This is a genomic window from Bradyrhizobium sp. MI1.11 (genome assembly GCF_055811255.1).
In genome coordinates, this window is record NZ_JBVVPM010000037.1 from 1 (window position 1) to 56442 (window position 56442).

Here is a 56442-nt window from a genome sequence, read left to right on the forward strand (position 1 = left end):
ACGATCGCGATACGCCCCTCTGACCGGGATGAGGTGGCGGCTGAATACGCCAAAGCCGAATTTCGGTAAAGCGGAATCTTTTTGCGCGAGCGGATTGACCCGTCGTTTGGGTGTTTTGCCCGTCGGGCAACGCAAGGGATTGAAGCCCGGATGGAGCGAAGCGTAATCCGGGACGCCGTATCCGCGGAACGAATCCCGGATTGCGCTTCGCTCCATCCGGGCTACGGGAGTCACCCCCGCGGCGAGCGCGGAGTCCTGCGTTTGACGGCGTGCCGGCGCGGCGAGCGTGTCACGCGGGGGCGCAGGCGGGTTACCGCGGCTTCACGGCGCGGCTTGGCCTGGACTGGGCCGCGGGCGAGATCCATCAGCATGCGCAGCGCCTCGACCACCGAGCGCTGGCGCACGGCGGAACGGCCGATCGCGCCAAAGCGATGCTCGCGGTGAACGATGCGTCCGTCGCGCGCGGCGGCGGCGAAGTGGACGAGGCCAACCGGCTTGCCAGGCGTGGCACCGCCAGGGCCGGCAATGCCGGTGATGGCGACCGCAAGATCGACGCCGGCACGCTCCAGCGCACCGACCGCCATAGCTGTTGCGGTCTCCTTGCTGACGGCGCCGAAATTCGCAAGCGTGCCGGCCTCGACCCCGAGCATGGCGCGCTTGGCATCGTTGGAATAGGTGACGAAGCCGCGATCGATGACGTCTGACGAACCGGGGATGTCGGTCAGCGCGCCCGCGACGAGACCGCCGGTGCAGGACTCCGCGGTCGCGATCGTCAGCTTGCGCATCCGGCACAGATCGAGCAGCGAGCGGGAGAGGGCGCGTGCGTCGCTGCCGGCCATGGCCTAGACACTCCAGGGCAGACGGATGGTGGCGCTCGCGGTGGCCGCGATGCCTTCCTCGCGACCGGTGAAGCCGAGCCGCTCGCTGGTGGTCGCCTTGACCGCGACGCGGGAGATGTCGACGCCGGAAATCTCGGCGATGCGCGCGCGCATGGTGTCGCGCAAGGGACCGATCTTCGGCCGCTCGCAGATCATGGTGACCTCGAGATTGGAGATGCGGCCGCCGCGCTGGGTGACGCGCTCGATGGCGTATTGCAAAAACTGGTCGGAGGAGGCGCCTTTCCACTTCGCGTCGCTGGGCGGAAAGTGCGATCCGATGTCGCCGTCAGCGAGCGCGCCGAGGATGGCGTCGACCAGCGCATGCAGGCCGACATCGCCGTCGGAATGGGCCAGGAAGCCTTTGGTGTGCGGCACGCGCACGCCGCAGAGCATGAGATGGTCGCCCTCGCCGAAGGCGTGGACGTCATAGCCCGTGCCGGTCCTGATATCGCCGAGCAGGCTGGCCAGCCGCGCTTCCTCGCGCACGAAATCCTCGGGAGTGGTGAGCTTCATATTGGCAACATCGCCTTCAAAGGTTGCAACCGTCAATCCCGCCCATTCGGCAATCGCGGCATCGTCGGTGAAATCGCTGCGGCCGTCCTTGGCTGCGCGACGATGCGCTTCGAGGATGACGTCGAAACGAAAGGATTGCGGCGTCTGTGCGATCCGCAACCGCGCCCGGTCCGGCGTGTCCTCGACATTGCCGTTCTCGCCGGTGACCTTGATAGTGTCGGTGACGGGAACGACGGGGATCGCGGCGCCGGTGCGGCTGGCCGCATCGATCGCGCGGGTGATCACGCCTTCCGAAACGAAGGGGCGGGCGGCGTCGTGGATCAGGACGATGTCGGGCTTGTGCCTGGCGAGCGCTTCGAGCCCGGCGAGCACCGAGGCTTGCCGGGTCGCGCCGCCATTGACCGGCGCCTCGTGGCTGAGCCCTGCGACCGCTGCCGTGAACATGGCGCTGTCGTCGGGGTTCACGACCGGCTGAACCGCAAACACGTCCGCATGACGGCTGAAGGCCTCCATGGCGCGATAGATCACCGGCACGCCGCCGATCTCGCGATATTGCTTGGGGCCACCGGCGCCTGCGCGCAGGCCGCGTCCGGCCGCGACGAGAACGACCGCGGTGCGCTGTGATTTCGCCATAGGATTCAAATACTCATTTGATGATGAAGAGAGTCGGGGGTGGGGTGATTGCCGCATGCCTCTAGCACGGCAGGCCCGCAAAAAAAGGGGGTTTCCCCGGATTGTGGGAAACAGCATTTTGCTGCACTGCACTTGAAAGTTCGGCAGAACTGTCTAAACTGTAGGCATGACGCTTGACTGCACAAGAATTGTGCGCAAGATAGGTCATGGCAGGCGCGATGAGGCGCTGCCAACGCAACGAGACCCCTGTGACCGGCTCGGCAGTATCTAGCTTTAAGCCATTGAAGATAGGCGATATTGATGTCGCCACCCCGGTCTTCCTGGCGCCGATGTCGGGGGTGACTGACTCGCCCGTCCGCCGGCTGGCCGCGGAGCTCGGCGCCGGTCTCGTCGTCTCCGAAATGACGGCCAGCGACGAACTCGCCAATGGCCATCATATGTCCCGGTTGCGCTGCGAAGCCACGGGTATTGGTCCGCACGTGGTCCAGCTCGCCGGCTGTGAGACGCACTGGATGGCAGAGGGCGCCCGGATCGCTGAAGCCGAAGGCGCAGATATCATCGACATCAACATGGGCTGTCCGGCCCGTCACGTCACCGGCGGCCAGTCCGGTTCCGCCTTGATGCGCGACCTCGACCACGCCGTGAGCCTGATCGAAGCGACGATCGCGGCGGTGAAGGTGCCCGTGACGTTGAAGATGCGGCTCGGCTGGGACGACCGCACCCGCAACGCACCGGAACTGGCGCGGCGCGCACAGGCATCAGGCGTCAAGCTCGTCACCGTGCACGGCCGCACCCGCTGCCAATTCTACAAGGGCGAGGCCGATTGGGACGGGATCCGCGCCGTGCGCGACGCCATCTCCATTCCGCTCGTCGTCAATGGCGATATCACCACTTTCGAGAAGGCGCTCGCGGCGTTAGAGGCCTCCGGCGCCGATGCCGTGATGATCGGTCGCGGCGCGCAGGGCCAGCCCTGGCTGCCCGGTGAGATCGGCCGGCGCCTGAAGGGCGGGGCGGCGGAAGCCACGCCGTCGCTCGAGACGCAGCTGCATTATGTCCGCACGCTCTATGAAGGAGTCTGCGCGCTCTACGGCCTGCGCGTCGGTCTGCGGCACGCACGAAAACATCTCGGCTGGGCCCTCGACGTCGCGGCCGATGTGAGCCGTGCGCCGGCCGAGAAGCTGAAATCCTGGCGCCAGAAAATCCTCACCTCGGAGGATCCGCGCCTTGTCCACCGGTCACTGCAAGATGCCTTCGACGACTTCGCATGGAGCGCCGCTGCATGAGCTCAGCCGCTGAACATCGTCGGCCGTTTCCGTCCGACAGCGATGCCATCCTGGACGCACTGCCCAATCCGACGCTGATGATCGGGCCGGACGGCAAGATCGTCGCCGCCAACATCGCAACCGAAGCCTTCTTCGATATCTCGACGCAGTTCTTGAAGCGGCAGTCGCTGAAAGAGCTGGTGCCGTTCGGCAGCCCCTTGCTGGCGCTGATTGACCAGGTGCGTTCGTCGAACGCACCGGTCAACGAATACAAGGTCGATCTGGGCACGCCACGCATGGGCGGAGACCGCCAGGTCGATCTGCACGTTGCCCCCGTCACGGAACGGCCCGGCCACATCGTGGTGATGCTCCAGGAGCGCTCCATCGCCGACAAGATGGACCGCCAGCTCACCCATCGCAGCGCCGCGCGCTCGGTGATCGCGCTCGCCGCGATGCTGGCGCATGAAATCAAGAACCCGCTCTCCGGCATCCGCGGCGCGGCGCAGCTCCTGGAGCAGCAGGCCTCCTCGGAAGACCGCATGCTGACGCGGCTGATCTGCGACGAGGCCGACCGCATCGTGACTCTGGTCGACCGCATGGAGGTGTTCGGCGACGAGCGCCCCGTGGTGCGCGGCCCCGTCAACATCCATTCGGTGCTCGATCACGTCAAACGGCTGGCGCAGTCCGGCTTTGCCCGCAACATCCGCTTCGTCGAGGACTACGATCCCTCGCTGCCGCCGGTGCTGGCGAACCAGGACCAGCTCATCCAGGTGTTCCTCAACCTCGTGAAGAACGCCGCCGAAGCGCTGATCGACGTTCCCGACGGCGAAATCCAGCTCACCACCGCGTTTCGTCCCGGCGTGCGCCTGTCAGTCCCCGGTCAAAAATCCCGTGTATCCCTGCCGCTCGAATTCTGCGTGAAGGACAACGGACCAGGCGTGCCGGACGATCTCCTGCCAAATCTGTTCGATCCCTTCGTCACCACCAAGCAGACCGGCTCGGGTCTGGGCCTCGCGCTGGTCGCAAAGATCATCGGGGACCACGGGGGCATCATCGAATGCGAATCTCAGCCGCGGAAGACCACCTTCCGCGTGCTGATGCCGATGTATTCCACATCGGTGAAACATGCCGATCAAAGCAGTCGCGACGGCTCTGCCGGGAAGTCGTCGTCTGCGTCACAGGGGGCAAAATGAGGATTAACGATGCCCGCAGGTAGCATTCTCGTTGCTGATGACGACACCGCCATCCGCACCGTTCTCAATCAGGCACTATCCCGCGCCGGCTACGAAGTGCGGCTGACCGGCAATGCCGCGACGCTGTGGCGCTGGGTCAGCCAGGGGGAGGGCGATCTCGTCATCACCGACGTGGTGATGCCCGACGAGAACGCGTTCGACCTGCTGCCGCGGATCAAGAAGATGCGGCCGAATTTGCCGGTCATCGTCATGAGCGCGCAAAATACCTTCATGACGGCGATCCGGGCCTCCGAGCGCGGCGCCTATGAATATCTGCCGAAGCCCTTCGACCTGAAGGAGCTGATCGCCATCGTCGGCCGTGCGCTGGCCGAGCCCAAGGAGCGGGTCGCGACGCCGAACGACGACGCCGAGATGGAGGCGATCCCGCTGGTCGGCCGCTCGCCGGCGATGCAGGAAATCTATCGCGTGCTGGCGCGGTTGATGCAGACCGACCTCACCGTGATGATCACGGGCGAGTCCGGTACCGGCAAGGAGCTGGTGGCGCGCGCGTTGCACGATTACGGCAAGCGCCGCAACGGCCCGTTCGTCGCGGTCAACATGGCGGCGATCCCGCGTGACTTGATCGAGTCCGAACTGTTCGGCCATGAGCGCGGTGCCTTCACCGGCGCCAACACCCGCGCCTCCGGCCGGTTCGAGCAGGCCGAGGGCGGCACGCTGTTCCTGGATGAGATCGGCGACATGCCGATGGAGGCGCAGACCCGCCTGCTGCGCGTGCTTCAGCAGGGCGAATACACCACGGTCGGCGGCCGCACTCCGATCAAGACCGACGTGCGCATCGTCGCGGCTTCCAACAAGGATCTGCGAGTCCTGATCCAGCAGGGCCTGTTCCGCGAAGATCTGTTCTTCCGCCTCAACGTCGTGCCGCTGCGGCTGCCGCCTTTGCGCGAGCGCATCGAGGATCTTCCGGATCTGATCCGTCATTTCTTCGCGCTGGCCGAGAAGGACGGACTGCCGCCGAAAAAGCTCGACACGCTGGCGCTGGAGCGGATGAAGCAGCACCGCTGGCCGGGCAATGTGCGCGAGCTCGAGAACCTCGCCCGCCGCCTCGCGGCGCTCTATCCGCAGGATGTGATCACCGGCTCCGTCATCGACGGCGAGCTGGCGCCACCCACGGTCAGCCCGGGTGCCGCAGTCCAGCATGGCGTCGACAATCTCGGCAGCGCCGTGGAAGCGTATCTCTCCTCGCACTTCCAGGGCTTCCCGAACGGCGTGCCGCCGCCGGGCCTCTATCACCGCATCTTGAAAGAGATCGAGGTGCCGCTGCTGACGGCCGCGCTCGCCGCCACCCGCGGCAACCAGATCCGTGCCGCCGATCTGCTCGGCCTCAACCGCAACACGCTGCGGAAGAAGATTCGGGATCTCGATATCCAGGTGTATCGGAGCGGGGGCTAGCCTTTCCGCAACGGACGGTGGCTCAGCTCCCCTACCAAGCGGAGCTGAGCCTGTCCGGATCGCGCTGGCCGTTGTGGCTGACGCGGTGAGCAGAAGTCCCGATCGGACTGAAATGTTCCGCCGGAACATTCAAATGGTCATTCAGCCGCGGGACGCGGCCTCACACCTATCTGACAAATCGGCCTGATACCTGTATCGCGCTGGCGACGTTCGCATTGGGCTCCTGCACCCCGACACCATTGACCAGCAGGTCGGCCGCCACGATCAGCAGCAGCACGGCCGACACCATCATTGCGAGAAAGAACCTGTGCATCCCCGTCAAGCCGCTGGGGCCGGGATGCGTTCCCGCCCTCCGGCATGTCGCTGTGGATGCGCGGGTCAGTCGCGGCGTGGGCGCCGCGGAATTGTCGCAATTCGGCAACAATGTGGTACGAATACATCAGTATCCGCCCGCCGCGGACCCCGTTTTCAGCACCCATTGCCGGAATGACCAGCGCAGACACCTCGGCCGCATCCTTTGACACGGCCCCAGCGGAAGAGCCCCGGCGTTGGTCGGCGCGACGCTGGCTGGCGCCGTTCGCCGTGGCGTTGGCCCTGCTGTCGGCCTGCCTGACGTTCCTGGTCCTGACCGGCCTCACGTCGATCGAACCGACCCCTGCGGTTGTCCGCTCGTTCTATCTGATCAATGCGGCCACGATCCTGCTGCTGGTCGGCATCATCATCCGCGAACTCTGGCAGCTGATCCTGGCGCGACGGCGGGGTAGGGCGGCGGCGCGCCTCCATGTCCAGATCGTCAGCCTGTTCTCGATCGTGGCGGTGCTGCCGGCGGTGCTGGTCGCCGTCGTCGCCAACGTCACCATCGAGCGCGGCCTCGACCGCCTGTTCTCCGGCCCGACCAAGGAGGTGATCCAGAATTCGCTGACGATCGCGCGCGCCTACATGCAGGACCACGCGCAGCTGATCCGGGGCGACATTCTCGGCATGGCCAACGACATCGCCCACGCCCGGCCGCTCTACGACCAGGATCGCCGCTCGTTTCGCGAATTGCTGACCTCCAGCGCCGCCTCGCGCAACCTGCCGGGCGCGATGATCATCGACAAGAACACCAACATTCTCGAATCCGCCGACACCGGCATGCGGCTGGCCTATTCGCCGCCGGCGCCGGACTTCCTCAGCAACGTCAATGAATCCGAGCCCGAGATCGCAGTGCTGCCCGATGCGAGCTTCGTCGCCGCGGTGGTCCGCTTGCGCGCCTTCAGCGACACCTTCCTCTACGTCGCGCGGCCGCTCGATCCGAATGTCGTCAACCAGCTCAAGCAGACCGAGGTCAGCGTCGCCGAATACGCCCAGATCGAGTCGCGCCGGCTCGGCATCCAGGTCGCGTTCGCGCTGATGTTCGCGGTGATCGCGCTGACCATCCTGATGGCCTCGGTGCTGATCGGCCTCAACTTCGCCAACTCGCTGGTCTCGCCGATCCGGCGGCTGATGAACGCGGCCCAGACGGTGTCGACGGGCGATCTCCACGTGAAAGTGCCGGTGCACCAGTCGGAAGGCGACCTCGCCCAGCTGGGTGAGACCTTCAACAAGATGACGGAGGAGTTGCGCAGCCAGCGCGACGAGCTCGTCAACGCCAGCGACCTCATCGACAGCCGCCGCCGCTTCATCGAGGCGGTGCTGTCGTCCGCGAGCGCCGGCATCATCGGCGTGGATAATTCAAGCAGCGTCGGCATTCTCAACCGTTCCGCCGAAAAGCTGATCGGGCACTCCGAAGCCGAGACGCTCGGCCATCCGCTCTCCGACGTGCTGCCCGAGCTCGAAGAGATGATGAAGAGCGCGCGGGAAGGGACCCAGCGCCTGGTGCAGGGGCAGATCACGATCACGCGGGACGGGCAGGAACGCAATCTGTCGGTTCGCGTCAGCGCCGAGAAGACCAGCCAGCCGCACGACAGCTACATCATCACGCTCGACGACATCACCGAGCTGGTCTCGGCGCAACGCACCTCGGCCTGGGGCGACGTCGCGCGCCGCATCGCGCATGAGATCAAGAACCCGCTGACCCCGATCCAGCTCTCCGCCGAGCGCATTCGCCGCAAATTCGGCAAGGACATCACCGAGGGCAAGGACAAGCAGATCTTCGAACAGTGCACCGATACCATCGTGCGTCAGGTCGACGATATCCGTCGCATGGTCGACGAGTTCTCGCGCTTTGCGCGGATGCCGAAGCCGGTGATGGAGGGTGAGGACGTCGCCGACGCAGTGCGGCAGGCGGTCTTCCTGATGAAGGTCGCCCACCCCGAGATCGATATCGAGGCCGAGTTCAAGGAAGATCCGCTGCGCGCCCAGTTCGACCGGCGGCTGATCTCGCAGGCGGTCACCAACATTGTCAAGAACGCCACCGAGGCGATCGAGCAGGTCCCCCTGGAGGAGCTCGGCAAAGGCCGGATCGACGTCGTGGTCTCGCGCGAGGGCGAGGACGTTCTAATCGACGTCGTCGACAACGGTATCGGCCTGCCCAAGGTTGCGCGCTCGCGCCTGCTCGAGCCCTATGTGACGACACGCGCCAAGGGCACCGGCCTTGGGCTCGCGATCGTCGGGCGCGTGCTGGAAGACCATGGCGGGCGCATCGAACTGAAGGATGCCTCGGATTTCCGCGAGGGCCAGCGTGGCGCCTGGATGCGGATGCGTTTTGCGATCTCCGGCGCTCCCGCGAAAAGCGAGGGGGCCGAACCGGCAGCCGAGGCAACGGCCAAGCCGGACATCGGCGAAACGGCCACGCAATCCGTCAAGGATCCGGAAACAAAACAGGCGGCCGCCGAAACCAAAGAGCCGGCTGAAAAGACCAATGATTCAACGAAGATCGAAGCCTCAACAGGCAGCTGAGAAAACAGGCGACACATGGCAAGTGAAATTCTGATTGTCGATGATGAGGCCGATATTCGGGATCTCGTTGCGGGCATCCTCGAAGACGAGGGCTTCGTGACCCGGACCGCGCGCGACAGCGATACGGCGCTCGCCGAGATCGCCAACCGCAGGCCGCATCTGGTGTTCCTCGACATCTGGCTGCAGGGCTCTAAGCTCGACGGCTTGCAGCTCTTGGAGCAGGTCAAGAAGGACAACCCCGATCTGCCGGTCGTGATGATTTCCGGCCACGGCAACATCGAGACCGCGGTCGCCGCGATCAAGCGTGGCGCCTACGACTTCATCGAGAAGCCGTTCAAGACCGACCGGCTGATCCTGGTCGCCAACCGTGCACTTGAGAACTCGCGGCTCAAGCGCGAGGTCAAGGAGCTGAAGCAGCTCGCGCCGAGCGCAAGCTCGCTGGTCGGCCGCTCGCCCAGCATGAACCAGCTGCGCCAGACCATCGAGCGTGCGGCCAAGGCCAACAGCCGCATCCTGATCGTTGGCCCCGCCGGCGCCGGCAAGGAATTGACCGCCCGCACGTTGCACACGGCCTCGGGCCGCGCCGACGGCCCCTTCGTCGTCATCAACGCCGCTGCGATCACGCCCGAGCGGATGGAGCACGAGCTGTTCGGCATCGAGCAGTCCAACGGCGAGCACGCGCGCAAGCCCGGCGCGCTCGAAGAGGCCCACGGCGGCACGCTGTTCATCGACGAGATCGCGGACATGCCGCGCGAGACCCAGAACAAGATCTTGCGCGTGCTGGTCGAGCAGTCGTTCCAGCGCGTCGGCGGCAACGGCAAGGTGCAGGTCGACGTCCGCATCATTTCCTCCACCGCGCGCAACCTCGAAGAGGAGATCGCGGCCGGCCATTTCCGCGAGGACCTCTATCATCGGCTCTCGGTGGTGCCGATCCGCGTGCCCGCGCTGTCGGAGCGGCGTGAGGACATTCCGGAATTGATCGACTATTTCATGGAGCAGATCTCCGCGGGCAGCGGCCTGCCCAAGCGGCAGATCGGGCAGGACGCGATGGCGGTGCTGCAGTCGCATGTCTGGCCGGGCAATGTGCGCCAGCTCCGCAACAACGTTGAGAGAGTCATGATTCTGGCCGCGGGCGGGCCGGAGGTCATCATCACGGCCGACATGCTGCCGCAGGACGTCGGCTCCATGGTGCCGGCGATGCCGACCAGCAACAATGGCGAGCACATCATGGGCCTGCCGCTGCGCGAAGCGCGCGAAGTGTTCGAGCGCGACTATTTGATTGCACAGATCAGCCGTTTCTCAGGAAATATTTCTCGCACGGCCGAGTTTGTTGGCATGGAACGCTCGGCACTGCACCGGAAGTTGAAGGCGCTCGGCGTCGGCTAACGCTGCGACGTCGTTCGAATAGGCGAGGAAAATCATCGATTTCCGTAGTTTTTCGGGGCAATACGGCATGGGCTGCCGCGTGAAGCGGCTTGCCTAATAAGCCTACCTGTCCTCTAATTGAACCGCTGTCCCTCCGAGGGGGATCTCATGAGGGACGGCAACCGGACGAGGACCCCGAATTTTCAAAAGAGGGCCGCAACCGGCGCAATAAAAAGAAACTCAAAGCGAGAAAAAAACAATGGCGGCAGACCGCGCACAAAACCTGCAGGACACCTTCCTTAATCACGTTCGCAAAACCAAAACGCCACTGACGATCTTTCTGGTCAACGGAGTGAAGCTCCAGGGCATCGTGACCTGGTTCGACAATTTCTGTTTGCTGCTTCGGCGCGACGGTCACTCGCAGCTCGTCTACAAGCATGCGATCTCGACCATCATGCCGGGCGCTCCGATCCAGTTGTTCGAAGGCGGCGAGGACCAGCCGGCTTGAGAGTGATCTGATTGGAACCCCGGAATTTCGACGGGGATGTCGACCGTCCGCGGTCGGCAGGGGATAAGCAGACGGGGCGGGTGCTTGTCATCGGTCCCTATTTGCGGGTGCGCGCAGGCAATGCCGACGCGCAATCGGAAGCTCATGTCCTGCGTGACGCGGAAGCCCGGCTCGACGAAGCCGCCGGCCTCGCACGCGCGATTGATCTCGTCGTTGCCGACGCAATCATCGCGCCGATCAGCCAGATCCGCCCCGCGACCTATATCGGCAAGGGCAAGGTCGAGGAGATCGCCGCGCTCGCCAAGGGCCTGGACGTCGAGCTCGTGGTGATGGATTGCGCGCTTGCGCCGATCCAGCAGCGCAATCTCGAGAAGGAGCTGCAGGCAAAGGTGCTCGACCGCACCGGCCTCATCCTGGAAATCTTCGGCCGCCGCGCCAAGACCAAGGAAGGCTCGCTCCAGGTCGAGCTCGCGCATCTCAACTACCAACGTTCGCGCCTGGTGCGCTCATGGACCCATCTCGAACGCCAGCGCGGCGGCTTTGGATTCATGGGCGGTCCCGGCGAGACCCAGATCGAAGCCGACCGCCGCCTGATCCAGGAGCGCATCTCCAAGCTCGAGGGCGAACTGAAGAAGGTGCAGGCTACACGCCGCCTGCATCGCGCAGGCCGCCAGCGCGTCCCGTATCGCGTGGTCGCACTGGTCGGCTACACCAACGCCGGCAAGTCGACGCTGTTCAACCGCCTGACCCGCGCCGACGTGCAGGCCGCCGACATGCTGTTCGCCACGCTCGATCCGACCCTGCGCGCGCTCACCCTGCCGCATGGCGGCAAGGCGATGCTGTCGGACACCGTCGGTTTCATCTCCAATTTGCCGACGCAGCTCGTCGCCGCCTTCCGCGCCACGCTGGAGGAGGTGCTGGAAGCCGACGTCATCCTGCACGTGCGCGACATCTCGCACGACGACGCCGAGGCGCAGCAGAGCGACGTCGACGCCGTGCTGCGCCAGCTCGGCATCAATCCCGATGATTCAGGCCGCATCATCGAGGTCTGGAACAAGATCGACCGTTATGGTCCCGAACAGCGCGAAGAACTTTTGAACATCGCCGCGCGCAGGCCGGAGGATCATCCGGCGATGCTGGTGTCCGCTGTGTCGGGCGAGGGGGTCGACGCACTGCTCGCCGCAATCGAGGAGCGCTTGGCGGCCAAGCGCATCACGCTCGATCTCTCGATCGATGCCTCCGACGGCGCCGGCATCAGCTGGCTGCATCGGAATTCCGAGGTGCTGGCGAAAGAGCTGCACGACGGCCGCTTCGACATGACGGTACGGGTGGACGAGACCAAGCGGGATATCGTGGTGAACAGGTTCGACGCCGTGCCGCGACTGTCCGCGTAGACGCCGTCGCCCGCCAGTGAGTTGAGCTAACTGCTGCCTCAAGCAACGCTGTCGTCCCGGACAAGCGTAAGCGCAGATCCGGGACCCATAACCACAAGCGGCTGGAATTGGCACGCTGGTAGCTCCAGCGTGGTTCAACAATGTGCATTCGGGGTAATGGGTCCTGGCTTTCGCCAGGACGACGCTCGAGCTAGGAGCGGGCTTGGTTGCTTTTCTCCGCCGGCGCAGCGCTTTTCGCCTCACCTTTCGCCTCATTCCACAGCGCGTCCATCTCCGCGAGCGATGCCTGCTCCAGCGTCCGCCCCTGCGCCTCCAGCGCCCGCTCGATATAGGCAAAACGCCGCTCGAACTTCGCGTTGGTCGCGCGGAGCGCGGCTTCCGGATCTGCATCGACATGGCGGGCGAGATTGACCAGCGCGAACATCAGGTCGCCGGTCTCTTCCGCCAGGCCCTCGCTGTCGTTGCGGTCGAGTGCTGCCTCGATCTCATCGGCTTCCTCGCGGATTTTTGCCAGCACCGCGCGCGGATCGTTCCAGTCGAAGCCGACGGTGGAGGCCTTGCGCTGCAGCTCCATGGCGCGCGTCAGGGCGGGCTGGCCGGCCTTGACGCCCGAGAGCAATGATTTGTGCGGCGGCATTTGTTCCGGCGGCCGGCGCGCGGCGCGCTCGGCTTTCTCCTCGGCCTTGATGCGATCCCAGACTTCCTTGACGTGGGAGGAGGCGAGCTTGCCGTCCTTGTCGGCGAAAACGTGAGGATGGCGCCGGATCATCTTTCGCGTGATGGCCTCGACGACATCGCCAAAAGCAAAGGCGTTCTGCTCCGACGCCATCTGGGCGTGGAAGACGACCTGGAGCAGCAGGTCGCCGAGCTCCTCGCAGAGATCGTCGAGATCGCCGCGGCTGATGGCCTCGACTACCTCATAGGCTTCCTCAATCGTATAGGGCGCGATGGTCGCAAAATTCTGCTCGAGGTCCCAGGGGCAGCCGGTCACCGGCGTGCGCAGCGCCGCCATGATCTCGATCAGGCGGGAAATGTCGCGGGAAGGGGTCATTGCGGGGCAGTCTCCTGGCTCTCAAGCCTTATGCCAAAAGCGAGCCCCCGTTCCCAGCGTAGCGCGGCGGAACAGGGTGATTTCCACCGGTTGGCGGGCCGGATTGGCGAGCCGCGTGGGCAATGCTAAAGCGCGGGCCATGAGTGACGCATCTTCATCCGAAACCGCGCTGGTGCTGTTCTCCGGCGGCCAGGATTCCACCACCTGCCTCGCCTGGGCGCTGAATCGTTTTGCGCGCGTGGAGACGCTGGGGTTCGATTACGGCCAGCGCCACGCCATCGAGCTGGCCTGCCGCGACCGGCTGTTCGACGGCATCAAGGGCCTGCGCGCGGATTGGGCTTCCAGGCTCGGCGAGAGCCACACGCTGTCGATCCCGACGCTGGCGGCCGTGTCCGAGACGGCGCTGACGCGCGACGTCGCGATTGCGATGGGCGCCGACGGCCTGCCGAACACGTTCGTGCCCGGGCGCAACCTGGTGTTCTTGACATTCGCCGCGGCGCTGGCTTACCGGCGCGGCATCAGTCACATCGTCGGCGGCATGTGCGAGACCGACTATTCCGGCTATCCCGATTGCCGCGACGACACCATCCGCGCCATGCAGGCCGCGCTGTCGCTCGGCATGGCCCGCAAGTTCGAGCTGCATACCCCGCTGATGTGGATCGACAAGGCCGCGACGTGGAGGCTCGCCCATGACCTCGGCGGCGACGGGCTGGTGGACCTCATCCGCGAGCAGTCGCACACCTGCTATCTCGGCGAACGCGGCGCGCAGCATGATTGGGGCTACGGTTGCGGCGAGTGCCCGGCCTGCAGCCTGCGGGCGAAGGGGTGGCGGGAGTATGTGGCGGGGCGGTGACGCCATAGACTCGGTGTCATCACCCGCGAAAGCGGGTGATCCAGTACTCCGAGACGATAGTGATAATCGCGAGGCCGCGGCGTACTGGATTCCCCGCCTTCGCGGGGAATGACAGTGTTGGTTGGGGTGAGGGTGTACCCAAAGCGACTATTGCGCAAAATCCTCAGCCTTCAGCTCGATCGGCTTGCCGTGCGGGGTGCGATCTGCCGCGTGATCCCACGCGTCGCGGTAGCGATGCAACGTCTCCGCAGACGCAACGCCCTTGCGCGCGACGAGACCTTCCAGCGTGGCGAGCCAATGGAGATAGTAGGTCTCGCCCGTATCGGGATCGCCGGCCGCCTGCGCGCGCTTGATCTCGGACGCCAGGGCGGCCGCCCATTCGGGCCAGGTGAACACGCCGCGCTCGTGCAGCGTCAGCGCCATCGCGAAGGCGTGCGCCTCCCAGGGTGCGCGGAACACCGGACCGTCATCATCGCGCGGAATGCTCGGGATCGCTGCCGTCGCGGCAGCAGCAGCGGTGCTGCTCATCAGGCTGGGTCCAGATACGGCTCGAACGCATCGATCGAGACTTTCGAGGTTGGATCGCCATCCGCACCCCAGAGATCGCGGCCCTCGAACACGACCGTGTAGAGCCATTGCGGATTCTCGCCGAGCTCCATCGCCGCCGAGTCCGGAAACACGTGGCAGCCATGGTTCAGCTCGACAATTCCGACGTGGCCACGCACATAGCGCGGCAGGCGGGTGTGGGTTGCGGGATGAATGTTCTTCGTACGAACCTTGTCGCCGATCTTGAATTTCGCCGGCGCCGGAGCAGGACGGGCGAACTTGCCGCGCACCATGATGCGCTCGACCTGGCCGAGATCGAATTTGCCGTGCTTGAGCGCCTTGGCCGGCTGCATAGCGTGGCCGGCGGCGACTTCCTCCCGGGTGAGATAGCCTTTCTCGATCAGCATCTCCTCGAGCCCGAGAAACCATTTCTTGTAATAGGAGCTCGAGAGATAGACATGCGGCGGGATCGTCTCGCGATAGAAGCGCGAGGTGTCGATGTTGAAGGCGCCGGCCGCGCCCATCGCACGCACCATGGCGAGAACACGCGACTCCCATTCCTCGTGGAACACCGGCTCGTTCGGCTCGGGCTCGACCTTGCCGAAGCCGTCCATGCCGCCCATGTCGTGCACGCCGTTCATGACGGCGCCCCGGGCGCCTTGGGAAAGCCGGTGCCGATCATGGAATCGCGCGTGACCAGCTCGGCGAGCTGCTCCTCGCTCCAGCCGTCTGTGCCCGCGGGGCGCATCGGCAACACAAGAAAGCGCGTTTCGGCGGTCGAATCCCACACCCGGATTTCAACGTCCTTGGCGACCTGCACGCCGAAATCGGCGAGCACGCCGCGCGGGTCCTTCACCGCGCGTGAGCGATAGGGCGCGGCCTTGTACCAGACCGGCGGCAGCCCCAGCATTTCCCAGGGGTAGCAGGAGCACAGCGTGCACACGACCATATTGTGACGCTGCGGCGTGTTCTCGACCACGACGAGGTGGTCGCCGACGCGGCTGACATGGCCGAGCGTGCCGATCGCCTTCGAGCCGTCCTCCAGCAGTGCCGTCTTGAACGCCGGATCGCTCCAGGCCTTGGCGACGACGCGCGCGCCGTTATGGGGACCGATCCGGGTCTCATAGGCCTGGATGATGGCGTCGAGCGCGGCCGGCTCGACATAGCCTTTTTCGGTCAGGATCGTCTCGAGCGCGCGCACGCGCAGCTCGGTCTCCGACAGCTCGGAATGGTCGTGATCGTGGTGATGATGATGGTCGCTCATGAGGCAAAGATAGTCCCAGAATCCGGGCGTTGTCGAGGCGAAGACTCTGCTAACATCGCACCATGGGCTGGGCTGCAAGAACCGGAATAACCGCCGCAATCGCGGCTCTTGGCGCATTCGCGGCGCAGGATGCGCGCGCCGCGAATGGCGCCTATGCGGTCGATGCCGCCGACATTTCCGAGGTCGGCTCCTGCAAGGTGGAGAGCTGGATGTCGACGGCTTCCAACACGGATTTCTCGGCGGTCGCCAATCCCTCCTGTGTCGTCGATCCCTTCAGGCCGGTCGAGCTGAGCCTGCAGACCATCCGGGCCCGCAGCGATGGCGACTGGAGCACGACAATTGCTCCGAAAGCCAAGACGAATTTCGTCCCGACCGGAATTGGCCGGTGGGGATTGTCGGCCTATGGCGGCGGATCGTTCGACGCGGCGACCGGCGATGCGCTATCCGCCTTTGCCGTCGTCCCCGCGACCTTCCGCCTGTCGGAGACCATGCGCATCAACGTCAATGGCGGCTGGCTCTGGGATCGCACGGTGGATCGCCACTACCTGACCTACGGCATCGGCTTCGACTGGAAATTCACCGACACCCTGCAATGGACGATCGAGGCTTACGGGCAAGCCGGCGCCTCCGAGATCGCAAGCGCCGTGCAGCCGCGTTTCCAGACCGGTGTCCGCTACCGACCGAACGAGATATTCTCCGTCGATGTGATCTACGGCCGCAACATCACCGGCGAAAATGCCAACTGGATCACCATCGGCACCACGATCCGGTTTCCGGTCCATGGAAGCGAACCCGAACATCGGCGTACCGGGCATCTGTGAGCGCCAGGAAGACCAAGACCAGGGGAGTTTGCGTTGCCTGACTATGTCAAGATCGAGAAGGGCCTCGGGCCGGAGGGGCGGATTGCGGTGGTGCGGTTCGACCGCGGCGACGGCATCAATGCGCTGTCGCCGGAGGCGCTGCGCCAGCTCACTGCGGCCGCGCGCAGTTTTGAGGATGACGCCGCGACCTCCGTCGTGGTGCTGACAGGCAGCGCGGACGCGTTCAGCGCCGGCTTCGACCTCAAGGATGCCGAAGGCCGCTCGCGCAAGGAGATGGATCTCGGCACGCTGCGGCGGCATCTCAAGCTCGGACCGCGCCTGACCCTCGCCTGGCAGGAGATGGAGCAGATCACGATCGCCGCCATCGAGGGCTTTTGCGTCGGCGGTGGCGTGGCGCTGGCCGTCGCGCTCGACTTTCGCGTCATGGGACGCGATGCCCATCTGCGCGTGCCCGAGATCGGGCTCGGCATGAACATGAGCTGGCAAAGCATTCCGCGCATGCTGCATCTGATCGGCCCGGCTCGCACCAAGCAGGCGGTGATCCTGGCCGACCAGCGCATCAGCGCGGATGAGGCCTATGCGTGGGGCCTGGTCGAGCAGGTGGTCGATCCCGGCCATGCGTTCGATGCCGCGATGGAGCTTGCGCGCAAGGTGGCAGCGCAGCCGCCGCTCTCCGTCGCCATGACGAAACTCACGGTCAACCGGCTGGCGCACGCGCTGGATAATCTCGCCAGCCACATGGACGTCGACCAGTTCGCCCTGGCAAGCCTCAGCGAGGACCACAAGGAGGGCGTCGAGGCATTCCTGACGCGACGCAAACCGAAGTTCAGAGGGCGGTAGAAACAGGCTGGGGCCATTGATTGCGCCGCGGACTATCCGTATACGCGGCGCTGGGACAAAATAGGCCCGATCAACGGGCCGGCAAACGACAATGACGATCGAGGGGGAGGGCCCATGACCACTAGCTCGCAGGCGCCTGAGGCGAAAGGGTTTCGCTGGAAGCTGATCGCGCCGCTCGCGGTGTGGCTGGTGATCTATCTGTTTCCGGTGCCGGCAGGGCTCAACGTCAATCAGTGGCACTATTTTGCCGTCTTCGCGGCCGTCATCACCGGGCTCATCCTGGAATCGATGCCGGTGGGCGCGGTCGGCCTGATCGGGCTGACGGTTGCCGGCGTCGGCGGTTATATCGATCCCGACCCGACCAAGTCGCTGCGCTGGATGCTGGCGGGCTTTGCCGAGAGCACGGTGTGGCTGATCGTCGGCGCCTTCGTGTTCTCGATCGGCTATCGCAAGAGCCAGCTGGGCCGGCGTATTGCGCTCGTGCTGGTGCAAAAGCTCGGCAGCAACACGCTTGGCCTCGGCTATGCGGTGGCGATATCGGACTTCTTGCTGGCGCCGGCGACGCCGTCCAACACCGCGCGCAGCGGCGGCATCGTCTATCCCATCATCAGCAACATCCCGCGCATCTACGGCTCCGAGCCTGGACCGACCGCCGGCAAGATCGGCACCTACGTGATGTGGACCGCGTTCGCGTCGACTGCCGTCACCAGCTCATTGTTTTTCACCGCGCTCGCACCCAATGCGGCGGCGCTGGCCATCGCCAAGAAGACCGTCGGAATCGACGTCAGCTGGGCGCAATGGTTCTTGGGCTTTGCGCCGCTCGGCCTCCTCCTGATGGTGCTGGTCCCACTGCTCAGCTACGCGGTCTGCCGCCCCGAGGTGAAGAGCAGCCCGGAAATTTCCGAATGGGCATCGAAGGAGCTCGCGGAGATGGGCCCGATGTCGCGCAACGAATGGATCATGCTGACGCTGATCTTGCTCGCGATGTTCCTGTGGATCGCGGGCTCGAGCCCGGACATCCGCGTGCCGCTTCTGGGCTCGAATTTCGTCAACGCCACCACCGTCGTGTTCATCGTGATCTCGCTGATGCTGGTGACGGGCGTGATCGAGTTTGCCGACATCGTCGCGGAGAAGAGCGCCTGGGAGGTGTTCTTCTACTTCACCTCGCTGCTGACGCTGGCCTCGGGTCTCAACGAGATCGGCTTCATCAAATGGTTCGCCACCGAATATGCAAAGCCGCTCGCCGGGCTGTCGCCGTCGACCGCGATGCTCCTGCTGGTCGCGCTGTTCTTCTGGATCCACTACTTCTTCTCGAGCATCACCTCGCATGCCGCCGCCGTGCTGCCCGTGGTGCTCGCGGTCGGATCCGGTATTCCCGACCTGCCGGTCACGACACTCGCCATGCTCTGCATGTATTCGCTCGGCCTGATGGGCGTGATCTCGCCTTACGCCACGGGGCCGGCGCCGATGTATTTCGGCAGCGGCTATATCGGCAAGGGTCAGTTCTGGGGTTTTGGGCTGATCTTCGGGGTGCTCTATTTCGCGGGGCTCCTGCTGATCGTATGGCCCTGGTTGCGGGTCACCTGAGCCGGGCGGGAGGCCCATACGGCGGCAGATGAATTTTCTTCAGCGGGGAGACATTTGGAAAACTTCGTCCAACTCCCCGCCGATATCTGACATTGCCAGAGAGACCTGAAAGGGCGATGGTGCCCGCTGCGGTGCAGCGCGCTCCAGCCGAGTCCTCATCGCGGTTTCACTCTCCGTCGCTTTTGCGACCGGTTCCCGGATGCCCCAGGGGCAAGCGGAACTATTGTGCATGAAGGCCGCCTCCATGAACGTCCACCCGTCGCTCGCGATCGGACAGTCGATCGAACAGCTCGACGCGATCTCACCTGACACGATCCCACCTGCCGCGACTGCGCCTGACGCGATGGTCCGCTTCGAAGGCATCTCGAAAATCTATCCGGCCTATCGCGGCAAGCCCGGCGTCAATGCCCTGCAAAACATCGACTTCGCGATCCCGCGCGGTTCGATCACCGGCGTCATCGGTCGCTCCGGCGCAGGCAAATCGAGCCTGGTCCGGCTCATCAACGGCCTGGAGAGGCCGACCACGGGCCGCGTCGTCGTGGATAACAGAGTCATCTCGGCGCTCTCGGGCCGGGACTTGCGGCTCGCGCAGCGCTCGATCGGCATGATCTTCCAGCACTTCAACCTGCTGTCCTCACGTACCGCAGCCGCCAACATCGCACTGCCGCTCGAGATCGCCGGCTGGGCCAAGGCCGATATCCGTGCCCGCGTGGCCGAGCTGCTGGCGCTGGTGGGCATCGCCGACAAGCACGACCGCTACCCGTCAGAACTCTCCGGCGGCCAGAAGCAGCGCGTCGGCATTGCCCGTGCGCTCGCGACCCGGCCGAGCGTGCTGCTGTCGGACGAGGCGACCTCGGCGCTCGATCCGCAGACCACGCGGGCGATCCTCGATCTGCTCGCGAACATCAACCGCGAACTTGACGTGACCATTGTGCTGATCACCCATGAGATGTCCGTGGTGCGCCAACTTGCGGGGGATGTCGTGGTGCTCGATGCCGGCCACGTCGTCGAGAGCGGCCATGTCGCCGACATCTTCACCCACCCCAGGCATCCGATCACGCAATCCTTCCTGGCCGAAGTGATCGGAGACAGCCTGCCGGTGTCGCTGGCGAGCCGGATTGTTTCGGAGCCGCCAGCGGGCGGACAGGCCGTGATCCGCGTCCAGGTGCGCGGGGCAGGGGCCGGCGACACGCTGGTGGCGCGGCTCGCGCGCGAACTCGGCCTCGACGTGTCGCTGCTGTCGGCCCGCATCGACGAGATCGGCGGCCAGCATGTGGGCTCGCTGACGCTTGGTATCCCTCTCGGCATGTCCAGCGGCGAGGACGCGACGACGCGCACGCTGGCCTGGCTCTCACAATTTCAATTTCCCGCGGAGCGTCTCGGCTATGTCGCCTGAACTCATCAACCTGATCGTCCAGGCGACCGGCGAGAGCCTGTACATGGTCGGGCTCGCGGCGCTGATCGGCACCGCCTTCGGCCTGCCGCTCGGCGTCTTTCTCGCGACCAGCCGGAAAGGCGAGCTGTTCGCCGCGCCCATCGTCAATCGCGTACTCGGCATCGTCGTCAACGCGACGCGGTCCACGCCTTTCATCATCCTGGTCGTCGCCATCATCCCGTTCACGCGGCTGGTGGCCGGCACCTCGATCGGATCGACGGCCGCGATCGTGCCGTTGACGATCGCATCGGCGCCGTTCATCGCTCGCCTGGTCGAGGCCGCGATCCGCGAGGTCGATGGTGGCCTGATCGAGACCGCATCCTCGTTCGGGGCCTCGCCGATGCAGATCGTGTTCAAGGTACTGATCCCCGAAGCGCTGCCGGGTCTTCTGCTGGCGCTGACGCTCGCGGTGGTCAGCCTGCTCGGCTATTCCGCCATGGTCGGCGCCGTCGGAGGCGGGGGCCTGGGCGATCTCGGCATCCGCTACGGCTATCAGCGCTTCATGCCGGAGATGATGCTGGCCGTCGTCGTGGTGCTGATCGCGCTGGTGCAGCTCGTGCAGAGCGCCGGCGATTATCTCGCGCGCCGGGTCAATCGCCGTCTGCGACATCACTGACGCCGTTTTAGACATTTCGAACAAGCAGGTTCTTGTCGGTCTGGAAGCATTCCAGACTTCGAGACACGACTGAGCGCATTCGTCGCACGTGTTGAGCCCGCGTCTGGAGAAATTCTAACGCAGTTCCTATCGCACTCCGAAATCGCCTGCGTTAGGGCGAGGCATCAAAAACGGTACCGGCGAAGCCGGCAGTGCGTGGGGCCTCGACGTGACCGACTTCCAACTTGTTTCGCGTTCTGACACGCGTCGTCGACAGATACAGATTCTCTTCCTCGGAGCGGCCAGCACATTTGCTCTCGTCATTCCCTTCGGTGCCGTGGAGGCGCAGACGCAGATCCCCGCCGTCACCGTCGAAGCTCCGGCTCAGCGCGCCCGGCCTGCGGCGGTCGCTTCATCGCGAAGGTCAGGCGCGACACGCACCGCGCGCGCCGATCGTCGCTCTCCCGCGCAGCAAGCCGCGCCAACCCAATCGGCATCCTCGAACGGCGTCACGGGTGAACGCGCCAACGGTCCGGTGCGCGGTTTCGTTGCGACGCGCAGCGGCACCGCGACCAAGACGGATACGCCGCTGATCGAAACCCCGCAGTCCGTCTCCGTCGTCACGACCGACCAGGTCAGGAATCAGGGCGCGGTCTCGATCGGTGAGGCGCTGCGCTACACCGCCGGCGTCAGCGGCGACGTCAATGGCGGCTCCGACACTCGCTTCGGCGCCCTCCAGATTCGCGGCTTCGACACCACCATGTCCGGCCTCTACGTCGACGGCTTGCGGATTCCCTCCAGCAATTACGTGCACTTCAACGGTCTCGATCCCTACGGCGCAGAGCGTCTCGAAGTCCTCAAGGGCCCGTCCTCGGCGATGTATGGCGGCAGCGGCACCGGCGGCATCCTCAACTACGTGACCAAGCTGCCGACGGCGCAGCAGTTCGGCGAAGTCTCGATCTCCGGCGGCAGCTTCAACCGCTACCAGGGCCAGTTCGACGTGGGCGGTCCCGCCAACAAGGACGGCACCGTGCTGTGGCGCCTGACCGGCGTGGTGCGCGACGGCGAGACCCAGGTCGACTTCACCAAGGACAACCGCGTCTTCATCGCGCCGGCCGTCACGTTCAAGCCGAACGAGGACACCACTATCACGATCCTCGCCAACTACCAGCGCGACCGGGCAGGGTGGGGCCTTCAGTTTTTGCCGGCCTCGGGCACGGTTTGGCCGAACAACGGCCGCACCATCCCGGTCTCGTTCTTCGCGGGCGTGCCGAGCTTCAACGCGTTCAACACCGAAATCGCGACCGCCGGCTACCAGCTCTCGCACAATTTCACCGACAACATCACGTTCCGGCAGAATTTGCGCTATGCCTATCAGCACAACGAGGAGAAGGTGTTTTTCGGCGGAGCCTATACCGACGAGGCCGCGGGACAGCTCGCGCGTTTCGGCAGCTACAGCAACTCCTACATCAACTCCTTCGCGGTGGACAATCAGCTCCAGGGCAAGTTCACCACCGGCTTCCTCAGCCACACCACGCTGGTCGGAATCGACTACCGCAACACCAGCTTCCGCGACACCGCCTTTGGCGTCACGACATCCGCGCCCGAGATCAACGTCTTCAATCCGGTCTACAGCTACGACTGGACCATGGGCGCCATGAGCGACGATACCGGCGTCAAGCAGTCGCAAGTCGGCCTCTACGCCCAGGACCAGATCAAGCTCGGCCGGCTCTCGTTCCAGCTCAGTGGCCGCCAGGATTTCGTCACGACCCAGGTGGACAGCGGCGTCTTCAACACGTCAGTCGCGAAGGATGCATCGGCCTTCACCGGCCGCGCCGCATTGATGTACAATTTCGACAACGGCATCGCGCCTTATTTCAGCTATTCGGAATCGTTCCTGCCGGTGCTCGCCACCGGCCCGAGCGGACAGCTGCTCAATCCCGAGACCGGCGTGCAGTACGAGGTGGGCGTCAAGTATCAGCCGATCGGCTGGAACGCGCTGTTCACCTTCGCCGCCTTCGACCTGACGCGCGACAACGTCGTTACCTTTGCGCCTCCGCTCAACATTGCCGAACAGACCGGGCAAGTAAAATCGCGCGGCCTTGAGCTCGAAGGCACGATGTCGCTCGCCGACGGCTGGAACTTGCGCGCGGCCTATGCCTATGTCGATGCAATGGTCACGCAGGATCCGGTCAATGTCGGCAAGGCGCCGGTCACCGTGCCGCTCAACCGCGCCTCGCTGTGGAACGACTACACGCTTCAGACCGGGCCGCTCGCGGGCCTGCAGTTCGGCGGCGGCGTCCGCTATGTCGGCGCGACCTGGGGCGATGACGCCAACACGTTCAAGGTCGGATCCTCGACCGTGCTGGACGCGCTGCTCGCCTACACAAGGGACAATTGGCGGCTATCGCTGAACGTCACCAACCTCGCCGACACCCGCTATGTCGCCGCCTGCTACAGCCTGTCGGGCTGCTTCTACGCGGAGGGTCGCAAGGCCATCGGCAAGCTGACCTACCGCTGGTGAGTTGGAACGAGGGCGAACGATGAGAGCGATATTCGGCAGGCTGCATCGCTGGGCGGGACTGCTCACGGCCGGGTTCCTGTTCTTCTCCGGCATCACCGGGGCGATCATCTCCTGGGACCATGAGATCGACGAGGTCCTGAACAGCCATCTGTTCGACGTCAGCAGCAAGGGCCCGGCGATTCCCTCGATTGATCTCGCCAAGATGATCGAGCAGCGCGATCCCCGTGCGCGCGTGGTCTACCTGTTCATGACGCCGGAGGAGGGCCGCTCGCTGTGGTTCTTTGTCATGCCGCGGATCGATCCCGCGACCGGCAAGCGCTACGCGCTCGACTACAATCAGATCTTCCTCGATCCCAACACCGGCGTCGAGCTCGGCCGCCGCTACTGGGGCGCAGTGTGGCCGGTGACGCGCGAAAACTTCGTCTCGTTCCTCTACAAGCTGCACTACACCATGCACATCCCGGAATTCTGGGGCAGCGACCGCTGGGGTATGCGCCTGCTCGGGATCATCGCGATCATCTGGACCATCGACTGCTTCGTCGGCTTCTACCTGACGCTGCCCTCGCGGCGGCGCGCCAGGGCGGCGCGGGCGCCTCAGGTCACGCGCCAGCTCGAACGCGGCTTCTGGGCGCGCTGGGCGCCGGCATGGACCATCAAGCCGTCAGGCAGCGCCTACCGGATCAATTTCGACATCCACCGCGCTTTCAGCCTGTGGACCTGGGGCGTGCTGTTCATCATCGCCTTCACGGCGTTCTCGCTGAACCTCTATTTCGAGGTGTTCTCGCCGCTGATGAAGATGGTGTCGAACTACACGCCGACGCCCTATGAGCAGCGGCCGTATCGCGATCTCGACGATCCCATCGAGCCCAAGGTGACTTTCGCCGAGATCGCGGCGCGCGCTGCGGCCGACGGCAATGGGCGAGGGTGGACCGTCCCGGTCGGCTCTATCAATTACGGGCCGGCTCATGGCGTCTATGCCGCCGCCTTTTTCCATCCCGGCGACGATCACGGCGCCGGCGGGGTCGGCCCGGCGCAGCTCTATTACGACAGCGAGGACGGCCGTCCGATCGGCGAACGGCTGCCCTGGGTCGGCACCGCCGCCGACATCTTCGTGCAGGCGCAATTCCCGCTGCATTCGGGCCGCATCGTCGGGCTGTTCGGCCGCATCCTGATCTCGATCATGGGGCTGGTGGTGGCGGCACTCTCGGTCACCGGAATCGTGATCTGGTGGCGCAAGCGCCGCGCGCGTGTGCGCGTGCGGGAAACGGCTGCGATGCGGCTGAACCGGCAGCTCACACCGGCGGAGTAGGGCACCCGGCTTGCCGGATGAACCTTCCCGTCCGGCATCGGCACAAAGACAGGAGATCACCCCCAGCCTTTCGGACTTCGAATGAGATCGCTTGCCTTGCTCTGCCTGCTCGTCCTGGCGACGCCCGCTCATGCGGCGACGCCCGAGCAGCACTATCTCGACCTGCGCGATCGCTACATGGCGAAATTCTCGAAGGCTGCGGAAAACGACGAGACCACCAAGCAGCATGACGCGGCGCTCAAGGAGTTGACGGGCGTCCTGCGCGGCCTGGTGGGCCCAGTCGCGATCAAGGGACTGCCGGCCGACGGCAGGACGAACGCGGACACGCTCTTCAAGGGGGACTCCGGCTTCGGCCATCTCGACGGCCTCGGCTTCGCGTCCGAAGGCGACAAGATGCAGGCCGTCGTGACCACCACCGCGCTGCTCAAGCACTGGCTTCGCGAGCACCGCGAGGACGGCATGCCGCAGGAGATTGGCGCCGCGTTCAAGTCGGACCGCTTCTACTATCAGGCGATCCAGGACTCCGCCTTCGCCAAATATGCCGAGCTGCCGATCACGAAGCCCGCGGGCGCAAGCGCGGCGGTTGCTGTACTGGGCGTGCGCGGCAATGGCGATCTGAAGGGACCGCCGCATGAAATCGACGTCGTCGCGATCCAGGGCGACAAGGTCTTCTTTCTCGCCGTCAGCGACGCCGTGAAGACGGCCGAGATGCCGGCCTGCGAGAAAGTCTGGAAGCAGATGATGGCGAGGCCCATCGACAAGAAGGACCCGCGCGGCGACATCACCCGCGAAGACAATGCGATGACCGCGTACACGGCGTGCTTCGCCAAGGAAGCACCGAGCCAGGGCTGGTACGCGACGGCCGTGAAGAAGGCGCAGAGCCAGTTGGAGCTGCTGATGGCGCGGTAGCTGCGCAGCTTCAGGACACTCCGCACCTCATCCTGAGGAGCCCGCAACGCGGGCGTCTCGAAGGATGGCCACTGGCGAGAGCTGGGCCATTCATGGTTCGAGACGCGCGTTCCGCGCTCCTCACCATGAGGGTCTCAGATCAACGTGTGCTTCCACCCAAATTCCAGCCGCGGCCACCCTCGCCAAAAATCTCATATCCCGTCGCCGTCACTGCGACCGTGTCCTCGAGCTTGATGAACCCACGCTTCGGATGCTTCATCGTGGTCTCGATCGACACCACCATGCCTGTTTCGAGCGGCAGCCGGGCGTCGGTGTCGTCGTAGGGAACCGGACCCTTGGCGGTCAGGCGAGGGGCCTCGTGGCTAACGAGGCCCATGCCGTGGGCCAGAAACTCCGTGCAGTCGCGCTGGGTGATTTTCGCCAGCTGCCGCTCGGCCGCGACGTAGATGTCGCCGCCCATGGCGCCGGGCCGCACCGCGGCGAAGGCCGCGCGCTGGACCGCTTCGATCTCGGCCAGACAGTCCTTCAGCTCGGTATCGGGATCACCGAGCACGGCCATGCGCGCGAGGTCGCCGATATAGCCGTGATAATTACCGCCGGAATCGAGCGACAGCACGTCACCTTGCTCCCAGCGCTGCGCCGACGGCGCCCGGTTGTGGCTGTTGCCGCAGGCGAGCAGGCAGTATTCGAAGGTCAGCCCTCGATTGGCTTCGGCGATCCGCAGGGCGTCCGACAATTGCTGCTTGGTCGTGCCCGGCCCGTGCCCGGCGATCACCGCCAGCATCGAGGCGGTCACCGGTTCGGACGCCGTCTTGAGTTTTGCCAGCTCCTCCGCCGACTTGACCGCACGCAGCCGCTCCAGCACCAGCAGCGCGTCCTTGAGCTCGGCACCGGGCAGGGCGTCACTGAGCGCCCGGCCTGCATCCATCGGCAGGAACGCCATCTCGACCCCGACTCGCTTCAGGGGCACGCCGGCGCCGCGGATCAGGCTGACGGCCCGCGTGATCGCATCGACCGAGCCGTTGGACTCGGTCCGGACCTGCGCCACCCAGGGCGGCGCAACAGCGCGCTGATGGGTCTCCAGCCGGTGCCCGATATAGACCGCTTTCTCCGGCGCACCCTTGGGATAGACCAGGACCGGCAGATAGCGGCTGACGCCCAGCGCATCCATGTAGTCGAAGAAGATCGCGCGGTCGGCACCCAGCAGGTACTGCACATTGTGCTTGGAGGTCGCGACCAGAACGTCGAGGCCGGCGGCCTCCATCAGGCGGTCGAGCTTGGCGGCATCGAATGGAATGGCGCGCGAGCGGTCTGCGCGGGCGACGTTCTCCTGCATGACGAACCTCCCATGGTGGCGTGGGCATCAACCGCTGCCGCGGTTTGCCCGGGGCTTGTTTGGCACCAAGTGTGAGCCGAGAGCGGGGTTCTGGGTAGCTGCGGAATGATCTGGCCTGATCTGCACAGCCATATCTACGATTCGCATAAGGTATATTATGGAATATATTTATATACAATCGGGTCAATTACTTAGCTGGAATTCCTCTCACTAAACCTTCGTTCCTCGTTCTTTTCCGGACCGGCCGTGGCACGTCGCCCCAGCTTTTGACGGCTACTGTGCATGGGGTTGTTTTCGCGTTTTTGAATCCGGCCCATGCCTCCGAAAGCCGATATTGCCGTGAGGATGTCCGGCTGCAATAAGCGAGGCTTCGCGAGATCGCAGATGACCTTCTGACCGTCCGTCCGTATAGGTTTGCATCTCAGAACAACAACAAACTTTCCGAGGAAGCAGACCCATGAGCTTTTCCCGCCGCACGCTTCTCAAGGCCTCCGCCGCGACCGCGGTCCTGGGCGGCCTCAGTGCGCCCCATGTGGCCCGCGCCCAGAGCGCCGAGTTCACCTACAAATACGCCAACAACCTGCCGGACACCCATCCGCTGAACGTGCGCGCCATGGAGATGGCGGCGGCGATCAAGGCCGAGACCAGTGGCAAGTTCGACCTCCAGATCTTCCCGAACAACCAGCTCGGGTCCGACACCGACATGCTGAGCCAGATCCGGTCCGGCGGCGTCGAGTTCTTCACGCTGTCGGGGCTGATCTTGTCGACCCTGGTGCCGGCGGCGTCCATCAACGGCATCGGCTTCGCGTTCCCGGACTACGGCACGGTCTGGAAGGCCATGGACGGCGATCTCGGCGCCTTTGTCCGCGGCGAGATCAAGAAGGCCGGGCTCGAGGTCATGGACAAGATCTGGGACAACGGCTTCCGCCAGACCACGTCGTCGAGCAAGCCGATCACCGGTCCGGACGATCTCAAGGGCTTCAAGATCCGCGTGCCGGTGTCGCCGTTGTGGACCTCGATGTTCAAGGCGTTCGATGCGGCGCCCGCCTCGATCAATTTCGCCGAGGTCTATTCCGCGCTGCAGACCAGGATCGTCGAGGGCCAGGAGAACCCGCTGGCGATCATCTCGACCGCCAAGCTCTACGAAGTCCAGAAATACTGCTCGCTCACCAACCACATGTGGGACGGCTTCTGGTTCCTGGCCAATCGCAAGGCCTGGAGCGCGCTGCCGGAGGATATTCGCACGGTCGTCGCCAAGAACATCAATGCGGCCGCAGTCAAGGAGCGTGGGGACACCGCCAAGCTCAATGCCAATCTGCAGCAGGAGCTCGCGGGCAAGGGCCTGACCTTCAACCTGCCCGCCGTTGCGCCGTTCCGCGACAAGCTGCGGTCCGCCGGCTTCTATGCCGAGTGGAAAGGCAAATATGGCGATCAGGCCTGGGACCTGCTGGAAAAGGCCGTCGGCAAGCTGTCGTAACGCGTTGGAGCCGTCATGGCTCATGTTGAGGTCGAAGGGAGCGGAGTGGCGGGCGAGGCGACTGTTCGGTCCCCTCGCCGACCTTCGTTGCTGGCCTCGACGGAGCGCGCACTCGGCCTCCTCGTCGAAATCCCTGCGGCCATTTTGGTGGTCGCCGAGATCGCGATCCTGTTTGCCGGCGTGGTCGCGCGCTACGGCCTGCACCGGCCGCTGATCTGGTCGGACGAGCTCGCCTCGATCCTGTTCCTGTGGCTCGCCATGCTGGGCGCGGCGGTCGCGTTCCGCCGCTCCGAGCACATGCGCATGACTGCGGTCGTCGGCAGCGCCAAGCCGGCCACGCGGGCCTGGCTCGATCTGGTCGCGACCTGCGCGGCGCTGGCCTTCCTGGCGCTGATCGTCTGGCCGTCCTGGGACTACGCCTACGAGGAAAGCTTCATCACCACGCCGGCGCTGCAGATCTCCAATATGTGGCGCGCCGCGGCGCTGCCGGCCGGCATCTGCCTGATGGCGGTGTTCGCGCTGTTGCGGCTGCTGCGCGCAGCCGACTACCGCATGGTGCTGACGGCCGTGGTGTCCGTTGCCATCGTCGTCGGCTTGTTCTGGCTGGCGCAGCCTTATCTGCGACCGCTCGGCAACCTCAACCTCGTCATCTTCTTCGTCGGCGTCGCCGGCTTCTGCGTCTTTGCCGGCGTTCCCATCGCGTTCGGCTTCGGCCTCGCCATCTTCGGCTATCTGGCACTGACCACGCGCACGCCGGTCATGGTGCTGGTCGGGCGGATGGACGAGGGCATGAGCCACCTCATTTTGCTCTCGGTGCCGCTGTTCGTATTCCTGGGGCTCCTGATTGAAATGACCGGCATGGCACGGGCCATGGTGGCGTTCCTAGCGAGCCTGCTCGGCCATGTCCGCGGCGGACTGCATTACGTCCTGGTCGGCGCGATGTACCTGGTCTCCGGCATCTCCGGCGCCAAGGCGGCCGACATGGCCGCGGTCGCGCCCGTGCTGTTCCCGGAGATGAAACAGCGCGGCGCCAAGCCCGGCGATCTCGTCGCGCTTCTGGCGGCGACCGGCGCGCAGACCGAGACCATTCCGCCGAGCCTCGTGCTGATCACGATCGGTTCGGTCACCGGCGTCTCGATCGCCGCTTTGTTCACCGGCGGCCTCTTGCCCGGCGTGGTGCTCGCGATCACGCTGTGCATGCTGGTGTGGTGGCGCTACCGCCACGAGGACATGAGCCATGTCCGCCGCGCCACAGGCGGCGAGATCGGCAAGACCTTCGTCATCGCCCTGCCCGCGCTCGCGCTGCCCTTCGTGATCCGCTACGCCGTGGTCGAAGGCATCGCGACCGCCACCGAAGTCTCCACCATCGGCATCGTCTATGGCGCCCTGGTCGGCCTGCTCGTCTACCGCCGCTTCGACTGGCGGCGGCTGTTTCCCATGCTGGTCGAAACCGCTGCGCTGTCGGGCGCGATCCTGCTGATCATCGGCACGGCCACCGGCATGGCCTGGGGCCTGACGCAATCAGGCTTCTCGCGCTCGCTGGCGTCCGCCATGACCGGATTGCCGGGCGGCGCGGCGACCTTCATCGCCGTCTCGATCCTGGCCTTCACCATCCTCGGCAGTGTGCTGGAGGGCATCCCCGCGATCGTGCTGTTTGGGCCGCTGTTGTTTCCGATTGCGCGTGCGGTCGGCGTGCACGAGGTGCATTATGCCATGGTGATCATTCTCGCCATGGGTATAGGGCTATTCGCCCCGCCCTTCGGGGTTGGCTATTATGCCGCCTGCGCCATTGGACGCGTCGATCCGGCCGAAGGCATCAGGCCGATCTGGGGCTATCTGCTGGCGCTACTGGTAGGATTGATCGTCGTCGCCGTCTTTCCGTGGATCTCGATCGGATTCCTGTAGGCCGGCGTGTGAGGGAGGTGTCGATGAGCGAACGGCAGAACCAGTACAATATCGGCCTGGACAAGACGCCCGCCAACTACGTGCCGCTGAGCCCGTTGAGCTTCCTCGCACGCAGCGCCGCGGTCTATCCCGATCATGTCAGCACGGTCTACGAGGGGCGCAGCTTCACCTGGCGCGAGACGCATGAGCGCTGCAAGCGCTTTGCTTCGTATCTTGCCGGCCAGGGCATCGGCGTCGGCGACACCGTCGCGGCGATGCTGCCGAACATTCCGGCGATGAACGAGGTGCATTTCGCCGTCCCCATGACGGGTGCCGTGCTCAACGGGCTGAACATCCGTCTCGATGCGCCTTCGATCGCATTTCAGCTCGACCATGGCGGCGCAAAGATCATTCTGGTCGACCCCGAGTTTTCCGGCGTCATCACCGATGCGCTGTCACAGATGAGTGGCCCAAAACCGTTCGTGATCGACGTCGACGATGCTGCCTTCAAGGGCGGCGGGCGCATCGGCGAGATCGAGTATGAGGCCGCGCTCGCGCAAGGCGATCCTGACTTCGCGGCGATCCTGCCGGGCGACGAATGGGACGCGATCGCACTGAGCTATACCTCGGGCACCACGGGCAATCCCAAGGGCGTCGTCACCCATCATCGCGGCGCCTATCTGAATGCCGTCAGCAATATTCTCGCAGGCCAACTCGGCCAGCATCCGGTCTATCTCTGGACGCTACCGATGTTCCACTGCAACGGCTGGTGCTTCCCCTGGACCATTGCGGCGGCTGCCGGCATCAATGTCTGCCTGCGCAAGGTCGAGCCGACGAAGATCTTCGAGCTGATCAAGCAGCACGGCGTCACCCACATGTGCGGCGCGCCGATCGTCTACAACACCCTGATCAACGCGCCCGATGCCCCGAAGGGCGGCGCCGCCCGCCACGTCGTCGGCCTGATCGCCGGTGCCGCGCCGCCGGTCGCGGTGCTCGAGGGCGCCGAGAGCATCGGCATCAAGCTGACGCACGTCTATGGCCTGACCGAGGTCTACGGCCCCGCCTCCGTCTGCGCCGAGCAGCCTGGCTGGGATGATCTGCCCGCAGCCGAGCGCGCCAGCCTGAAGCGACGGCAGGGCGTGCCCTACCCGCTCGAGGAAGCCGTCACCGTCATCGATCCCCAGACCATGAGGCAAGTGCCGCGCGACGGCGAGACCATCGGCGAGGTCATGTTCCGCGGCAACATCGTGATGAAGGGTTATCTCAAGAACGACAAGGCGACGAAGGAAGCCTTCGAAGGCGGCTGGTTTCACACCGGCGATCTTGGCGTGCTCGATGCGCATGGTTACGTCATCATCAAGGATCGCTCCAAGGACATCATCATCTCCGGCGGCGAGAACATTTCCTCCGTCGAGGTCGAGGACATCCTCTACAAGCATCCCGCCGTGCTGTTCGCCGCCGTGGTCGCAAAGCCCGATCCGAAATGGGGCGAAGTGCCTTGCGCCTTCGTCGAGCTGAAGGACGGCGCGAGCGCGAGCGAAGCCGACATCATCGCCTTCTGCCGCTCACATATGAGCGGCTTCAAGACGCCGAAGGCCGTGGTGTTCGGGCCCATCCCGAAAACGTCGACGGGAAAGATCCAGAAATTCCTGCTGCGCAACGAAGCGGGATCGGCGAAGGCAATCTCGGCCTGAGCCGATTCCATGAGTCTGGCAACGCATTGAGCGGCCCCTGCCGTCCTAATTGCTTGATAAAGCTGGACAGGCAAGGCAACGTCCAGCCGGAATCGCCGACATCAATCCGGCGACCGATCCCGCTCAGCCTTCGCCGGTGAAGGCGAAGCTCCCTATCGAGGCTTTATGGCAGCCATCCCCGCCGACAAGTTGAAGCTCTTTCGCATCCGCCGCGCGCCAAAAGGCGGTCGCAAGGCAGCGCCGGGCCCGGACATCGAGGGAAAAATCCTCGATGCGGCAGAGTTCGTCTTTGGGCATTTCGGCTTTCGCGGAGCGACGACGGCCCTGATCGCTAAAAAAGCATCGATCGCGAAACCCCACATTTACTATTATTTCGAAGACAAGGAGGATCTGTATCGCGCGGTGCTGGAACGTGCGATGAACATGTGGGCACGAGACATGGACAGTCTCGACATGACGTCCGATGTCGAGACCATCCTCGTGCGCTACATCAGCAGGAAGATCGATTTCTCGCGAGATCACCCGCATCTGTCGCGCATCTATGCCAACGAAATCATCAGCGGCGCTCAATTCATCGGCAGCTTCATTGAAAAAGTCTCGACCCCGTTGCTGCTCGACAAGGTCAAGACGCTCGACCAATGGACCGCCAGCGGGGCGATTCGGCCGATTAGCGCCGTCGATCTTTTCTTCTGCATCTGGGCGATGACCCAGGCCTATGCCGATTATTCCAGCCAGATGATCATCATGAAAGGTAAGCGACAGCTCGAAGAGGCCGACTACACCGCGGCCAAGGCGACGATCGTCCAGCTCGTTCTCGGCGGACTTGGTCTTTCGGGCCCTGCCGAGGCTGGCGCCTAGCCCTTTGTTCGGCCGTTCGTTTTTCGCCAGCGGCCCTATTTCCCCCTCTCCGCCATTACGCTCACGTGCGGGACATCCTAGCCAGAACCGCACTGGATTTCCGGTTGCAGCGAGGCGTTTTGCGCCGGTAGCCGGCGCCAGATCCGAAATTCGTGTTTGTAAAAATATTTTATCGATCGTAAAATGATTTTATCGATCGTTATAAAATGGCATGTCGCTTGCTTCGACCCGATCTTCCGCAAAGTGCGAGCACCCATAGCAGGGACTGCGGCTTCCAACGCCGTTGCCCTGCGCCAGCAAATCCGAGGTAGAGGACATGTCATCCAACAGCGGCGACGTTCCCACGCTGATCATCACCGGCGCCCATCCAAAGCTTTACAATCACGACCTTGCTCCAACCGCGCCTGAGGGCCGAACCTGGGGTGTCTTCAGCCTGTTTGCGATGTGGATGTCGGACGTCCATTCCGTGGGCGGCTACACATTCGCGGCGAGCCTGTTCTTTCTCGGCCTGACAGGCTGGCAGGTGCTGATCTCGATGCTGGTGGGTATCACGGCGGTCTACTTCCTGATGAACCTGATCGGACGGCCCTCGCTACGCTACGGCATTCCGTTCCCGGTCGTGGCCCGCATCTCGTTCGGGGTGATGGGCGCCAATCTCGCCGCCATGGTGCGGGGCGTCGTCGGCATTGTCTGGTACGGCGTGCAGACCTACTTCGCCTCGAAGGCGGTGCAAGTCCTGATCGTCACTCTGATGCCGTCGGCCGCCGATCTCACGCACAACAGCATCGCCGGCCTGTCGACGCTCGCATGGTTCAGCTTCCTTTTCATGTGGCTGTTCCAACTTCTCATCTTCCTCAGCGGGATGGAGCGCATCCGCCGCTTCATCGATTTCTGCGGACCCGTGGTCTACGTCGTCATGTTCGCGTTGGCGATCTGGATGTTATGGCAGGCCGGTTTCTCAAGCCTGTCTCTTCAACTCAGCCCGCCGGCCGCCACAACCGCGGCGACGATTGGCGTGATGGCGAATGCCGCGATGCTGATCGTGGCCTACTTCTCGGCGCTCCTGCTCAATTTCGGCGACTTCGCCCGGTTCGGCAAGGATGAGCGAGCCATGAAAACCGGCAATCTGCTCGGGCTTCCCGTCAATTTCCTGGTCTTCTCGATCATCACAGTGATCGTGACGGCCGGTACGCTGAAGGTGTTTGGCGAGGCGATCATGGATCCAGTGCTGATCGTGGAGAAGATCGGCAATCCGTTCGTCGTCGTTATCGGATCGATCACGTTCATCGTCGCGACGATGGGCATCAACATCGTCGCGAATTTCGTTTCGCCGGCTTACGACATCTCCAACCTGAATCCCCAGCGCATCAATTTCAGGCTGGGAGGCCTCATCACGTCGATCCTGTCGGTACTCGTCTGCCCCTGGCTGTTCGTGGCCAGCCCGTCGGCCATCACGCTGTTCGTCAGCATCTTCGGCTCTGCGCTCGGGCCCATGTTCGGCGTCATGATCGCCGACTACTATCTCGTGAAAAAGGAAATCGTCGTGCTGGAGGACCTCTATACAATGTCACCAGCCGGTGAATTCCATTACGACGGCGGCTGGAACTACAAGGCGCTGATTGCACTTGCGGTGTCCGGCATTCTGTCGATCGGACTCTCGCTGGCAGGCGCCTATGGACTGATCTTCAACGTCGGCGACTGGGGTTGGCTCATCGGGGCCACTGCCGGCGGACTGATCTACCGAGCCCTCTCGAAGGAGCAAAGGCCGGTTTCCGTCATTGTCGGGGCGGGCGAATGACGTTCGAAGTTGCGGATCCATCGCCATGTGGGCGGCGGCCCCGCAATACTCTTGGCATGCGCGTTCGGTCGAACGCGCATGCTAGCCAGATACGACGTCGCGATGATCGGTGGCGATATCGCTACCTGCTGCGAGCCCCTTCGCCGGTCTGGACTGGATGCAAGTCTGCAACCGCTTCCTCCAGGATGGTAGCAATCTCCAACAGCGAGATCACCAAGCGCGGCGTGCGCCTCAGCCTGTCGTCGATCGCGGCGGCGAACAGATCGTTCCGCTTCCGGCTACCGAGCAACCGCCATCGTCCAAAGGCGATCTTGTGGACGTTGCCGGAAACAAATCCGACCGAGGCCCATAGTTGCTCGGATTCCAGCAGGAGCTCGCCTGCCATCCGATCCATCACGGTGACGATCGCGAGCAGATCATCGGTCACGGTCGCCAGACCGACCGCGCGGCTACCCGGATTATCGTCATGTGAACTCCACTCGCTTGCGGTCTTCGATATTGGCCTGGCTTGCAATCCAGCGAGTTTGTCCACAAGCGCGGCGAACCGAGAACGGGCCGCGCGGACGACATCTTCCAGGAAAGACAGATTGGTCTGCGCCGACCCCGACATGGCGTGCGGTTTGATCGTTTTAAAATACATCAATGCTCCCGGAGGCAACCAACGTGAAAGTTGAAGTGTTGCCTAGATCTAAGGTCATCCGACCCGAGGTGCTTGAACGTCCTGAGCCACGATTGATCGAAACCGGCCTGCAAGGAAATCAGGCAAGGGCCTCAAAACCGAACGCAGAGTGGGTCGGTCGTGTTCGGCCGCGCAGTGGAGACACATCATGACCGATGATGGCCTCTACGGCGACCGGCTTGCGAAGCTATTTCCAATGATCAGCGAGCCGAGCTCGGGCCTCGTCAAGTCGCTACAAAAAGGAACGTTCGCCGCGGTGCGGATGGCATATTCCGGACCGGTCGGCGATCCGACGCTGCCATCGCCTCCGGACGAGGCCTTCGCACTTTGCCTTCGGCTGCAGCATCAGAGAGCGGAGTCGTGGCTGGATGGCCGATATGCGCTCAAGGGCGCCTTGAAAGACGAGACGAGCATCTACGATCTGCGATGTGAAACGGTCGTTCATTTCCGCGATCCCTTTGACTTTCTCTACCTGTATCTACCGCACGGCACGCTAAATGAACTGGCGAGCCAGCTTGATCTTGGTCGCGTCGAATATGACGTTGTCGCGGGCGCGAACTTCCTGGATCCAGTCATGGCTCATCTGGGTGCTTGCCTTCTGCCGGCGCTCGAAAGACCGCATGAGGCCAACGAGCTTTTCGTGGGCCACGTCGCGATGGCGCTCAACACGCATTTTCTCAAGACCTATGCCGTCGGCCAACCTCGCAATCGCTCTCACCGCAGCGGATTGGCGCCATGGCAACTTCGGACCGCGAAGGCACTCCTTCGCGCAAATCTCGATGGCGAGATCGCGTTGGCCCGAATTGCCGCTGAGTGTGGCGTGTCAGCCGCCCACTTCGCCCGAGCATTCAGAGTCAGCACGGGAACACCGCCGCATCGATGGTTGATGAATCAGCGTATCGAGCAAAGCAAGAGCCTGCTGGCAAGCTCGCCCCTATCGCTCACGGAAATCGCCATCAAATGCGGCTTCGCGGATCAGAGCCATTTTACCAGAGCGTTCTCAGCAGCAACGGGTGCCACGCCAGGACGCTGGCGACTGGTCCGCAAAGCTTAATCCCGGATGACCATGTCCAGGAACGCAGCGGCCCGCCGGTGCGAGGTTTTCGGCTCCGCTCCCCGGAGCGCTCCCACCAGCAAGGCCGTGCTGCGTTACGCCTGGTGATCTTGCCTGGTAGACAATTGCCGCTGATACGGGAGAGACCTTCCGCTCGCGTCGCGAAAGCGAACGGAAGATATTCCTACCCTCACATCTTCTTGTAGGCGTCAACCAAAGCCTGGCCGTCGGCTCCCGCCTTCTTGAGCCAGTCGGCGGTGAGCTGTTCGCCGATCTTCTGGAAGCCGGCCTTCAGGGCCGGGCTCGGCGGCTCGACCGTCATGCCCTTAGCCTTGAGCTGATCGATGTACCAGGTGCTCTTGTCCTGCCAGGCCTTCCAGCCGCGGGTTTCCGCGGTCGCGGCGGCCTTGAGGATGGCCTCCTGGGTCGGCTTGTCTAGCGCCTCGAACGCAGCCTTGTTGACGAAGGTGTAGTCCTTCGGGATCCAGGCTTGCACGTCATAGAAGTACTTCAGCGACTCCCATGCCTTCGCATCGTAGCCTGTGCCGCCTGACGACATGAAGGAGTTCACGACGCCGGTCGCAAGTGCCTGCGGCAGCTCGGCGGCCTGAATGGTGACGGACTGCGCACCGACCAGTTCGCCGATGCGCGCAGTTCCAACGTTATAAGCCCGCCATTTCAGGCCCTTCATGTCTTCGATGGTCGCAAGCGGCTTGCTGACATAGACGCCCTGCGGCGCCCACGGCACGACAAACAGGAGCTTGAGCCCCTGCGCCTCCAGCTTCTTCGTAATCAGCGGCTTCGACGCCTGGTACAGCTTCATGGCGTCCGGGAAGCTGGTCGCCAGAAACGGCACGACGTCGACCCCGAATACCGGATCCTCGTTCTCGTGGATCGACAGCAAGACTTCGCCCATCTGCGCCTGCCCGGTCATCACCGCGCGCTTGATGTCGGGCGCCTTGAACAGTGAGGCGCCCGGATGGACCGTGATCTGGAGCTTGCCGGACGTGGCGGCTTCGACGTCCTTGGCGAAGGCAACGAGGTTCTCGGAGTGCGGATTGTCGGCCGGATACGCCGCCGGCAGATTCCATTTGGTCTGAGCCAAAGCGGGTGTCGCGGCCAGCACGGCGCCGGCGATCAGGGATGCGCGGAATAAACGAGACATCATCGGGCTTCTCCTCACAGTCAATTCAAACGGTACGCTCAGTCTGGGAAAGCGAGCTTGGGCAAGAACATCACGATCTGCGGATATTCCGTGATGATGAACACGGCCGCGAGCAGCAGCACGAAGAACGGGAACGCCGCCCGCGCGACGGTCAAGGTATCACGCCCACTCATGTTCTGGAGCACGAACAGATTGAAACCGACCGGCGGCGTGATCTGCGCCATCTCGACGTGGATGATGAGATAGACGCCGAACCAGACCAGGTCGAGACCGGCCTGCTTGACCATCGGCAGCACGATCACAGCGGTCAGGACGATCATCGAGATGCCGTCGATCAGGCATCCCAGGATGATGTACATGATGCTCAGATACAGCGCGAGCATGCCCGGCGTGAGCTGCTGGCCCTGGACCCAGGTGGCGAGAGCCGCCGGAATGCCCGTATAGGCCATCGCTGCGGTCGTGTAGGCAGCGCCCGCCAGGATCAGCATGATCATGCAGGTCAGGCGCGTCGCGCTCATGATGCTCTCGAGGAAGTTCTTGCGCGTGAGCGTGCGGCTCCACCACGCCAGCAGCAGCGCGCCCGAAACGCCCCAGGCGGCGCATTCGGTCGCCGTCGCAAAGCCGAGCACGAGCGAGAGGAAGACCGCCAGGATCAGCAACAGGCAGGGCGCAAGCCTGGCCGACTCCCGCAGCTTCTGGCGAAACGGCATCGGGGGATCGCGCGGCGGAATCTTCTTCGGGTTCAGCAGCGACCAGATGATGATGTAGCCGGAATAGAGCACCATCACGAGCACGCCGGGCAGAAAGCCGCCGAGGAACACCTGAAGCACGGAGACATTCGCCGTGACCGCATAGACCACCATCGGGATCGACGGCGGGATCAGCAGGCCGAGCGTGCCGGAGCCCGCGAGCGAGCCGAGACTGAGGCCCTTGTCGTAACCACGCTTGTCCAGTTCGGGCAGAGCGATCTTGCCGATGGTCGCACAGGTCGCCGCCGATGAGCCCGACACCGCCGCGAAGATGCCGCAGCCGATCACGTTGACATGAGTGAGGCGCCCCGGCAGCCACTGCACCCAGGGCGACAGGCCTCGAAACATCTCCTCGGATAATTTGGTGCGGAAGAGGATCTCGCCCATCCAGATGAACAGCGGCAGCGCAGCCAGCGTCCACGACGAGCTTGCGCTCCATGTCGTGGTCGCAAGCACCGAGCCGAGCGGCAGGCTCGTGGTCAGCGCCATCGCCACGAAGCCGACGAGCCCGAGCGATACCGCGATCCAGATGCCGCTTCCCAGCAGCAGGATCATGACGCCGAGCAGAATGAACGACAGTTCGATCATGCCGAGATTGGCCATCGTCAACCTCCGCCGCCTTGTGAGATCCGCTCGATGAATTCGTCCGGGGTCTCGTCCGGCGAGCCTTTCTCGTAGCTCGGCCGGTTGCCGCCGACGACACTGATCATTTCATCAATGAGCGCGATCGACAGGATCGCGAGCCCGCCAGAAAACCCGAGCTGCGGAATCCAGAGCGGAAGCGCGACGACGCCCTGCGCCACGTCGTTGAAGCGCCAGGAATCGTAGGTCATCTGCACGGCATGCCGGGTGAAATAGAGGATGAAAGCAGCGGCAATGCCGAGGGCCACGACCTCCGCAACCTGTTTGGAGCGCCCATGCAAACGCTCCAGCAGCAGGCCGACCCGGATCATCTCGCCGCGCTTGAAGGTGTGAGCGAGGCCGAGGAATGCCATCGCGGCCATGCACCAGGAGGCGAAATCATCGCCGGCGGGAATGTTGACCGCAAACTGGCGCCCGATCGACATGATCATCATGATTGCAAAGATCGCAACCATGAAGGCGCCGGCGGCGTAGCCCGCACCGAGATAAAGGAGATCCAGCGCGCGTCGCACCGGTCCCCGGCTCGTGACATCGTCCCCTGCCAACGCGATCCCCATCCTCACACGAGGCGATTCAGACGGTCCCGGCGATCGCACGTCGCGCGCCGGTCCTGCATGAATATCGCCCCTGCCCAGCGCCCTGTCTTTCAGACGTTAGATCAACATGATGGGGCCAGCGCAAGCAAGGAGTATGCCGGCTCTCGCCGGAATTTCCACCGCAGGTTCAGCGGGTCTCGAGCCGCAGCCCGTCATACGCGGGCACCACGCCCGCCGGCAGCGACTGCCGGATCACCTCATAATCGACGTCGGCCGTCATGTTGGTGATGACGGCGCGCTTCGGCTTGAAGCGCTCGATCCAGGACAACGCGTCGTTGATGCTGAAATGGCTGACATGGCTGGTGTAGCGCAGGCCATCGACGATCCAGAGATCCAGATTTTCCAGGGCGCCCCAGCTCTCGCGCGGGATGTCGTTGAGGTCGGGTGTGTAGGCGGCATCGCCGATGCGATAGCCCAGCGCGGGAATGTTGCCATGCTGCACCAGGAAGGCGGTCATCGTCACCGGGCCGCCCTTCCCCTGGATGGTCTGGCTTTCACCAGCCTCGATCGACTGCGCCGTCAGGATCGGCGGGTAGTCGCTGCCCGCCGGCGAGACGAAGCAATAGGAGAACCGCGACATGATGTCGTTCGCAGTCGTCTGATTGAGATAGGTCGGAATCCGCCGGCGCATGTGCATCACGACCGAACGCAGATCGTCCATGCCGTGGGTCTGGTCGGCGTGCTCGTGGGTCAGGAACACTGCATCGATGTGGTCGACATTGGTCGAGAGCAATTGCTCGCGCAGGTCCGGCGAGGTGTCGATCACGATACGCGTGGTGCCCTCGTCCGATGTCTGCTCGACCAGCAGCGAACAGCGGCGACGGCGATTCTTGGGATTGTTGGGATCGCAGGCACCCCAGCCGAGTGCCGGGCGCGGCACGCCGGCGGAGGAGCCGCAGCCCAGGATCGTCAGCGTCAGCGTCATGCGGCTCCCAGTTCTAAGCTTTCACCCTGGAGAACAGGCGAAAGAAGTTTTCGCTTGTCTGGCGCGAGATCTCGTCAAACGACACGCCGCGTGTTTCGGCGAGCACTTTTGCGACCTCGACCACGTAGGCCGGTTCGTTGCGCTTGCCCCGGAACTTGCCCGGCGCAAGGTAGGGCGAGTCTGTTTCAACCAGAATACGGTCGGACGGCAGTTCGGTCGCAAGCGCGCGCAAAACTTCGGACTTCTTGAAGGTCAGGATGCCCGTGAAACCGATGTAGAGCCCGAGCGAGACCGCCTTCAGCGCCAACTCGCGCCCGCCGGTGTAACAATGCAACACGGCGCGAAACGATCCCTTTGCCGTCTCCTCTTCCAGGATACGGCCGCAATCCTCATCCGCCTCGCGGGTGTGGATCACCAGCGGCAGGCCGGTAGCGCGGGCGGCGGCGATGTGGGCACGAAAACCCCTCGCCTGCGCCTCCGGCGAGCCGTTGTCGTAGAAATAGTCGAGCCCGGCTTCGCCGAGCGCGACGACCTTGGGGTGCTGCGTCAGCGCGATCAGCTCGTCCGGCGCGATGCCGTCTTCCTCATCGGCGTTGTGCGGATGGGTGCCGACCGAGCAATAGACGTCGTCGTAGCGCTCGGCGATGGCCAGAAGCTGGTTCAGCTTTCTCACCCGCGTTGAAATGGTGACCATGCGGCCGATGCCGGCCGCTCGCGCCCGCGACACGATCCCGTCGAGATCCTCCGCAAAGTCCGGAAAATCCAAATGGCAGTGGCTGTCGACCAACATGGTGCGAACGCCCTCAGGCTGCCGGCTCGATGTAGCGCGGGAAGGCCGGCGTCGGCGCGGGCAGCGTCGTACCTGGCGCGATGCGCGTTGCGCCGCCGAGCGCAGCGAAGTTGCGCTCCCCTTCGGGGATCCCGAGGCTGTTCAGCAGCAATCCCGAGGCCGTCGGCATCGCCGGCTGGGCCAGTATGGCGATCTGGCGCACGACTTCGGCGGTGACATAGAGCACCGTCCTCTGCCTGACAGGATCGGTCTTGGCGAGCGCCCACGGCGCTTCGCCCGCGAAATAGCGGTTGGCTTCGGCGACCACAGCCCATACGGCATTGAGCCAGTGATGGATTTGCTGCGTCGCCATCGCTTCGCGAGACGCCGCGAGCATGCCGTCAGCTTGTGACAGGATCGCCTTGTCGTTGTCGCTGAACTCGCCGGGCTCCGGGAGCACGCCGCCGAGCTGCTTGGCGATCATCGACAGCGAGCGCTGCGCGAGGTTGCCGAGATCGTTGGCGAGATCGGCATTGATGCGCGCGACGATGGCCTCGTGATTGTAGTTGCCGTCCTGGCCGAACGGGACCTCGCGCAGAAAGAAATAGCGCATCTGGTCGACGCCGTACTGGTCGGCGAGGTTGAAGGGATCAACCACGTTGCCGACCGACTTCGACATCTTCTCGCCCCTGCTGAACAGGAAACCATGGGCATAGACCCGCTTCGGAAGCGGGATCCCGGCCGACAGCAGGAAAGCCGGCCAGTACACCGCATGGAAGCGGATGATGTCCTTGCCGATGATGTGCACGTCGGCAGGCCAATAACGCCAGTTCTTGTCGCTCTCGTCGGGGAAACCGACGCCAGTGATGTAGTTGGTGAGCGCGTCGACCCAGACATACATCACGTGCTCTTCGTCGCCGGGCACCTTGACGCCCCAGTCGAACGTCGTGCGCGAGATCGACAGATCGCGCAGGCCGCCCTTGACGAAGCTCACCACCTCGTTCTTGCGGGAGTCGGGGCCGATGAAATTGGGCTGCGTCTCGTACAGCTTGAGCAGCCTGTCCTGATAGGCCGACAGGCGGAAGAAGTAGCTCTTCTCCTCGACCCATTCGACCGGGGTGCCCTGCGGCCCGAGCCGCACGCCGTCGTCGTTCAGGCGCGTCTCGTCCTCCGCGTAATAGGCTTCGTCGCGCACGGAATACCAGCCGGCATAGATGTCGGCATAGATATCCCCGTTCGCTTCCATGCGCCGCCATATCTCCTGGCTGGAGCGATGATGCTGTTCCTCGGTGGTGCGGATGAAACGGTCGAACGACACGTCGAGGCGCTCGTCCATCTGCTTGAAGCGGCCGGCATTGCGGGCTGCTAGCTCCGAGACGGACATTTTTTCGCTGGCCGCGGTCTGAACCATCTTCTGGCCGTGCTCGTCGGTGCCGGTCAGGAAGAACACGTCCTTGCCGTCGAGCCGCGCGAACCGCGCCAACGTATCGGTCGCGATCGCCTCGTAGGCGTGGCCGATATGTGGGCTGCCATTGGGATAGGCGATGGCGGTCGTGATGTAGAAGACGTTGTCGCGCGCGGGGACGGCCATGGGCGTGTTGGCCTGCGGCGCTGCGATGGACTTCGGCGCGCGCGGAGCCTTGGGCTTCGAGACATTGGGCTTCGGCGGCGCGGCGACAGGAGCTGGTGTGGCGGTCACGGCAGGCGTAGCCACCTTTGCCGTCTTGGCTATCTTCTTCGCCGAAGCCTCTTTTTTTGCCGAGGCCTTGGCTAGCTTTTTGGTCGCTGTCTTCACCGGCTTCTTTGCAACGACCTGCTTCTTCGCCGTCTTCGCGGCGCTCTTCCTCCCGCTTTTCTTGGCGGCTGTCTTTTTGGTCTTCGTGGCTTTCTTGACCTTTTTGGCAGCTTTGGGTGTGCGCGCCTTCACGGCCTTCTTCGCGGCTTTCTTGACGGCCTTCGTGGCAGCCTTCTTCTTGCTGCTCTTGCCCTTGGCGGTTTTCTTAGCTCGCGCTGCCACGACGAATTCCTTTACCGGCTTCTCGAAATTTGGAAACGAACCTGCGTTAGTTTATCGTCTTGAGCATGGCCCCATCGGAAAACCGCTGCACAGTTTTCCGGATCATGCTCTAGCGCGTCGCGTCCGCCAGCCAGCCGAACACCGAGAAAACCAAGGGCTTTCGCTCCAGATTGTAGGTTTCGGTGTCGCGCGCGGCCCGGACGATCTTTTCCCATACCTCAGCTAGGCGCGCAAGGCGCGGCAGATTCTGGTTGGCATTGGCCTCGTCGGCGTGCAGGCGTTCCGCGATCCAGCGATCGATGCCGTCGATGAAGGCGGCAAGCGCAACGCGGTCGCTGGTGCCGAGCGATTCGCCGAGCGTGTGCAATTCGCGCGGATCGACCTGCGGCAGCCGCGCCAGCAGCGCGGCCGTGCGCTGCTGGAGCTTCAGGGCGTCACCGCCGAGCAGCGTCAGCGCCCGCGCGACGCTGCCCTCGGACGCCTCCGCCGCCTCGCGCAACGCCGGATCATTCGGGTCGAGATCGGCAGCTGTTGCGGCTGCAGCAATCACGTCGTCGGTTGCGAGCGCGCGCAGGCGCAGCTTGCGGCAGCGCGACTGGATTGTGGCGAGCACACGCGCCGGCGCGTGGCTCACCAGCAGGAACAGCGATTGCTGCGGCGGCTCCTCGAGAATTTTCAGCAGCGCGTTGGCGGCATTCGGATTGAGCTCGTCGACGGTGTCGACGATGCAGACACGCCAGCCTTCGGCCGCTGCGGTCGAGCCGAAGAAGCCGATCGTCTCGCGCGTCTCGTCCACGGTGATCACGGTGCGCATCACGCCGCGATCATTGGCGGTGCGCTCCAGCGTCAGCAGGCCACCATGCGAGCTCGCCGCCACCTGCCGCGCCACGGCGTCATCACGATTGATGGCGAGGTCTTCGGCGCGCTGCACGAAGGGAGCGGACGGCTGGCCGTGAGCGAGCACGAAGCGCGCCATCCGATATGCCAGCGTCGCCTTGCCGATGCCTTGCGGCCCGCCAATCAGCCAGGCATGCGGGATGCGCCCGCTGCGATAGGCGGCCAGCAGCGCGGTCTCGGCCTCGCGATGGCCGAACAGAACGCTCGTCTCGCGCGGATGAGACATGGCAGTTTCGCGCTCGGTCTGACGCGGGCTCATATGGACACCACCGATGCCGGCGTCGGAAGCAGGCGATCGCGCAGCGCGGTCCAGACGCGCCCGGCAACCGTGTCGGGGTCAGAATTGGCGTCGATCAGCACGCAGCGCGCAGGATCGTCCGCTGCGATCTTGCGATAGGCCTCGCGCAGGCCCTGATGGAAACCGAGCTTCTCGGCCTCGAACCTGTCTGGCGTGCCGCTGCCGCGGCGAGCGGCCGCGCGCTGCAAGCCGATCTCGACCGGCAGGTCCAGAATGATGGTGAGGTCCGGTTTGAGATCGCCGATCGTGACCCGCTGCATCGCGTTGATCAGCGCCGCCGGCACCTGGCCGAGGCTGCCCTGATAGGCCCGCGTCGAATCGGCGAAGCGGTCGCAGAGCACCCAGGTGCCCTGGTTGAGCGCAGGCTGGATCACGGTGCGGACATGGTCGTCGCGGGCCGCCGCGAACAGCAGCGTCTCGGCCTCGGGTCCGAGCAGCTTGCCCATGCCTGACAGCACGAGGTGGCGCATGATCTCCGCGCCGGGCGAGCCCCCCGGCTCGCGGGTGACGAGGATGCGCATCCTGGCCGCCTTGAGACGGTCGGCGAGCTTCTTGATCTGGGTCGACTTGCCCGTGCCCTCGCCGCCTTCAAAGGTGACGAAACGCCCGCGTCCGGACGGCCACTTGACCGCGCTTTCACTCATGATCAGAGCTTCTCGGCGCCCGCACGGAACATGCCGATCACGAGCTCGCTGGCGCCGTCGATTGCACGCCGTAGGGTCGAGCCGGTGCCGATCGCGTCAGCGGCATAGACCGGCGTCTCCACCGCGATGTTGCCGCTGCGCCAGACCCTGACCAGCCCGACCTTCTGCCCAGCCTCGACCGGCGCGCGCACCGGACCGCTATAGACGACGCGCGCGATCAGCTTGTCGGTGCCGTTCTTGTGCACCATCACTTTCACGGGCGTCTTGGCGACCAGTCTCACCGAGCGGCTCTCGCCGCCGAACACCTTGGCGTAGCCGACGGGCTGATCGGCCGCGATCAGCGTGCGGGTCTCGAAATTGCGAAAACCCCATTCCAGCATCTTCTTGGCTTCGGTGGCGCGATCTTCGGGGTCTTCCAGCCCGTTGACGACGACGATCAGCCGCGTGCCGTTCTGCACCGCCGAGCCGACCATGCCGTAGCCGCCTTCCTTGGTGTAGCCGGTCTTCAGTCCGTCGGCGCCTTCCATCGAATTGAGCAGCGGATTGCGGTTGGGCTGGCGGATCTTGTTCCAGGTGTATTCCTTCTCGCCGAACAGTTTGTAGAATTCGGGGAAGTCGAGGATGATGTGCCGGGCGAGGATGCCGAGCTCGCGCACCGTCATCTTGTTGGCGGGGTCGGGCAAGCCGTTGGAATTGCCGAAGGTCGACTTCGTCAGGCCAAGCTCGCGGGCGCGCTTGGTCATGAAGTCGGCGGCGAAAATCCGCTCGTTGCCCGCCATGGCTTCGGCCAGCGCAATGCAGGCATCGTTGCCGCTCTGGATGATCGCCCCGTGCAGGAGATCGTCCACCGTGACCTTGCTGTTGATCGCAGCGAACATGGTCGAGCCGCCGGAAGGGGCGCCGCCCCTGCGCCAGGCGTTCTCGCTGATCCGGTATTCGTCAGTCAGCTTGATGTCGCCCTTCTTGATGGCGTTGAAGACGACCTCGGCGGTCATCAGCTTCATCATGCTGGAGGGCGCGCGCAGCTCGTCGGCGTTCTTCTCGAACAGCACACTGCCGCTCGAGGCCTCGATCAGGATAGCGGTCGGGGCGTCGCCGTCGAAGCCGGAGTCATCCGTTTTCTTGGCGCCCTGGACGCTCTGGTTGGCGGCGTAGAGGGCTCCGCCCCAGCCGATTGCCGCCACCAGAGCCGTCGCGATCAGCCCACGCGCCAGCGCTCCGGCGGTGAACCGGGGGCGCCCAAACGAGGAAAGATGAAATTCCATGGCCAAGCCCTGAGAGCGGCGTTCTAACAGTTGGAGCGGGTGCGAACAACACGGGGTGGCCGCTTGTCCCGAGATTGCACGATTCTCGTCCCGCCCCTATCGTGGCACCTCAGATTTTCTGACCAAACCCCTGAAACAAGGCGGAAAAGCGATGTCCTCCACCCGCGTGATCAAGGCCAACGGCATCGATCTGTTCATCCGTGAAGCCGGTCAGGGTCCGCTGGTGGTGCTGTGCCACGGCTGGCCGGAACTCTCCTATTCTTGGCGCCACCAGATCCCGGCGCTGGCGCAGGCCGGCTTTCGTGTCGTCGCCCCCGACATGCGCGGCTATGGCCAGAGCTCAGCGCCGCCCGAGGCGACAGCCTATTCGATCTTCGACACGGTCGGCGACATCGTCGGCCTCGTGCAGGCGCTTGGCGAGAGCAAAGCGATGGTGGTCGGCCACGATTGGGGTGCACCGGTGGCCTGGCACGCGGCGCTGTTCCGGCCGGACATCTTCACGGCGGTCGCCGGCCTGAGCGTGCCGCCGCCGTTCCGCGGCCGCGGCAAGCCGCTCGACCTCCTGCGCCAGGGCGGCATCACCAACTTCTATTGGCAGTATTTCCAGGCACCCGGCGTTGCCGAAGCCGAGTTCGAGCGTGACGTCGCGCGGACCATGCGCATCGTGCTCGGCGGGCGCGGCCTTGCCGATCCCTCCGCAGCCATGTTCGTGCTGGAGGGCAAGGGCTTCCTCGGCCACGGCAACCCGGAGGAGCCTCTGCCGGCCTGGCTCAGCGAGACTGACCTTGCCTATTTCACCGAAACCTTCCGCAAATCCGGTTTTCGTGGCGGCCTGAACTGGTATCGCAACCTCGACCGCAATTGGGAGCTGACGGCGCCCTGGCAGGATGCGCAGATCCATCAGCCCTCGCTCTTCATTGCCGGTTCGAAAGACGCCGTCATCACCGGCCTGATCGGAGCCAAGCGCATCAACGAGCTCGAGCGCGTGCTGCCCAATCTGAAGCGAAAGCTGATCATCGAGGGCGCCGGCCATTGGGTCCAGCAGGAGCGGCCCGACGAGGTGAATGCGGCGCTGGTGAGTTTCTTGAAGGAAAGCGCCGCTCAGTAGAGGCCGCGGCCGCTCAGGATGCCGCGGGCCTCGGCAGCGCCGTCCGAGGCGTAGGCGCCGGACGGAGCGCTCTCGGTCGCGTAGCGGCCGTCCCCGTCATAGGACACGCCGCGCGCGTTCTGGAGCGCCCGGCCCCGGTTGCGGCTCGAGGCCGACATTTCCGAGGTCGCACTGAGTGAAGCCATGTCGGCGGAGGTGTTGCCGAGATTGTAGGGCCGTCCCTCGGGCGTCGGAACTTCGCCGCGCATGGCGCCGCGGTTCGACGACGGCAGCTCCGGCACGAAGGGTCGCGCGGAGGCGACCCGGACCATCGAGGGTGACGGCGCCGGGGTCCCGGTGCGCAAGGTGGCCATCAGCTGGCGGTCGTCGGAGCCTTCCAGCGGCGCCCGGCCGACATATTCGACGCGGACCTTGGCGACCCCATTGCCTTTGAATTCAAGCAGTTCGGCCGCCTTGTTCGAGACGTCGATGAGCCGGTTGCCGTGATAGGGCCCGCGGTCATTGACGCGGACGATCAGCGACTTGCCGTTTGAGACGTTGGTCACCCGCGCATAGGACGGCATCGGCAGGGTCGGATGCGCCGCTGTCAGCGAGCCCATGTCGAACACTTCGCCATTGGCGGTCAGGCGGCCGTGGAAATCGTCGCCGTACCAGGACGCCATTCCCTCGGCGCGGTAGTTGACGTCCTCTTCGGGAACATAGGTCCGGCCGCCCACCACATAGGGCTTGCCGACGCGGTAGGCGCCGCCGCCCTTCGGGACCGGATCACCCAAAGCCACGACCCGGGGGCTCGAGGACACGCCGTATTTCGGATCGACCCGGCTGGCGAATTTGTTGGAGGATGCGCAATTGGCGAGCGCAAGGCAGGTCGCGACCGCCGCAACACCGCGCGCGGCCCGCAAAACCGAATCTGACCGTCGGATCCCCATTCGCCCCAAATACCACTTTGCCGGAGGCGTACCTAACCCGCTTTGACTACGGGCAGCGCTGTCCGGTCCTTTGCTCCGAGGCGGCCCACCACCGCGTCGGAAGTGGTAAAGATAACGCAACCCGAACACGGCGGAAATGGGGAGCCCACAACGATCCCGCCGGGATGGTAAACGGGGCGTATGCGTTCGCCCCGTTGAACTACGGGGCGCGGGCGCCCTGCGCTGTGCCACGGCTGGACATTCTGTTGCGCCAAATCCTCACTCCACCCCCATTGTCGCGCCGCTCCCTGGAATTCTTTTGACTGTGCAAGGCCGCCCGCGTTTTCTCGCGTGCAGGGCGGAATGGAATGAGACGATGATCGAGACGGTTTCGGCACTGATGGGTTTGGTAAGCGCGGGGATCTTCCTGGCCCATGCGTTTGAAGGTTACCGCACGAGGGCCTGAGGCACTCGCGCGGACGGCAAGCATCACCCTTTCAAGACGGCGCGTTCGGACATTTTTAGTCGATCCGATCGAGCATCGCAGACGAGAGCGGCAGGTGTCCCATGCGCAACCATGACCTCGTATCCGATGGCTTCCTGGCATTGACCGCCGGCGGTTTGGTCTTGCTGTGCTCCAGCCTCGTGGCATTGGCCTTCGCCTGAGCACCCAGCACGAAAAATACGCTTACCGCAGTCCAAGCAGCGAACGCCGATAGAGGCTGTCGCGGGCTTCGCTCAAGCAGACGAAGCTGCCGGTAAAACCCTGGCCGTACCGCTTCTGGCTTTTGCCGTAGTAGACGCCTTTGCTGAAATCGAGCCAGACGACCCGGTCGTGCGGGCAATGACGCTGCGCCTGCGCCTCGTAGCGAAATGGCGTCAGCGGCGTGGCCGATACCTCAGCGCCGCCGCAGCCGACCAGGATTGCAGCAGAGAGCGCGATCGCGCCGGGCCATTTGCCGAAGCTGCTGCTAGATACTCCGCAAGATAGTCCGCAAGCCACCACCCGCCTCCCGATCCTGGCCGTCGCACGAAGGCCGCTCGGGCACGATAGCACGAAACAGCACGGTCCTCGGAAAGCGACAGGCGCCTCACGTCTTCCGCGGGCCATCTTGTCGGGTTACAGGAAGCGGGATGATCTTGGTGCGAGGATGCTGCTGAATGTCGGTTGAGCCTGGACCCGAACTCCGCACCGAACCGCGCCTGCCCTTGCCGCGCCTGGGCTTGATCGCGATGATCATCTTCGGCTCGCGCTGGCTGCAGCTGCCGCTCTATTTCGGTCTGATCGTGGCGCAATGCGTCTACATCGTGCTGTTCCTGAAGGAGCTCTGGCATCTGTCCTGGCACGCGATTGATCTCACCGAGCAGCAGATCATGATGAGCGTGCTGGCGCTGATCGACGTTGTGATGATCTCCAACCTACTCGTGATGGTCATTGTCGGCGGCTACGAGACCTTCGTCTCGCGGCTCGACCTTCAGGGTCATCCGGACGAGCCGGAATGGCTCGGCCCTAGGCATAGCCTACGTCGACAAGCTCAGCGACTCCGGAATGCGCAAACATGCCGAGTAATGACCGCCCGCGCTCCGCCGATGGAGAGCTGTCTTTCAGGGCGGCACGCGCGGACGATGCGAAAGCGGTGTTCGACATCACCAAGGCTTCAATCGCAGGTCTGGCGCACGGATGCTATTCGCCGGCGCAGATCGAGAACTGGATGGGTGAGCGCACGCCCCGCTTCTACCAAGAGCTCATCGCCAGGGGACGCATGACCGTCTGCCTTCGCAACGGCGTCATCGTCGGCTTCGTCGACGCCGAGCCGGGCGAGGTCACCCGATTGTTCGTACTGCCCGAGGCCGCCGGCTCCGGGCTTGGCCAGCGATTGCTCGACATCGGCGTCGCCCAGGCGCGTGACGGACATAGCGGACCAATCCGTCTCGAAGCCACGATCAATGCCGAAGTCTTCTACCAACGATACGGCTTCAGAAGCACTGGCAGAGGGCAATTCTCTCTCGGCCTCGGCGGCGAGCCGATCGAGATCGTCTACATGGAGCTGTGAGCGCCGACGGCGCGCCGTTCAGGATTTTGCCGCGAGCTGCTGAACCGCCTGTTGCAGGCATTCCTGGAACTTCTGGCCGACCTGTTCGCGCGATACGCCCCTGGCGGCAAGATCGGCCGAGACTTTGCCCACGACGTCGTCCATCGACTGGTTCTCCAGATGGTCCGTCACCAACGCCGTCGCGTAGCTGGCCGCGGCATCGCCGCTGAGGCCGAGCTGGGTGGCGGCCCAGAGCCCGAGCAGCTTGTTGGACCGGGCCGTGGCCTTGAACATGAGTTCCTCGTCGTGGACGAATTGGGCCTCGAAGCCCTGCTCGCGCTTGTCGAACGTGGTCATGGTCAGCTCCATTTCGGTTTTCGCTGATCGGGGTCGGACTGGCTGGAAGCGAACGTCTCCGTGGTTCAAATCTGGATCGTTGGAAGCTTCCGGCGGAAGCCAAACGCCGTCAAGCCCGCTGGGCGTGCCCAGACCGGGTGTGTGCAGGTCACCCACCAGCTCTACGCCAGCCAACCCGGCTAGGCAGAGATGTTTACCATTGATTAAGCAGACTCAGCGCGCCTTGGCCCGGAGACATCGAGAGCTGACGCATGAACAAAGAACTGCGGGAGTTTCGACGGCTTGAACGGGTCTGCCTTGAGCAGGCAGCCCTCTCCACCATGGACCTGGCGCGAAGCGGGTTGCTCAAGGTCGCCGACGATTGTCGCGTCGCAGCCGAAGCGATCGAGGCGCAATCGCCTCGCAGATCTTTCGCAACCGCCGTTCAGGCGCTGAAGCAGGCGTTGAGCGTGACGCGCGTCCCTCACCGGCACTGAGGCCGGCGCTCGCAGGCAAGGACATCTTTGACGGGGCGACAGCGCGCGGTCAGCCCTTGGCTTCCGTCTGTTCACGTGCCAACCGTTCGGCTCTCAGCCGCTCCTTGTTGGCATAAAACGCCTTCTGCGCCGCTTCATGATCGCGCATGGCTTTTTCGGCTTCGATACGGCGTGTCGCATCGCGCGCCTGCCGCTGTTCGGGGGTCAAGGGCTTGCGCCGGTAGGAAATGTCTTCCGTCATGGCCAGATAACGCAGGGGTCAGGAAAGGGTTCCCCTTGGTCCCGCCGGGCGGCAGCGTGGGCCGACTGCATAAATGTGCGAAAACAACCCCATGCACAGTAGCCAAGTCCTTCTGCAGAAAGAACTTTTTTATCGCGCTTAAGACGCGTTTGACCCGCCGGCGATCTCGATGTCTGCAATAACGGGCAAATGGTCTGAGTAAGCCCGCGCCCCTTCGTCGGTCCAAACCTTCCCGATCGGGCTGTCGGAGGTCGCATAGATCCGGTCAAGCCGCAGCAGGGGCAAATGCGACGGGAAAGTTCGCAGCCGCGTGCGGTTTGGGCAGGCCTGCGCAAGCACGCGCCGCACCGATTTGATCCAGAACCAATCGTTGAAATCCCCGAGGACGACGGTCCTTCCGGGCTTCATCAGGCTCACCAGCGCGTGAGCCTGCGCTTGGCGCTCGTGGATACTCAAGCCGAGATGCGTGGCCACCACGCGGACATCGCCGACCGGCGTCAGCAGTCCCGCGGCGATCGCTCGGCGCGGTTCGCGCTCACGATACGACACGTCGACGATCTCGGGCGGGCCGGAGAATGGGAAGCGGCTCAGGAGCGTCTGGCCGTATTCGCCATCCGCCGTGACGATCGACTTGGCGTGAACACGGTGATCGCCGACGACACTCGCCAGCTTCGCAAACGGATCGTCAGATCGCGATCGCGAATCCACCTCCTGAAGCGCAACGACATCGGGAGCCCATTTGCGAATGATGGAACAGATACCTTCCAGATCGAACTTCGGATTGAGATTGAAGGTGCCATGCACATTCCACGTCATGAAGCGCATCGGCGCCATCATCGCCTCCCGGCGAGCCACGTCGCGACGAATTGCGCGCCTGCGCAGATCGCGAGCCAGCCCAGGAACGCCAATGCGAGCAGCAATATGTTGACCCAGGACGCATTCCTGGCGAGATCAGCGATCTGAGCCCCCAAAACTGCCATGGCGAGAATGCCCGGCGTCATGCCGAGCAGCGTTCCGACCAGGAAGTCACGCAGCGGCAGCGTGCTCGCGCCAGCCACGACATTCACCACCGAGAACGGTGCGATCGGAATCATCCGGATGACGACGACGGCCAGAATGCCCTTGCCGACAACACGCTCCTGGATGCGCGCGGTACGTCGTCCGAGCAAACGCTGGAGGCGCTCGCGGCCGAGTGCCCGCCCGATCGCAAACAGGACAAAGGCGCTGAGCACGACCCCCGTCATGGCGGTGACGAAACCTAGCCATGGTCCGAGTGCGGCAGCAGTTGCCGCAATGAGCACGAGAACCGGAAACACGACCAACCCGCCGACGACGAAAGCCGCTATCGCGAATGGCGGCCCCCAGACGGACTGCGAATAGGCAGACAGAAGCGTCGACATCCGGCCGGCGTCGGCGAAATCGCTCAAGGACGTGTAGGACCAGGCCATTGCGAGTCCGCAAAGCGCCACGGCTATCGAGACCATCCCGATGATCGTCTTCGTGCTCCACATGCGCGATGCCGCCCGCTCCAGATGAAGAGGCCGCTCAGGGTCCGCCACCGGCTGAACCATCGTGGCCAGAGCGCTGGTCAGGACCGAAGATTCCACGTCGCGCAGCGCCTTCGTCCCACCTTCTCTTGAGACGTCGTCCAGGAGCGCAAATAGACGATCGTCGTTCTGCGCGACGGTCTGTTCATCGAGGCCGCAGAAATGGGCGATCAGGCGACGGCGGACCGAAGCGATGAAATTTCGATGCTCGTCCGATGTGGCTTCAAAGATCAGGTCACATTCGCTGTCGGCGCCCATCGATCGATTGTTTAGATTGGCCGAACCGATCCTCAAGATCCGATCGTCGACGATCATGAGCTTGCTGTGCACCATCACGGCCGCTTCCGTGTCCCCGTTCCCCGACACCGGGTAGACGAAGCGGATACGATCGGCGATGCCGGCTGAACTGAAGCAGTCGATGAAGGCGCCCCGGCCGTTCTGCATGGCCTGGGATTCCAGCCACGAGGAATGCAGTTTCGGAGTGACGACCACAACCCGAAGCGAAGGCACGCGCAGCATCTGCTCCGCCAATTCGCGCGCGATCTTGGTGGCGCTGGTGAACTGGTTCTCGATGTACACGAAGCTCGTCGCTGACCGGATCGCTGCGATCAACGAGCGTTCGACTTCCCGGAGCGTCGAACCTGTCGGACAAACCACCTCGGTCCTGGCGATACCCACCGGCATATGCTCAGCTTCCACGGGCACATTCGCCGGCCAGCGCAAGCTCTTCAGCGGGCGCCGATCGTCAATCTGTTGGCCTGCCGCGCGCCAGCGTTGCTCCGCGAGGTCGAACAGCCACGCCGCCGCATCCCCGTCGACTATGCATTGAACATCATGAAACGGCAGGTATGGCTTGCCCTGGGGATCACAGCGCGATGCGTGATCGGCGCGATGGTCACTCGTGTCCCAGCGCCTGATCGTCAGATCGAGTCCGCCGACGAACGCCAGCGAACCGTCGACACAGACGATTTTCTGGTGTTGGGCCGACCCAAATGGAAGTGTGGAATCAAGATAAAACCGGACGCGGCCATCTGTGTCGGCGGTGAATTTCGCCGCGGAATTCCATTCCCTCTCGGAAGCGTAGAACGAGACAAAGTCCCAGATGAGAATGTTGATGCGCAAGGTGGGACGTCGCTGGACCAGCGCGCGCAGGAACGGGCCGAACTGTTCCGGCAAGCCGTCATCCGCTCGCCCGGACTCGCCGACCAGCCTGGTTTCACTATGGATATCCCAGCCGACGATATAAACGAGATCCTGCGCCTGCAGCAGGGCCTCCCGCAGGGCCGCGAAATAAGCGGCAGCATCGTTCAGAACCGCCACACGCCGCGCCTCGCACCGCCGCCAGACGGTGTCGCCGGGGATCAGGGTCGATGAGCTCTGAAGCAGGGAGACCTCGCCATTTGCGTTCGCGTTGAAACGCGCTGAACGTGCAAGGGGTTCCCCAACTCAGATCCATGCGTCACTGTTCAGCGTGTGCGGATTCCGGCGCCAAAGTCTCCCCTCGCCGCTACTTGGTTCGGACCGCCTTTGCACCTGCGCCCTTCAGGGCGTCCGCGATCTTCTCGGGCGCATCGCCGTGAAAGTCCACGGAGACCTCGATTGGACCTTCCAGCTTCTGATGACCCTCCGGCGCAGGCGCGGTCTTGGCGTCAGGACCGGCCGGGCGTGTCCCCGACGTGTTCGCACCACCGGCGGCCTGAACGAAAACGTCGCTTCGCGGCACGCCACATTCCTGCACGACATGCTCAACCGCTAGCTCGGCGTCACGGCGCGTGTCGAATTCTCCGATGATCGTACTTTCCAAGGGCGCCCTCCATAGCTGGACGAGAGTGCGAACAACAGGCCAGCGAGGGCCAGGTTCCTGAACGCGCGGGCGTCCCTGGCGGCGTTTTGGGACGCGCGAACAAGAACCAATCCAAGAACCAATCATTGCGCGGGACGTTGAGTCCGCGATGTCAGACGCTTTTGATTATTTCCGAGCCCATGCGGTCCGAGCCCTTTGCAAGGCGCGGGCGATGCCGCGCGGACGAATGAAACATCTCCAAACCGTCGTGGCCCGGATCTACCACCTGCTGACCAAAGAGGCTGCCTACGGGCCGAACCTGCAGCATATGGACGACTTCCGCGCAGCCCAGAAGCTCGAGAAATCCATCGACTGAACTGCAATTATGGTGAGGCTGCACGCCCTCCCCCGACGCGTTCAGCTCCCTTTAGGAGCGGTCCTTGACTGCGACCCGCCAAGGGACTTGCCAAGCCCGGGATTGATGGCGAGCGACGCACCGGCGGCGCCGCCGGCTTCATAGGCTGTCATCGACACCATCCGGCTGGTGCTGCGCTGGGTCCGCATCTTCAGGTCGAGCTTGTCGAACTCCGCATCGACCACCGAGGTCTTGAGAACCACCAGCCCGCGGCCGGTGCTTTCGTTGACCTGATCGCGACTGGCCTTGATCGCCACCAGCCTCTGCGCGATTGAGGCCACCATGCCGAGCGCGAAGGAAGCATTGGCCAGGTGCCGCTGCTGGTGCCGGAACCTGCTGTAGTCGATCGAAGTCTTGAAACGGCCGAGCTCGGCGCGCACGGCGCCGTCGATCAATTCAGCCAGATAATGCGCGACTTCGACATCCGCGCCGAGACCGAAGAACACATAGTGGTTCTCGCCGGCCGCGTTCTTCTCGCGCCAGACCCGACAATCGCAGAAATGAGCGATCGCGCCGATGCAGTCGTCCAGCGGAATTCGCTTCTTGCGATGGGTCTCGTAGACCTTCCGCTCGCACGGCGACGCCCGCAGTTCGACGTCGGAGAGCGACAGATCGTGGCGATCCAGCAGCTCGGCGACCTTGGCGGCCGCAGACAGCGCCTCGTCCTCGGTGCAGCCATTGGCGATGGTCTTGGCGCGCAACGCCTGAATGCGGAGCTTCAGTTTGTCGAGCCCGGCCGGATTGGATGTTGGATTCACGGATCACCTGCCCCGGAAAGCCTGACCGATAGACCCCCGGTCGGATCGACTGGCGGAAGGGGTGGGATTCGAACCCACGGTACCCTTGCGGGCACGCCGGTTTTCAAGACCGGTGCCTTAAACCACTCGGCCACCCTTCCGGAGCAACAATTTCAGAGGGTTAGCAGCGGCGCGAGCTGAACGAAAAAAGGCCGTTACTACCGCTTTACTACCCAACGTGGTCAGTGAGTGCTCTTTACGGTGAGACCCATAGCGCC

At 64.1% G+C, this 56442-nt stretch carries 54 protein-coding genes and 1 tRNA gene; 27 read left to right on the plus strand and 28 right to left on the minus strand.

Going from position 1 to position 56442, the window contains the following annotated elements; translation table 11 throughout:
* From AC0L30_RS29240 to AC0L30_RS29250, 3 genes are all read right to left on the minus strand, one after another.
* A partial coding sequence (locus tag AC0L30_RS29240) for a hypothetical protein (protein ID WP_473405788.1) occupies positions 1-216 on the minus strand: 216 nt, incomplete at its 3' end.
* Between the two features lie 14 nt (positions 217-230).
* Positions 231-839 carry a CinA family protein gene (locus tag AC0L30_RS29245; RefSeq protein WP_219684280.1) on the minus strand — a complete coding sequence of 203 codons (609 nt, stop codon included), beginning with the start codon at positions 837-839 and terminating at the stop codon, positions 231-233.
* Positions 840-842: 3 nt separating this feature from the next.
* A complete protein-coding gene (locus AC0L30_RS29250; RefSeq protein ID WP_007591139.1) occupies positions 843-2024 on the minus strand; it encodes a bifunctional 2-C-methyl-D-erythritol 4-phosphate cytidylyltransferase/2-C-methyl-D-erythritol 2,4-cyclodiphosphate synthase in 1182 nt (393 codons plus the stop codon).
* Between the two features lie 281 nt (positions 2025-2305).
* On the opposite strand from AC0L30_RS29250, the gene dusB reads away from it, so the two are divergent.
* From dusB to ntrC, 3 genes are read left to right on the plus strand one after another with little or no spacing between them, the layout of a single operon-like run.
* A complete protein-coding gene (dusB, locus tag AC0L30_RS29255; protein ID WP_473405789.1) occupies positions 2306-3307 on the plus strand; it encodes a tRNA dihydrouridine synthase DusB in 1002 nt (333 codons plus the stop codon).
* Complete coding sequence (locus AC0L30_RS29260; protein ID WP_007591135.1) at positions 3304-4479, plus strand: two-component system sensor histidine kinase NtrB; 1176 nt, start codon at positions 3304-3306, stop codon at positions 4477-4479. The genes dusB and AC0L30_RS29260 overlap by 4 nt, the downstream gene beginning before the upstream one ends.
* A 9-nt stretch (positions 4480-4488) precedes the next feature.
* A complete protein-coding gene (gene ntrC / locus AC0L30_RS29265; RefSeq protein ID WP_473405790.1) occupies positions 4489-5931 on the plus strand; it encodes a nitrogen regulation protein NR(I) in 1443 nt (480 codons plus the stop codon).
* A gap of 166 nt (positions 5932-6097) precedes the next feature.
* On the opposite strand, the gene AC0L30_RS29270 is transcribed toward ntrC, so the two are convergent.
* Positions 6098-6244 (minus strand): hypothetical protein, encoded by a 147-nt coding sequence (locus AC0L30_RS29270; protein WP_219684372.1) that lies wholly within the window; start codon positions 6242-6244, stop codon positions 6098-6100.
* A 173-nt stretch (positions 6245-6417) separates the two neighbouring features.
* Here AC0L30_RS29270 and AC0L30_RS29275 point away from each other — a divergent pair, with 173 nt between their 5' ends.
* The 4 genes from AC0L30_RS29275 to hflX all read left to right on the plus strand — a co-directional run bounded on the left by AC0L30_RS29275 (position 6418) and on the right by hflX (position 12078).
* Positions 6418-8811, plus strand: a complete 2394-nt coding sequence (locus AC0L30_RS29275; RefSeq protein ID WP_219684285.1) for a sensor histidine kinase — start codon at positions 6418-6420, stop codon at positions 8809-8811.
* 15 nt (positions 8812-8826) lie between these two features.
* Positions 8827-10197: a nitrogen assimilation response regulator NtrX gene (ntrX, locus tag AC0L30_RS29280; RefSeq protein ID WP_007591127.1), complete on the plus strand. Its 1371-nt coding sequence runs from the start codon at positions 8827-8829 to the stop codon at positions 10195-10197.
* Between the two features lie 238 nt (positions 10198-10435).
* Positions 10436-10684, plus strand: coding sequence for an RNA chaperone Hfq (gene hfq, locus AC0L30_RS29285; protein ID WP_007591126.1), 249 nt, complete (start codon positions 10436-10438; stop codon positions 10682-10684).
* Positions 10685-10695: 11 nt separating this feature from the next.
* Positions 10696-12078, plus strand: coding sequence for a GTPase HflX (gene hflX, locus AC0L30_RS29290; RefSeq protein ID WP_007591124.1), 1383 nt, complete (start codon positions 10696-10698; stop codon positions 12076-12078).
* 190 nt (positions 12079-12268) lie between these two features.
* Here hflX and mazG read toward each other — a convergent pair whose 3' ends face one another.
* Positions 12269-13129, minus strand: coding sequence for a nucleoside triphosphate pyrophosphohydrolase (gene mazG, locus AC0L30_RS29295; protein ID WP_473405791.1), 861 nt, complete (start codon positions 13127-13129; stop codon positions 12269-12271).
* A 139-nt stretch (positions 13130-13268) separates the two neighbouring features.
* Here mazG and queC point away from each other — a divergent pair, with 139 nt between their 5' ends.
* A complete protein-coding gene (gene queC / locus AC0L30_RS29300) occupies positions 13269-13982 on the plus strand; it encodes a 7-cyano-7-deazaguanine synthase QueC (RefSeq protein WP_007591122.1) in 714 nt (237 codons plus the stop codon).
* Between the two features lie 147 nt (positions 13983-14129).
* Here the strand turns inward: queC and AC0L30_RS29305 are convergent, their stop codons facing one another.
* From AC0L30_RS29305 to nthA, 3 genes are read right to left on the minus strand one after another with little or no spacing between them, the layout of a single operon-like run.
* Positions 14130-14510 carry a nitrile hydratase accessory protein gene (locus tag AC0L30_RS29305; protein WP_007591121.1) on the minus strand — a complete coding sequence of 127 codons (381 nt, stop codon included), beginning with the start codon at positions 14508-14510 and terminating at the stop codon, positions 14130-14132.
* Positions 14510-15169 (minus strand): nitrile hydratase subunit beta, encoded by a 660-nt coding sequence (nthB, locus tag AC0L30_RS29310; protein WP_007591120.1) that lies wholly within the window; start codon positions 15167-15169, stop codon positions 14510-14512. The genes AC0L30_RS29305 and nthB overlap by 1 nt, the downstream gene beginning before the upstream one ends.
* A complete protein-coding gene (nthA, locus tag AC0L30_RS29315; RefSeq protein ID WP_007591118.1) occupies positions 15166-15792 on the minus strand; it encodes a nitrile hydratase subunit alpha in 627 nt (208 codons plus the stop codon). The genes nthB and nthA overlap by 4 nt, the downstream gene beginning before the upstream one ends.
* Before the next feature lie 62 nt (positions 15793-15854).
* Between nthA and AC0L30_RS29320 the strand changes: the two genes are divergently transcribed.
* The 8 genes from AC0L30_RS29320 to AC0L30_RS29355 all read left to right on the plus strand — a co-directional run bounded on the left by AC0L30_RS29320 (position 15855) and on the right by AC0L30_RS29355 (position 25812).
* Positions 15855-16613, plus strand: a complete 759-nt coding sequence (locus AC0L30_RS29320; RefSeq protein WP_473405792.1) for a hypothetical protein — start codon at positions 15855-15857, stop codon at positions 16611-16613.
* Between the two features lie 33 nt (positions 16614-16646).
* On the plus strand, positions 16647-17453 hold the full coding sequence (locus AC0L30_RS29325) for an enoyl-CoA hydratase/isomerase family protein (protein WP_473405793.1): 807 nt from the start codon (positions 16647-16649) through the stop codon (positions 17451-17453).
* Between the two features lie 114 nt (positions 17454-17567).
* Entirely contained in the window at positions 17568-19040 is a 1473-nt protein-coding gene (locus tag AC0L30_RS29330; protein ID WP_473405794.1) for a DASS family sodium-coupled anion symporter, read from the plus strand.
* 229 nt (positions 19041-19269) lie between these two features.
* Positions 19270-20436 (plus strand): methionine ABC transporter ATP-binding protein, encoded by a 1167-nt coding sequence (locus AC0L30_RS29335; RefSeq protein WP_473405795.1) that lies wholly within the window; start codon positions 19270-19272, stop codon positions 20434-20436.
* Positions 20426-21091: a methionine ABC transporter permease gene (locus AC0L30_RS29340; protein ID WP_473405796.1), complete on the plus strand. Its 666-nt coding sequence runs from the start codon at positions 20426-20428 to the stop codon at positions 21089-21091. The genes AC0L30_RS29335 and AC0L30_RS29340 overlap by 11 nt, the downstream gene beginning before the upstream one ends.
* 208 nt (positions 21092-21299) lie before the next feature.
* A complete protein-coding gene (locus tag AC0L30_RS29345; RefSeq protein WP_473366231.1) occupies positions 21300-23594 on the plus strand; it encodes a TonB-dependent siderophore receptor in 2295 nt (764 codons plus the stop codon).
* A gap of 19 nt (positions 23595-23613) precedes the next feature.
* The gene (gene fsrB / locus AC0L30_RS29350) at positions 23614-24903 is read left to right on the plus strand and encodes a siderophore utilization protein FsrB (protein ID WP_473253596.1); all 1290 of its coding nucleotides are present in this window, start codon (positions 23614-23616) and stop codon (positions 24901-24903) included.
* Positions 24904-24984: 81 nt separating this feature from the next.
* The gene (locus tag AC0L30_RS29355; protein ID WP_219684295.1) at positions 24985-25812 is read left to right on the plus strand and encodes a hypothetical protein; all 828 of its coding nucleotides are present in this window, start codon (positions 24985-24987) and stop codon (positions 25810-25812) included.
* A 139-nt stretch (positions 25813-25951) separates the two neighbouring features.
* On the opposite strand, the gene AC0L30_RS29360 is transcribed toward AC0L30_RS29355, so the two are convergent.
* A complete protein-coding gene (locus AC0L30_RS29360) occupies positions 25952-27148 on the minus strand; it encodes a M24 family metallopeptidase (protein ID WP_473405797.1) in 1197 nt (398 codons plus the stop codon).
* Between the two features lie 457 nt (positions 27149-27605).
* On the opposite strand from AC0L30_RS29360, the gene AC0L30_RS29365 reads away from it, so the two are divergent.
* The 5 genes from AC0L30_RS29365 to AC0L30_RS29385 all read left to right on the plus strand — a co-directional run bounded on the left by AC0L30_RS29365 (position 27606) and on the right by AC0L30_RS29385 (position 34859).
* Complete coding sequence (locus AC0L30_RS29365) at positions 27606-28625, plus strand: TRAP transporter substrate-binding protein (protein WP_473405798.1); 1020 nt, start codon at positions 27606-27608, stop codon at positions 28623-28625.
* A 15-nt stretch (positions 28626-28640) separates the two neighbouring features.
* Entirely contained in the window at positions 28641-30530 is a 1890-nt protein-coding gene (locus AC0L30_RS29370) for a TRAP transporter large permease (RefSeq protein ID WP_007591099.1), read from the plus strand.
* A 23-nt stretch (positions 30531-30553) separates the two neighbouring features.
* Positions 30554-32203 carry an acyl-CoA synthetase gene (locus AC0L30_RS29375; protein ID WP_007591098.1) on the plus strand — a complete coding sequence of 550 codons (1650 nt, stop codon included), beginning with the start codon at positions 30554-30556 and terminating at the stop codon, positions 32201-32203.
* A 165-nt stretch (positions 32204-32368) separates the two neighbouring features.
* On the plus strand, positions 32369-33061 hold the full coding sequence (locus AC0L30_RS29380) for a TetR/AcrR family transcriptional regulator (RefSeq protein ID WP_007591097.1): 693 nt from the start codon (positions 32369-32371) through the stop codon (positions 33059-33061).
* A gap of 316 nt (positions 33062-33377) precedes the next feature.
* Positions 33378-34859 carry an NCS1 family nucleobase:cation symporter-1 gene (locus AC0L30_RS29385; RefSeq protein WP_473405799.1) on the plus strand — a complete coding sequence of 494 codons (1482 nt, stop codon included), beginning with the start codon at positions 33378-33380 and terminating at the stop codon, positions 34857-34859.
* Positions 34860-34980: 121 nt separating this feature from the next.
* On the opposite strand, the gene AC0L30_RS29390 is transcribed toward AC0L30_RS29385, so the two are convergent.
* The gene (locus AC0L30_RS29390) at positions 34981-35499 is read right to left on the minus strand and encodes a hypothetical protein (protein WP_473405800.1); all 519 of its coding nucleotides are present in this window, start codon (positions 35497-35499) and stop codon (positions 34981-34983) included.
* 187 nt (positions 35500-35686) lie between these two features.
* Between AC0L30_RS29390 and AC0L30_RS29395 the strand changes: the two genes are divergently transcribed.
* Entirely contained in the window at positions 35687-36592 is a 906-nt protein-coding gene (locus tag AC0L30_RS29395; protein ID WP_354128237.1) for an AraC family transcriptional regulator, read from the plus strand.
* Between the two features lie 190 nt (positions 36593-36782).
* Here AC0L30_RS29395 and AC0L30_RS29400 read toward each other — a convergent pair whose 3' ends face one another.
* The 9 genes from AC0L30_RS29400 to AC0L30_RS29440 form a co-directional block, all read right to left on the minus strand.
* Positions 36783-37760: a TRAP transporter substrate-binding protein gene (locus tag AC0L30_RS29400; protein ID WP_007591093.1), complete on the minus strand. Its 978-nt coding sequence runs from the start codon at positions 37758-37760 to the stop codon at positions 36783-36785.
* A gap of 35 nt (positions 37761-37795) precedes the next feature.
* Positions 37796-39109: a TRAP transporter large permease gene (locus AC0L30_RS29405; protein WP_473405801.1), complete on the minus strand. Its 1314-nt coding sequence runs from the start codon at positions 39107-39109 to the stop codon at positions 37796-37798.
* Between the two features lie 2 nt (positions 39110-39111).
* A complete protein-coding gene (locus AC0L30_RS29410; RefSeq protein ID WP_473405802.1) occupies positions 39112-39705 on the minus strand; it encodes a TRAP transporter small permease in 594 nt (197 codons plus the stop codon).
* 166 nt (positions 39706-39871) lie between these two features.
* Entirely contained in the window at positions 39872-40669 is a 798-nt protein-coding gene (locus AC0L30_RS29415) for an MBL fold metallo-hydrolase (protein ID WP_007591086.1), read from the minus strand.
* Between the two features lie 13 nt (positions 40670-40682).
* On the minus strand, positions 40683-41459 hold the full coding sequence (locus AC0L30_RS29420; protein WP_473405803.1) for a TatD family hydrolase: 777 nt from the start codon (positions 41457-41459) through the stop codon (positions 40683-40685).
* A 13-nt stretch (positions 41460-41472) separates the two neighbouring features.
* Complete coding sequence (metG, locus tag AC0L30_RS29425) at positions 41473-43455, minus strand: methionine--tRNA ligase (RefSeq protein WP_219684311.1); 1983 nt, start codon at positions 43453-43455, stop codon at positions 41473-41475.
* 109 nt (positions 43456-43564) lie between these two features.
* A complete protein-coding gene (locus tag AC0L30_RS29430) occupies positions 43565-44611 on the minus strand; it encodes a DNA polymerase III subunit delta' (protein WP_007591080.1) in 1047 nt (348 codons plus the stop codon).
* A complete protein-coding gene (tmk, locus tag AC0L30_RS29435; RefSeq protein ID WP_007591078.1) occupies positions 44608-45294 on the minus strand; it encodes a dTMP kinase in 687 nt (228 codons plus the stop codon). Before tmk ends, AC0L30_RS29430 begins: the two co-directional genes overlap by 4 nt.
* A gap of 2 nt (positions 45295-45296) precedes the next feature.
* A complete protein-coding gene (locus AC0L30_RS29440; protein WP_473405804.1) occupies positions 45297-46559 on the minus strand; it encodes a D-alanyl-D-alanine carboxypeptidase family protein in 1263 nt (420 codons plus the stop codon).
* A gap of 151 nt (positions 46560-46710) precedes the next feature.
* Here AC0L30_RS29440 and AC0L30_RS29445 point away from each other — a divergent pair, with 151 nt between their 5' ends.
* The gene (locus AC0L30_RS29445) at positions 46711-47667 is read left to right on the plus strand and encodes an alpha/beta fold hydrolase (protein WP_007591074.1); all 957 of its coding nucleotides are present in this window, start codon (positions 46711-46713) and stop codon (positions 47665-47667) included.
* On the opposite strand, the gene AC0L30_RS29450 is transcribed toward AC0L30_RS29445, so the two are convergent.
* Both AC0L30_RS29450 and AC0L30_RS29455 read right to left on the minus strand, forming a co-directional pair.
* Positions 47661-48596, minus strand: a complete 936-nt coding sequence (locus tag AC0L30_RS29450; protein WP_473405805.1) for a septal ring lytic transglycosylase RlpA family protein — start codon at positions 48594-48596, stop codon at positions 47661-47663. The genes AC0L30_RS29445 and AC0L30_RS29450 overlap by 7 nt on opposite strands.
* A 667-nt stretch (positions 48597-49263) precedes the next feature.
* Positions 49264-49578 carry a hypothetical protein gene (locus AC0L30_RS29455; protein ID WP_007591066.1) on the minus strand — a complete coding sequence of 105 codons (315 nt, stop codon included), beginning with the start codon at positions 49576-49578 and terminating at the stop codon, positions 49264-49266.
* A 158-nt stretch (positions 49579-49736) separates the two neighbouring features.
* Between AC0L30_RS29455 and AC0L30_RS29460 the strand changes: the two genes are divergently transcribed.
* Positions 49737-50342, plus strand: a complete 606-nt coding sequence (locus AC0L30_RS29460; RefSeq protein ID WP_473405806.1) for a YqhA family protein — start codon at positions 49737-49739, stop codon at positions 50340-50342.
* Positions 50288-50629 (plus strand): GNAT family N-acetyltransferase, encoded by a 342-nt coding sequence (locus AC0L30_RS29465; protein ID WP_473405807.1) that lies wholly within the window; start codon positions 50288-50290, stop codon positions 50627-50629. The genes AC0L30_RS29460 and AC0L30_RS29465 overlap by 55 nt, the downstream gene beginning before the upstream one ends.
* A gap of 18 nt (positions 50630-50647) precedes the next feature.
* Here the strand turns inward: AC0L30_RS29465 and AC0L30_RS29470 are convergent, their stop codons facing one another.
* Positions 50648-50965 (minus strand): DUF1476 domain-containing protein, encoded by a 318-nt coding sequence (locus AC0L30_RS29470; RefSeq protein WP_007591062.1) that lies wholly within the window; start codon positions 50963-50965, stop codon positions 50648-50650.
* Positions 50966-51216: 251 nt separating this feature from the next.
* Here AC0L30_RS29470 and AC0L30_RS29475 point away from each other — a divergent pair, with 251 nt between their 5' ends.
* Positions 51217-51441: a hypothetical protein gene (locus AC0L30_RS29475; protein ID WP_007591061.1), complete on the plus strand. Its 225-nt coding sequence runs from the start codon at positions 51217-51219 to the stop codon at positions 51439-51441.
* A gap of 49 nt (positions 51442-51490) precedes the next feature.
* Here AC0L30_RS29475 and AC0L30_RS29480 read toward each other — a convergent pair whose 3' ends face one another.
* From AC0L30_RS29480 to AC0L30_RS29495, 4 genes are all read right to left on the minus strand, one after another.
* The gene (locus AC0L30_RS29480) at positions 51491-51682 is read right to left on the minus strand and encodes a hypothetical protein (protein ID WP_007591059.1); all 192 of its coding nucleotides are present in this window, start codon (positions 51680-51682) and stop codon (positions 51491-51493) included.
* A 138-nt stretch (positions 51683-51820) separates the two neighbouring features.
* Positions 51821-52516, minus strand: coding sequence for an endonuclease/exonuclease/phosphatase family protein (locus AC0L30_RS29485; protein ID WP_473405808.1), 696 nt, complete (start codon positions 52514-52516; stop codon positions 51821-51823).
* Complete coding sequence (locus AC0L30_RS29490) at positions 52516-54549, minus strand: VTT domain-containing protein (RefSeq protein WP_473405809.1); 2034 nt, start codon at positions 54547-54549, stop codon at positions 52516-52518. Before AC0L30_RS29490 ends, AC0L30_RS29485 begins: the two co-directional genes overlap by 1 nt.
* Positions 54550-54736: 187 nt before the next feature.
* Positions 54737-55033 (minus strand): hypothetical protein, encoded by a 297-nt coding sequence (locus tag AC0L30_RS29495; RefSeq protein ID WP_473405810.1) that lies wholly within the window; start codon positions 55031-55033, stop codon positions 54737-54739.
* Between the two features lie 148 nt (positions 55034-55181).
* Between AC0L30_RS29495 and AC0L30_RS29500 the strand changes: the two genes are divergently transcribed.
* Positions 55182-55388 (plus strand): hypothetical protein, encoded by a 207-nt coding sequence (locus tag AC0L30_RS29500; RefSeq protein ID WP_007591053.1) that lies wholly within the window; start codon positions 55182-55184, stop codon positions 55386-55388.
* Between the two features lie 41 nt (positions 55389-55429).
* On the opposite strand, the gene AC0L30_RS29505 is transcribed toward AC0L30_RS29500, so the two are convergent.
* On the minus strand, positions 55430-56185 hold the full coding sequence (locus AC0L30_RS29505; RefSeq protein ID WP_473405811.1) for a DUF7168 domain-containing protein: 756 nt from the start codon (positions 56183-56185) through the stop codon (positions 55430-55432).
* 50 nt (positions 56186-56235) lie between these two features.
* Positions 56236-56325: transfer RNA gene (locus tag AC0L30_RS29510), tRNA-Ser, on the minus strand.
* Positions 56326-56442 lie beyond the last annotated feature (117 nt).

Coding starts and splice junctions, on each gene's coding strand:
- AC0L30_RS29245 (WP_219684280.1), bottom strand. CDS start 839: ATGGCCGGCAGCGACGCACGCGCCCTCTCCCGCTCGCTGCTCGATCTG.
- AC0L30_RS29250 (WP_007591139.1), bottom strand. CDS start 2,024: ATGGCGAAATCACAGCGCACCGCGGTCGTTCTCGTCGCGGCCGGACGC.
- AC0L30_RS29260 (WP_007591135.1), top strand. CDS start 3,304: ATGAGCTCAGCCGCTGAACATCGTCGGCCGTTTCCGTCCGACAGCGAT.
- ntrC (WP_473405790.1), top strand. CDS start 4,489: ATGCCCGCAGGTAGCATTCTCGTTGCTGATGACGACACCGCCATCCGC.
- AC0L30_RS29270 (WP_219684372.1), bottom strand. CDS start 6,244: ATGCACAGGTTCTTTCTCGCAATGATGGTGTCGGCCGTGCTGCTGCTG.
- AC0L30_RS29275 (WP_219684285.1), top strand. CDS start 6,418: ATGACCAGCGCAGACACCTCGGCCGCATCCTTTGACACGGCCCCAGCG.
- ntrX (WP_007591127.1), top strand. CDS start 8,827: ATGGCAAGTGAAATTCTGATTGTCGATGATGAGGCCGATATTCGGGAT.
- hfq (WP_007591126.1), top strand. CDS start 10,436: ATGGCGGCAGACCGCGCACAAAACCTGCAGGACACCTTCCTTAATCAC.
- mazG (WP_473405791.1), bottom strand. CDS start 13,129: ATGACCCCTTCCCGCGACATTTCCCGCCTGATCGAGATCATGGCGGCG.
- queC (WP_007591122.1), top strand. CDS start 13,269: ATGAGTGACGCATCTTCATCCGAAACCGCGCTGGTGCTGTTCTCCGGC.
- AC0L30_RS29305 (WP_007591121.1), bottom strand. CDS start 14,510: ATGAGCAGCACCGCTGCTGCTGCCGCGACGGCAGCGATCCCGAGCATT.
- nthB (WP_007591120.1), bottom strand. CDS start 15,169: ATGAACGGCGTGCACGACATGGGCGGCATGGACGGCTTCGGCAAGGTC.
- nthA (WP_007591118.1), bottom strand. CDS start 15,792: ATGAGCGACCATCATCATCACCACGATCACGACCATTCCGAGCTGTCG.
- AC0L30_RS29320 (WP_473405792.1), top strand. CDS start 15,855: ATGGGCTGGGCTGCAAGAACCGGAATAACCGCCGCAATCGCGGCTCTT.
- AC0L30_RS29330 (WP_473405794.1), top strand. CDS start 17,568: ATGACCACTAGCTCGCAGGCGCCTGAGGCGAAAGGGTTTCGCTGGAAG.
- AC0L30_RS29335 (WP_473405795.1), top strand. CDS start 19,270: ATGAAGGCCGCCTCCATGAACGTCCACCCGTCGCTCGCGATCGGACAG.
- AC0L30_RS29340 (WP_473405796.1), top strand. CDS start 20,426: ATGTCGCCTGAACTCATCAACCTGATCGTCCAGGCGACCGGCGAGAGC.
- fsrB (WP_473253596.1), top strand. CDS start 23,614: ATGAGAGCGATATTCGGCAGGCTGCATCGCTGGGCGGGACTGCTCACG.
- AC0L30_RS29355 (WP_219684295.1), top strand. CDS start 24,985: ATGAGATCGCTTGCCTTGCTCTGCCTGCTCGTCCTGGCGACGCCCGCT.
- AC0L30_RS29360 (WP_473405797.1), bottom strand. CDS start 27,148: ATGCAGGAGAACGTCGCCCGCGCAGACCGCTCGCGCGCCATTCCATTC.
- AC0L30_RS29365 (WP_473405798.1), top strand. CDS start 27,606: ATGAGCTTTTCCCGCCGCACGCTTCTCAAGGCCTCCGCCGCGACCGCG.
- AC0L30_RS29370 (WP_007591099.1), top strand. CDS start 28,641: ATGGCTCATGTTGAGGTCGAAGGGAGCGGAGTGGCGGGCGAGGCGACT.
- AC0L30_RS29375 (WP_007591098.1), top strand. CDS start 30,554: ATGAGCGAACGGCAGAACCAGTACAATATCGGCCTGGACAAGACGCCC.
- AC0L30_RS29380 (WP_007591097.1), top strand. CDS start 32,369: ATGGCAGCCATCCCCGCCGACAAGTTGAAGCTCTTTCGCATCCGCCGC.
- AC0L30_RS29385 (WP_473405799.1), top strand. CDS start 33,378: ATGTCATCCAACAGCGGCGACGTTCCCACGCTGATCATCACCGGCGCC.
- AC0L30_RS29390 (WP_473405800.1), bottom strand. CDS start 35,499: ATGTATTTTAAAACGATCAAACCGCACGCCATGTCGGGGTCGGCGCAG.
- AC0L30_RS29395 (WP_354128237.1), top strand. CDS start 35,687: ATGACCGATGATGGCCTCTACGGCGACCGGCTTGCGAAGCTATTTCCA.
- AC0L30_RS29400 (WP_007591093.1), bottom strand. CDS start 37,760: ATGATGTCTCGTTTATTCCGCGCATCCCTGATCGCCGGCGCCGTGCTG.
- AC0L30_RS29405 (WP_473405801.1), bottom strand. CDS start 39,109: ATGGCCAATCTCGGCATGATCGAACTGTCGTTCATTCTGCTCGGCGTC.
- AC0L30_RS29410 (WP_473405802.1), bottom strand. CDS start 39,705: ATGGGGATCGCGTTGGCAGGGGACGATGTCACGAGCCGGGGACCGGTG.
- AC0L30_RS29415 (WP_007591086.1), bottom strand. CDS start 40,669: ATGACGCTGACGCTGACGATCCTGGGCTGCGGCTCCTCCGCCGGCGTG.
- AC0L30_RS29420 (WP_473405803.1), bottom strand. CDS start 41,459: ATGTTGGTCGACAGCCACTGCCATTTGGATTTTCCGGACTTTGCGGAG.
- AC0L30_RS29430 (WP_007591080.1), bottom strand. CDS start 44,611: ATGAGCCCGCGTCAGACCGAGCGCGAAACTGCCATGTCTCATCCGCGC.
- tmk (WP_007591078.1), bottom strand. CDS start 45,294: ATGAGTGAAAGCGCGGTCAAGTGGCCGTCCGGACGCGGGCGTTTCGTC.
- AC0L30_RS29440 (WP_473405804.1), bottom strand. CDS start 46,559: ATGGAATTTCATCTTTCCTCGTTTGGGCGCCCCCGGTTCACCGCCGGA.
- AC0L30_RS29445 (WP_007591074.1), top strand. CDS start 46,711: ATGTCCTCCACCCGCGTGATCAAGGCCAACGGCATCGATCTGTTCATC.
- AC0L30_RS29450 (WP_473405805.1), bottom strand. CDS start 48,596: ATGGGGATCCGACGGTCAGATTCGGTTTTGCGGGCCGCGCGCGGTGTT.
- AC0L30_RS29460 (WP_473405806.1), top strand. CDS start 49,737: ATGTCGGTTGAGCCTGGACCCGAACTCCGCACCGAACCGCGCCTGCCC.
- AC0L30_RS29465 (WP_473405807.1), top strand. CDS start 50,288: ATGGGTGAGCGCACGCCCCGCTTCTACCAAGAGCTCATCGCCAGGGGA.
- AC0L30_RS29470 (WP_007591062.1), bottom strand. CDS start 50,965: ATGACCACGTTCGACAAGCGCGAGCAGGGCTTCGAGGCCCAATTCGTC.
- AC0L30_RS29475 (WP_007591061.1), top strand. CDS start 51,217: ATGAACAAAGAACTGCGGGAGTTTCGACGGCTTGAACGGGTCTGCCTT.
- AC0L30_RS29480 (WP_007591059.1), bottom strand. CDS start 51,682: ATGACGGAAGACATTTCCTACCGGCGCAAGCCCTTGACCCCCGAACAG.
- AC0L30_RS29485 (WP_473405808.1), bottom strand. CDS start 52,516: ATGGCGCCGATGCGCTTCATGACGTGGAATGTGCATGGCACCTTCAAT.
- AC0L30_RS29500 (WP_007591053.1), top strand. CDS start 55,182: ATGTCAGACGCTTTTGATTATTTCCGAGCCCATGCGGTCCGAGCCCTT.